The 57,671-nt window shown below is 50.2% G+C and carries 50 protein-coding genes and 1 riboswitch (1 of these 51 running past the window's edge); of the genes, 43 read left to right on the top strand and 7 right to left on the bottom strand.

The genetic code is table 11. The features are described from left to right. The 6 genes from rhaA to PLA01S_RS11395 form a co-directional block, all read left to right on the top strand. Nucleotides 1–1,109 carry the 3' portion of an L-rhamnose isomerase gene (rhaA, locus tag PLA01S_RS11420; RefSeq protein ID WP_127592313.1) on the top strand. The gene continues 157 nt to the left of window position 1, outside the view, so 1,109 of the gene's 1,266 nt are visible here — the last part of the coding sequence; its start codon lies beyond the left edge, outside the window; its stop codon occupies nucleotides 1,107–1,109. Between the two features lie 71 nt (nucleotides 1,110–1,180). Further along, a complete protein-coding gene (locus PLA01S_RS11415) occupies nucleotides 1,181–2,650 on the top strand; it encodes a rhamnulokinase (RefSeq protein ID WP_127592311.1) in 1,470 nt (489 codons plus the stop codon). Between the two features lie 30 nt (nucleotides 2,651–2,680). Next, complete coding sequence (locus tag PLA01S_RS11410; protein ID WP_127592540.1) at nucleotides 2,681–3,457, top strand: DeoR/GlpR family DNA-binding transcription regulator; 777 nt, start codon at nucleotides 2,681–2,683, stop codon at nucleotides 3,455–3,457. Nucleotides 3,458–3,562: 105 nt separating this feature from the next. Then, nucleotides 3,563–4,300: a (Fe-S)-binding protein gene (locus PLA01S_RS11405; protein WP_127592539.1), complete on the top strand. Its 738-nt coding sequence runs from the start codon at nucleotides 3,563–3,565 to the stop codon at nucleotides 4,298–4,300. Beyond that, nucleotides 4,287–5,807 carry a LutB/LldF family L-lactate oxidation iron-sulfur protein gene (locus tag PLA01S_RS11400; RefSeq protein ID WP_100537872.1) on the top strand — a complete coding sequence of 507 codons (1,521 nt, stop codon included), beginning with the start codon at nucleotides 4,287–4,289 and terminating at the stop codon, nucleotides 5,805–5,807. Before PLA01S_RS11405 ends, PLA01S_RS11400 begins: the two co-directional genes overlap by 14 nt. Next, nucleotides 5,800–6,540 carry a LutC/YkgG family protein gene (locus PLA01S_RS11395; protein WP_127592309.1) on the top strand — a complete coding sequence of 247 codons (741 nt, stop codon included), beginning with the start codon at nucleotides 5,800–5,802 and terminating at the stop codon, nucleotides 6,538–6,540. Before PLA01S_RS11400 ends, PLA01S_RS11395 begins: the two co-directional genes overlap by 8 nt. 174 nt (nucleotides 6,541–6,714) lie before the next feature. Here PLA01S_RS11395 and PLA01S_RS11390 read toward each other — a convergent pair whose 3' ends face one another. Next, nucleotides 6,715–7,569, bottom strand: a complete 855-nt coding sequence (locus tag PLA01S_RS11390) for an SDR family oxidoreductase (protein WP_127592307.1) — start codon at nucleotides 7,567–7,569, stop codon at nucleotides 6,715–6,717. 1,017 nt (nucleotides 7,570–8,586) lie between these two features. Between PLA01S_RS11390 and PLA01S_RS11385 the strand changes: the two genes are divergently transcribed. The 4 genes from PLA01S_RS11385 (at nucleotide 8,587) to PLA01S_RS11370 (ending at nucleotide 12,665) form a co-directional block, all read left to right on the top strand. After that, nucleotides 8,587–8,994: a YmaF family protein gene (locus PLA01S_RS11385; RefSeq protein ID WP_127592305.1), complete on the top strand. Its 408-nt coding sequence runs from the start codon at nucleotides 8,587–8,589 to the stop codon at nucleotides 8,992–8,994. Nucleotides 8,995–9,103: 109 nt separating this feature from the next. Further along, nucleotides 9,104–9,202 (top strand): YjcZ family sporulation protein, encoded by a 99-nt coding sequence (locus tag PLA01S_RS11380; RefSeq protein WP_100537869.1) that lies wholly within the window; start codon nucleotides 9,104–9,106, stop codon nucleotides 9,200–9,202. 845 nt (nucleotides 9,203–10,047) lie between these two features. Next, the gene (locus tag PLA01S_RS11375) at nucleotides 10,048–11,556 is read left to right on the top strand and encodes a UDP-N-acetylmuramoyl-L-alanyl-D-glutamate--2,6-diaminopimelate ligase (protein ID WP_127592303.1); all 1,509 of its coding nucleotides are present in this window, start codon (nucleotides 10,048–10,050) and stop codon (nucleotides 11,554–11,556) included. Between the two features lie 23 nt (nucleotides 11,557–11,579). Then, on the top strand, nucleotides 11,580–12,665 hold the full coding sequence (locus PLA01S_RS11370) for a PQQ-dependent sugar dehydrogenase (protein WP_127592301.1): 1,086 nt from the start codon (nucleotides 11,580–11,582) through the stop codon (nucleotides 12,663–12,665). A gap of 104 nt (nucleotides 12,666–12,769) precedes the next feature. On the opposite strand, the gene PLA01S_RS11365 is transcribed toward PLA01S_RS11370, so the two are convergent. After that, nucleotides 12,770–13,417: a helix-turn-helix transcriptional regulator gene (locus tag PLA01S_RS11365; protein ID WP_100537866.1), complete on the bottom strand. Its 648-nt coding sequence runs from the start codon at nucleotides 13,415–13,417 to the stop codon at nucleotides 12,770–12,772. Nucleotides 13,418–13,706: 289 nt separating this feature from the next. Here PLA01S_RS11365 and PLA01S_RS11360 point away from each other — a divergent pair, with 289 nt between their 5' ends. From PLA01S_RS11360 to PLA01S_RS11310, 11 genes are all read left to right on the top strand, one after another. Next, nucleotides 13,707–13,943 carry a ferredoxin family protein gene (locus tag PLA01S_RS11360; RefSeq protein WP_127592299.1) on the top strand — a complete coding sequence of 79 codons (237 nt, stop codon included), beginning with the start codon at nucleotides 13,707–13,709 and terminating at the stop codon, nucleotides 13,941–13,943. A gap of 1,004 nt (nucleotides 13,944–14,947) precedes the next feature. Beyond that, nucleotides 14,948–16,108 carry an ROK family transcriptional regulator gene (locus tag PLA01S_RS11355; protein WP_127592297.1) on the top strand — a complete coding sequence of 387 codons (1,161 nt, stop codon included), beginning with the start codon at nucleotides 14,948–14,950 and terminating at the stop codon, nucleotides 16,106–16,108. Between the two features lie 28 nt (nucleotides 16,109–16,136). Further along, complete coding sequence (locus tag PLA01S_RS11350) at nucleotides 16,137–17,141, top strand: asparaginase (RefSeq protein ID WP_127592295.1); 1,005 nt, start codon at nucleotides 16,137–16,139, stop codon at nucleotides 17,139–17,141. A gap of 94 nt (nucleotides 17,142–17,235) precedes the next feature. Then, complete coding sequence (locus PLA01S_RS11345; protein ID WP_127592293.1) at nucleotides 17,236–18,825, top strand: glutathione ABC transporter substrate-binding protein; 1,590 nt, start codon at nucleotides 17,236–17,238, stop codon at nucleotides 18,823–18,825. Nucleotides 18,826–18,940: 115 nt separating this feature from the next. Beyond that, complete coding sequence (locus PLA01S_RS11340; RefSeq protein WP_009592113.1) at nucleotides 18,941–19,867, top strand: ABC transporter permease subunit; 927 nt, start codon at nucleotides 18,941–18,943, stop codon at nucleotides 19,865–19,867. A 12-nt stretch (nucleotides 19,868–19,879) separates the two neighbouring features. Next, nucleotides 19,880–20,788 carry an ABC transporter permease gene (locus tag PLA01S_RS11335; protein ID WP_100537862.1) on the top strand — a complete coding sequence of 303 codons (909 nt, stop codon included), beginning with the start codon at nucleotides 19,880–19,882 and terminating at the stop codon, nucleotides 20,786–20,788. A 15-nt stretch (nucleotides 20,789–20,803) separates the two neighbouring features. Further along, entirely contained in the window at nucleotides 20,804–21,808 is a 1,005-nt protein-coding gene (locus tag PLA01S_RS11330) for an ABC transporter ATP-binding protein (protein WP_127592291.1), read from the top strand. Beyond that, nucleotides 21,805–22,794, top strand: coding sequence for an ABC transporter ATP-binding protein (locus PLA01S_RS11325; RefSeq protein ID WP_100537860.1), 990 nt, complete (start codon nucleotides 21,805–21,807; stop codon nucleotides 22,792–22,794). The genes PLA01S_RS11330 and PLA01S_RS11325 overlap by 4 nt, the downstream gene beginning before the upstream one ends. A 38-nt stretch (nucleotides 22,795–22,832) precedes the next feature. After that, nucleotides 22,833–24,293 (top strand): leucyl aminopeptidase family protein, encoded by a 1,461-nt coding sequence (locus PLA01S_RS11320; protein ID WP_127592289.1) that lies wholly within the window; start codon nucleotides 22,833–22,835, stop codon nucleotides 24,291–24,293. A gap of 254 nt (nucleotides 24,294–24,547) precedes the next feature. After that, a complete protein-coding gene (locus PLA01S_RS11315; RefSeq protein ID WP_127592287.1) occupies nucleotides 24,548–25,234 on the top strand; it encodes a copper homeostasis protein CutC in 687 nt (228 codons plus the stop codon). A 35-nt stretch (nucleotides 25,235–25,269) separates the two neighbouring features. Continuing rightward, entirely contained in the window at nucleotides 25,270–26,223 is a 954-nt protein-coding gene (locus tag PLA01S_RS11310) for an ROK family protein (RefSeq protein ID WP_127592285.1), read from the top strand. Between the two features lie 397 nt (nucleotides 26,224–26,620). On the opposite strand, the gene PLA01S_RS11305 is transcribed toward PLA01S_RS11310, so the two are convergent. Continuing rightward, on the bottom strand, nucleotides 26,621–27,148 hold the full coding sequence (locus PLA01S_RS11305; protein ID WP_127592283.1) for a hypothetical protein: 528 nt from the start codon (nucleotides 27,146–27,148) through the stop codon (nucleotides 26,621–26,623). A 261-nt stretch (nucleotides 27,149–27,409) separates the two neighbouring features. Beyond that, nucleotides 27,410–27,540: riboswitch (cyclic di-AMP (ydaO/yuaA leader) on the top strand. A 3-nt stretch (nucleotides 27,541–27,543) separates the two neighbouring features. Here PLA01S_RS11305 and PLA01S_RS11300 point away from each other — a divergent pair. After that, complete coding sequence (locus PLA01S_RS11300; protein ID WP_100537856.1) at nucleotides 27,544–28,020, top strand: C40 family peptidase; 477 nt, start codon at nucleotides 27,544–27,546, stop codon at nucleotides 28,018–28,020. A 225-nt stretch (nucleotides 28,021–28,245) separates the two neighbouring features. Here PLA01S_RS11300 and PLA01S_RS11295 read toward each other — a convergent pair whose 3' ends face one another. Next, the gene (locus PLA01S_RS11295) at nucleotides 28,246–29,520 is read right to left on the bottom strand and encodes a stalk domain-containing protein (RefSeq protein WP_127592281.1); all 1,275 of its coding nucleotides are present in this window, start codon (nucleotides 29,518–29,520) and stop codon (nucleotides 28,246–28,248) included. 225 nt (nucleotides 29,521–29,745) lie between these two features. On the opposite strand from PLA01S_RS11295, the gene PLA01S_RS11290 reads away from it, so the two are divergent. From PLA01S_RS11290 to PLA01S_RS11280, 3 genes are all read left to right on the top strand, one after another. Next, nucleotides 29,746–30,135: a 2Fe-2S iron-sulfur cluster-binding protein gene (locus PLA01S_RS11290; protein WP_127592279.1), complete on the top strand. Its 390-nt coding sequence runs from the start codon at nucleotides 29,746–29,748 to the stop codon at nucleotides 30,133–30,135. A gap of 415 nt (nucleotides 30,136–30,550) precedes the next feature. Next, complete coding sequence (locus tag PLA01S_RS11285; RefSeq protein WP_246059446.1) at nucleotides 30,551–32,827, top strand: PrsW family intramembrane metalloprotease; 2,277 nt, start codon at nucleotides 30,551–30,553, stop codon at nucleotides 32,825–32,827. A 4-nt stretch (nucleotides 32,828–32,831) separates the two neighbouring features. After that, the gene (locus tag PLA01S_RS11280) at nucleotides 32,832–33,323 is read left to right on the top strand and encodes a hypothetical protein (protein WP_127592277.1); all 492 of its coding nucleotides are present in this window, start codon (nucleotides 32,832–32,834) and stop codon (nucleotides 33,321–33,323) included. Nucleotides 33,324–33,545: 222 nt separating this feature from the next. Here PLA01S_RS11280 and PLA01S_RS11275 read toward each other — a convergent pair whose 3' ends face one another. After that, on the bottom strand, nucleotides 33,546–34,403 hold the full coding sequence (locus tag PLA01S_RS11275) for an AraC family transcriptional regulator (protein WP_127592275.1): 858 nt from the start codon (nucleotides 34,401–34,403) through the stop codon (nucleotides 33,546–33,548). Nucleotides 34,404–34,606: 203 nt separating this feature from the next. On the opposite strand from PLA01S_RS11275, the gene PLA01S_RS11270 reads away from it, so the two are divergent. The 4 genes from PLA01S_RS11270 to fucU all read left to right on the top strand — a co-directional run bounded on the left by PLA01S_RS11270 (nucleotide 34,607) and on the right by fucU (nucleotide 39,184). Then, nucleotides 34,607–36,400: an L-fucose isomerase gene (locus PLA01S_RS11270; RefSeq protein ID WP_127592273.1), complete on the top strand. Its 1,794-nt coding sequence runs from the start codon at nucleotides 34,607–34,609 to the stop codon at nucleotides 36,398–36,400. 24 nt (nucleotides 36,401–36,424) lie between these two features. Beyond that, nucleotides 36,425–37,084, top strand: a complete 660-nt coding sequence (locus PLA01S_RS11265; RefSeq protein ID WP_127592271.1) for a class II aldolase/adducin family protein — start codon at nucleotides 36,425–36,427, stop codon at nucleotides 37,082–37,084. A gap of 77 nt (nucleotides 37,085–37,161) precedes the next feature. Then, the gene (locus tag PLA01S_RS11260; RefSeq protein WP_127592268.1) at nucleotides 37,162–38,673 is read left to right on the top strand and encodes a rhamnulokinase; all 1,512 of its coding nucleotides are present in this window, start codon (nucleotides 37,162–37,164) and stop codon (nucleotides 38,671–38,673) included. Between the two features lie 82 nt (nucleotides 38,674–38,755). Next, on the top strand, nucleotides 38,756–39,184 hold the full coding sequence (gene fucU, locus PLA01S_RS11255; RefSeq protein WP_127592266.1) for an L-fucose mutarotase: 429 nt from the start codon (nucleotides 38,756–38,758) through the stop codon (nucleotides 39,182–39,184). 54 nt (nucleotides 39,185–39,238) lie between these two features. Here fucU and PLA01S_RS32500 read toward each other — a convergent pair whose 3' ends face one another. Continuing rightward, nucleotides 39,239–39,865 (bottom strand): DUF4183 domain-containing protein, encoded by a 627-nt coding sequence (locus PLA01S_RS32500; RefSeq protein ID WP_246059444.1) that lies wholly within the window; start codon nucleotides 39,863–39,865, stop codon nucleotides 39,239–39,241. A 402-nt stretch (nucleotides 39,866–40,267) separates the two neighbouring features. On the opposite strand from PLA01S_RS32500, the gene PLA01S_RS11240 reads away from it, so the two are divergent. The 3 genes from PLA01S_RS11240 to PLA01S_RS11230 all read left to right on the top strand — a co-directional run bounded on the left by PLA01S_RS11240 (nucleotide 40,268) and on the right by PLA01S_RS11230 (nucleotide 43,035). Then, the gene (locus PLA01S_RS11240; RefSeq protein ID WP_127592265.1) at nucleotides 40,268–40,681 is read left to right on the top strand and encodes a DUF4183 domain-containing protein; all 414 of its coding nucleotides are present in this window, start codon (nucleotides 40,268–40,270) and stop codon (nucleotides 40,679–40,681) included. 307 nt (nucleotides 40,682–40,988) lie between these two features. Then, complete coding sequence (locus PLA01S_RS11235) at nucleotides 40,989–42,479, top strand: amidase family protein (protein ID WP_127592264.1); 1,491 nt, start codon at nucleotides 40,989–40,991, stop codon at nucleotides 42,477–42,479. 19 nt (nucleotides 42,480–42,498) lie between these two features. Beyond that, nucleotides 42,499–43,035 (top strand): hypothetical protein, encoded by a 537-nt coding sequence (locus tag PLA01S_RS11230; protein WP_127592262.1) that lies wholly within the window; start codon nucleotides 42,499–42,501, stop codon nucleotides 43,033–43,035. 143 nt (nucleotides 43,036–43,178) lie between these two features. Here PLA01S_RS11230 and PLA01S_RS11225 read toward each other — a convergent pair whose 3' ends face one another. Further along, nucleotides 43,179–43,460, bottom strand: a complete 282-nt coding sequence (locus PLA01S_RS11225; protein ID WP_006211013.1) for a CD3324 family protein — start codon at nucleotides 43,458–43,460, stop codon at nucleotides 43,179–43,181. A gap of 438 nt (nucleotides 43,461–43,898) precedes the next feature. On the opposite strand from PLA01S_RS11225, the gene PLA01S_RS11220 reads away from it, so the two are divergent. The 11 genes from PLA01S_RS11220 (at nucleotide 43,899) to PLA01S_RS11170 (ending at nucleotide 57,639) form a co-directional block, all read left to right on the top strand. Beyond that, complete coding sequence (locus tag PLA01S_RS11220) at nucleotides 43,899–45,617, top strand: GAF domain-containing sensor histidine kinase (protein ID WP_127592260.1); 1,719 nt, start codon at nucleotides 43,899–43,901, stop codon at nucleotides 45,615–45,617. After that, nucleotides 45,595–46,260: a response regulator gene (locus PLA01S_RS11215; RefSeq protein ID WP_127592258.1), complete on the top strand. Its 666-nt coding sequence runs from the start codon at nucleotides 45,595–45,597 to the stop codon at nucleotides 46,258–46,260. The genes PLA01S_RS11220 and PLA01S_RS11215 overlap by 23 nt, the downstream gene beginning before the upstream one ends. Nucleotides 46,261–46,440: 180 nt before the next feature. After that, entirely contained in the window at nucleotides 46,441–47,001 is a 561-nt protein-coding gene (locus PLA01S_RS11210) for an NADPH-dependent FMN reductase (RefSeq protein WP_127592256.1), read from the top strand. Next, nucleotides 46,998–48,710: a VOC family protein gene (locus PLA01S_RS11205; protein WP_127592254.1), complete on the top strand. Its 1,713-nt coding sequence runs from the start codon at nucleotides 46,998–47,000 to the stop codon at nucleotides 48,708–48,710. The genes PLA01S_RS11210 and PLA01S_RS11205 overlap by 4 nt, the downstream gene beginning before the upstream one ends. A 103-nt stretch (nucleotides 48,711–48,813) precedes the next feature. Then, nucleotides 48,814–49,356 carry an NADPH-dependent FMN reductase gene (locus PLA01S_RS11200; RefSeq protein ID WP_127592252.1) on the top strand — a complete coding sequence of 181 codons (543 nt, stop codon included), beginning with the start codon at nucleotides 48,814–48,816 and terminating at the stop codon, nucleotides 49,354–49,356. A gap of 120 nt (nucleotides 49,357–49,476) precedes the next feature. Then, nucleotides 49,477–51,096 carry a response regulator gene (locus PLA01S_RS11195; protein WP_127592250.1) on the top strand — a complete coding sequence of 540 codons (1,620 nt, stop codon included), beginning with the start codon at nucleotides 49,477–49,479 and terminating at the stop codon, nucleotides 51,094–51,096. After that, on the top strand, nucleotides 51,093–52,889 hold the full coding sequence (locus PLA01S_RS11190) for a cache domain-containing sensor histidine kinase (RefSeq protein WP_127592248.1): 1,797 nt from the start codon (nucleotides 51,093–51,095) through the stop codon (nucleotides 52,887–52,889). The genes PLA01S_RS11195 and PLA01S_RS11190 overlap by 4 nt, the downstream gene beginning before the upstream one ends. After that, entirely contained in the window at nucleotides 52,886–53,866 is a 981-nt protein-coding gene (locus PLA01S_RS11185; protein WP_127592246.1) for a substrate-binding domain-containing protein, read from the top strand. The genes PLA01S_RS11190 and PLA01S_RS11185 overlap by 4 nt, the downstream gene beginning before the upstream one ends. 133 nt (nucleotides 53,867–53,999) lie before the next feature. Next, nucleotides 54,000–55,499, top strand: a complete 1,500-nt coding sequence (locus PLA01S_RS11180; RefSeq protein WP_127592243.1) for a sugar ABC transporter ATP-binding protein — start codon at nucleotides 54,000–54,002, stop codon at nucleotides 55,497–55,499. A 34-nt stretch (nucleotides 55,500–55,533) separates the two neighbouring features. Then, on the top strand, nucleotides 55,534–56,502 hold the full coding sequence (locus PLA01S_RS11175) for an ABC transporter permease (protein ID WP_071220346.1): 969 nt from the start codon (nucleotides 55,534–55,536) through the stop codon (nucleotides 56,500–56,502). A 108-nt stretch (nucleotides 56,503–56,610) separates the two neighbouring features. After that, nucleotides 56,611–57,639, top strand: a complete 1,029-nt coding sequence (locus PLA01S_RS11170; protein ID WP_174819210.1) for an ABC transporter substrate-binding protein — start codon at nucleotides 56,611–56,613, stop codon at nucleotides 57,637–57,639. Nucleotides 57,640–57,671: the final 32 nt, after the last annotated feature.

Genomic DNA, 57,671 nt, shown 5'->3' with positions numbered 1-57,671 from the left:
AGGAGCTGTCCGGGGGCATCTCGGTGACCGGGGAATATCCCGGGGCTGCAAGTACACCGGATCAGCTGCAGGCCGATCTGGAAAAAGCGATGTCGCTCATTCCGGGATCCCACAAGGTGAACCTCCATGCCATCTACGCGGATACCGACGAGTCCGTTGATTTGGATCAGCTGGAGCCGAGGCACTTCCAGTCTTGGGTGGATTGGGCCAAGGAGCAGGGAATCGGACTCGATTTTAATCCGACCTGCTTCTCTCACGACAAATCGAAGGACGGGTTTACGCTGAGTCATGCCGATCCGGCGATTCGTCAATTTTGGATTGAGCATTGCAAGGCCTCACGAAGAATCGGGGCTTACTTCGGGGAACAGCTGGGTCAGACCTGCGTGACGAATATCTGGGTTCCGGATGGTTACAAGGATATGCCGGTAGACCGAATGGCGCCGAGGCAGCGGCTGAAGGATTCGCTGGATGAGATTTTTGCTGAAGAAATCAATCCGGAATGGAATTTGGATGCTGTCGAGAGCAAGCTGTTCGGACTGGGATCCGAGGCTTATGTTGTGGGTTCGCACGAGTTCTATATGGGATACGGCATTCGCAACAACAAGCTGATCTGCCTGGATGCGGGTCACTTCCACCCAACCGAGAGCATTGCCGGCAAACTGTCGTCGCTCGCTCTTTTCACCGACGGACTTCTCCTTCATGTCAGCCGGCCGATGCGCTGGGACAGCGACCATGTTGTCATCATGGATGATGAACTGACCGAGATTGGACGCGAGCTGGTGCGCAATAACCTGCTGGATGTTACCCATATCGGACTGGACTTTTTTGATGCCAGCATTAACCGCATCGCGGCGTGGGTTATCGGTACCCGGAATACGATCAAGGCGCTGCTGCGTGCCAAGTTGGAACCGATCGATAGGCTGAAGCAGGCTGAGCTTGAAGGCGATTACACGACCCGCCTGGCATTAGTGGAAGAATTTAAATCCTATCCGTTCGGAGCGGTGTGGGATTATTACTGCGAACGCATGGGTGTACCTGTCCGAGAAGAGTGGCTGTCCGAAGTGAAACAGTATGAACAGAATGTATTGCTGAAGCGTTCGCAAGCATGAAGAGATACGGAACACCAATCGGGTTCGGGCCCGAATCGTTGATATTTCTCTGATAAGGAGGCTGGGGAGCGTTGAGCGTTCTTGCATTTGATTTGGGCGCGAGCAGTGGAAGGGCGATGCTGGGCCAATTGAACAGCCGCACCATCGACGTAACGGAAATTCACCGGTTCCCGAACGATCCGGTTCGAATCGGCGACCGCTTTCAATGGGATATATTACGGATCTACCATGAGATGAAGCAGGGCTTGCTCCGGTTGAAGGGACAACATACCCTGCCGTCGAGCATCGGCATTGATACCTGGGCTGTAGATTTCGGTCTTCTGGATCGGAGCGGGGAGCTGCTCATGAATCCGTATCATTATCGGGACATACGCACGGATGGCATGATGGAACAGGTCTTCCGGGAAGTGTCGCCTGCCGAGATCTTTGATCGGACGGGGATTCAGTTCCTCTCGTTCAACACGATCTATCAGCTGGCTTCATTGCAGCGGCAGAAGCCCTACCTGCTTCAAGAAGCCGAGCGTTTTCTTATGATTCCCGATTTGCTGCGATACTTCTTCACCGGCGAGAAGGCAAACGAATTTACGAACGCTACCACAACGCAGCTGTATAACCCGCTTTCGGCCAGCTGGGATGATCATCTCTTGAAATCATTAAATATCCCTCATAAACTGTTCCAACCCGTGGTTTCGCCTGGCACGCAAGCAGGCAGCTTAAGATCCTCCGTCACGGAGGAACTGGGGATCCCGCCGATTCCGCTCTATACGGTTGCAGAACATGATACGGCTTCCGCTGTTGTTGCGGTTCCGGCTCTGGAGCGGTTGTTTGCTTACTTAAGCTGCGGTACCTGGTCGCTGATGGGAACTGAAGTCGATCAGCCTGTCATTCATGAACGGGTCAGAGAGCTGAATTTCACGAATGAGGGAGGAGCATACGGCACGTACCGGCTGCTCAAGAATATCATGGGACTGTGGATTCTGCAGGAATGTCAGCGGACCTGGGGACGGGAAGGGTTATCGTACTCCTATCCCGAATTGGTTAACATGGCGGATGCGGCACCGGCCTTTGCTTGTTTCATTGATCCCGATGATCCCGTATTCCTCCCTGCGGGAGATATGCCGAAGCGGTTAATGGAATATGCGGCCCGCACGAACCAGAGTGTTCCGCAGGGTGTAGGCGCTCTTGTTCGGTGCATTATGGAGAGTCTGGCCATGCAATACCGTTATGTGCTCGAGTTGACCGAGGAATTGTCCGGGCGAAAATTTCAGGGCTTGCATATGGTAGGCGGTGGCATTCATAATGAAACATTATGCCAGTGGACTGCGAATGCAATAGGGAAGCCCGTATGGGCGGGACCTGCGGAGGGCAGTGCCATCGGCAATATGATCGTGCAGTGGATCGCTCAAGGCGAGCTATCCGATATATGGGAAGCACGTGCAGTCATTAGAGAGTCCTTCCCGGTCAAGACTTACGAGCCGAAGGATGCCTCCTTATGGGAGGAAGCTTACGGAGTGTTCAGACAGCGGACCGGGAAGCGATAGAATATAAGAACAGTAAGGATGGGCGGTATGATGCTGGTTGCAGAACGATATGAGAAAATAGTACAGTTGGTCAACGAAAGAGGGAGCATCCGAGTCTCCGAGCTGAGTCAGCTCTGCGGTGTAACGGAAGAAACGATCCGCCGCGATCTTGACAGGCTGGAGCAAGCAGGGCGCCTGCGCCGTTCCCATGGCGGAGCGGTTAGCGTGAAGGATCAACCGGAAATTCAGCGGTCGCAGCCGGAAATACCGTATGCTGAACGGGAAATCATGCATGCGCTGGAGAAGCAGCGGATCGCGGAGGAAGCGGTCAAGCGAATCCATCCGAATGATCGCATCTTGCTGGATGCAAGCTCAACGGCTTGGTATATGGCGAAAATCATACCGGATATTCCGATTACCGTGCTGACGAATTCGATTAAGGTAGCTGCTGAGCTGAGCACCAAGGAGAGGGTTCAGGTGATCTCCACAGGCGGTATTCTGGCTCATCGCTCCCTGTCCTTTGTCGGTCCGCTCGCGGAACGCTCGCTGGATGCTTACTACGTGGATGAAGCCTTTCTGTCATGCAAGGGTGTGCACATCGAGCGGGGGCTCAGCGAATCCAATGAGCTTCAAGCGAGAATCAAGCATAAAATGATCGGAATGACGGATGAGACCATTCTGCTCGCCGATGCCAGCAAATTCGGTACGCAGGCTTTTGCGCAGGTTGCCGATCTCTCCCAAGTGAATCTGATCATCACCGATCGGAGATTGACGGAAGAGGAAGCGACACCTTATCGAGCATTGGGCATCAAGATCGAATCTGTATAGAGCAAGCTACTATAACATATCAACATGGAATCCCCCCCGTTCGGGGGGTTCTTGCTAGAGGCCGATCCTTCGGTCCATATCCTGATGATTAGCGGGGTGAAGATGTTGAAGAGTTCATTATTTGTCACTTGTCTCAGCGATGCCTTGTTCCCGCGGGTGGCTGAATCGATGGCAAGATTGCTGGCAAGGTACGGGGTGCAGCTGGAATTCCCGGAAATCCAGACTTGCTGCGGCCAACCGGCCTACAACAGTGGTTATTGGGATGATGCTCGCATAAGTGCCAAGACGATTCTGGACGCTTTTGACGATAGCGACTTCGTTGTGTCCCCTTCCGGCTCGTGCACGTATATGATTCATCATTATCCGGATTTGTTCAAGGACGATCCTTTATACCTGGATAAAGCGAAAGCGCTTCAATCCAAATGCTATGAGTTTACGCAATTCCTTGTTGACGTGCTGGGGGTGACTGATGTAGGCGCCGTTTATCCGCAAAAGGTTACCTATCATCCATCCTGTCACGGAAGCCGTCTGCTCGGCGTTAAGGAGCAGCCGATGAAACTGCTCAGCCACGTTAAGGGCCTGGAGCTTGTTCCCTTGCCTTTTGCCGAGGATTGCTGCGGGTTCGGGGGAACGTTTGCCGTGAAAATGGCGGATATTTCAGGCGCGATGGTAACGGAGAAAAGCGATCATGTGCTGGAAACCGAGGCGTCCGTGCTGGTCGGACTTGATATGGCCTGCCTCTTAAACATTGCCGGCAATCTGCGTCACCGGGGCGAGAAGGTTCAGGTCAAACATTTAGCCGAGCTTCTGTATGAGGGGGTGAGCGTGCATGAGCACAGCTGAGACGAGAGCGCAGACGGTTAAGGAGCGTGCAGGTTATGCCCTTAATAATGATTTTCTGCGCAATGCGGTGAAGTTTACGACAGAGCGGCTGCGGCTCGGCAAAAAGCTTGCGTCGGAGGAGCATGGCAACTGGGATGCGTGGAGGGAACGGGGACGCCAAATTCGGCTCCATACCATTGCGCACTTGGATTACTATTTGAATGAGTTTGCCGAACAGGCCAGGGCGAACGGAGCCCATGTCCATTTTGCGGAGACGGCGGAAGAAGCGGTCGCGATCTCCCTGCAGATTGCGGAGCATAAGTCGGCCAAGTCCGTCGTGAAATCAAAATCGATGGTGTCCGAGGAGCTGCATCTGAACAAGGCGCTCGACTCGATCGGGGTAGAGGCCGTGGAAACGGATCTCGGCGAGTATATTATTCAGCTTGCGGATGAGACGCCTTCTCATATCATCATTCCCGCCATCCATAAGAACCGTTACCAGATCGCGGAGCTGTTATCAGCAGAGGCGGGTGAAACGCTGCCGCCCGATACGGCGATTATGGCGGGGTTCGTCCGCATGAAGCTGCGCGAGAAGTTTCTTGAAGCGGACATTGGGATGACGGGTTGTAATTTTGCGATCGCCGAAACGGGCTCGATGGTATTGTTCGAGAATGAAGGCAATGCCCGTATGGTGACAACCGTGCCGAAGACACAGATCACCCTGATGGGCATGGAGCGGATTATTCCGTCATGGGCGGATCTCGAAGTTATGGCTACCTTGCTGCCGCGGTCGGCAACCGGTCAGAAACTGACGGTATACATGTCCGGCATCAGCGGACCGAAGAGAGAGCTGGACGCCGATGGGCCGGACGAAATGCATATTATCATCATCGACAACGGACGCTCTCTCCAGCTCGGCGATCCCGAATTTCAGGAGCTGCTCAACTGCATACGCTGCGGCGCATGCCTGAATGCTTGTCCCGTATATCGCCATATTGGCGGGCACGCCTATGGAGGCACGTATAGCGGCCCAATCGGCGCCGTATTAACGCCGGCCTTAAACAAGAATGTCGCGGAATGGGACGATATCGCCAACGCATCCAGCCTGTGCGGTGCCTGTTATGAAGCATGCCCCGTGAAGATTCCGCTGCATGATATGCTGGTATCCCTGCGCCGCCGGAAGATTGAAGCCGGGCGCGGTGACAAGCTGGAAGCAATGGGAATGAAGGGCTTCTCGGCGATCATGGGGAATGCCAAGCGTTACCGCAGCGTGGTATCCCTCGGGAAGTGGGGCCAGAAATTGGTAGTGCGAGGCGGGGAGATCCGAACGCGGATCGGTCCTTTGAAGGGGTGGAATTCGTACAGGGTAACCCCGAGTCTTCCCAAGCAATCCTTCCGTGACCGATGGCCGGAGATGGAGCAGGATATTCGAAGCACCTCGGGGACAATGGACCCTGAAATTGCAAACCGATTGAAAGAGCGGCTTCAGCAGCAGAAGTCCGGGAAGGGGGAGAATGCCCATGACTGAAGAAACCAATCGCAGCTGGCTGAGCCGTCTTGAAGAACAGTCTCGCAAGAAGCAGGAGCAGTTCATGGATGGAATCGCCGCGAAGCTGGGGAGAGACCGGGTTCGCACCGCTCCGGAGCACCCTTTTCGCGGTGCCCCCGACTTCTGGAAAGAATTTGAGTGGCCGCTCGAGGAGAGGATTACGCAGTTTACCGCCAACTTTGAAGCGGCCGGGGGCCATGTTGTAAGGCTGAACCATCGCGAAGGGGTCAGCCGGTTTATTAGGGACAAAGCGATGGAGATGAGTGCGGCTACGATTCTTCGTCAGCAGGAGGATGCGCTGGACCGTCTGGGGCTGGAACAAAGCTTGCCGGATGCACTTGTTCTCTCCTGGAATGATGCAGCGGACACGGACTGGAGGGCTGTAGCTGCCAGAGCCGATTTTGGCATTGTCATGGCGGATTACGCAGCGGCTTACACCGGTTCGATTACGGTGAAATCGGCCCCGCATAAAGGCAGATCCGTCAGCCTGCTGCCCACCGTGTTGATGGCTATCATCCCAATAGAGCGAATGGTTACCCGGCTAGGCGAGATTCTGGTTCAGTTCGATCAAGCCGGACGCGAGCAGCTGCCGGCGGGAATCCATTTCATTTCAGGCCCGAGCCGCTCTGCCGATATTGAGAACGATCTGACGATTGGCGTTCACGGGCCAGGCATCGTGTACGCCTTGCTGGTAGACTCCTACGACGAATAACGTAACACCTGACGCAAGATAAGCCCCAAGCCAGGAGCAGTCCATGATGCTCACGGCTAGGGGCTTATTTAGATTATAGAATGTATAAGTTCTCAGCGAAGCTGTAAACTACGATCCACACCATTCTGTCTACTATGAAAGCACAGCGATAGATGGATGTTTTTACGTATGAGGTTATTTTCCTTTGCGCGTCAGCTCGGCCAGCCGATCCCACTGCTCATGGGTCACTTCCGCCAAGTCGTTGAACTGCCCCGCACCCCGCAGCCATTCGCCGCCGTCGATAGTGATCACATCGCCATTTATGTAACCGGCATAATCGGAAATGAGATATGCGGCGAGATTGGCTAGTTCCTCTGCATCCCCAACTCGCCTTAGGGGGATGCGGTCGATCATTTTTTGCTCCAGATCCGGCGTGGGCGATAATCTTGACCAGGCGCCTTCGGTCGGGAACGGACCCGGTGCGATCGCTACCTGACGGATGCCGTAAGGGGCCCATTCCACCGCGAGGGACCGAGTCAGCGCAAGCACGCCCGCTTTTGCGGCTGCAGAAGGGACCACGTAGCCAGAGCCTGTTGAGGCATATGTCGTGACGATGTTGAGCATCGTTCCGCTTTTGCCTTGCTCAATCCAGCGTTTGCCAACTTCAAGGGTTGCGTAGAAGGTGCCGTGCAGCACAATGTTCAGCACGGCATCTACAGCCCGAGGAGATAGACGTTCCGTGGGGCTGATAAAATTCCCGGCCGCATTGTTGACAAGCACATCAATGCCGCCGTAATGCAGCTCTGCCGCTTCGACAAGAGCCGTGATCTGCGCAGGGTCCCGAACATCGCAGCTCTTGTACCATACCTCGCAGCCCTGCTGTCTTAGTTCTGCAGCCGTTTGCTGCAGAACTTCCTCACGGCGTCCGCATATGGCGAGTTTGGCGCCAAGCTGGGCGAATTTCTCTCCCATGGCGCGCCCAAGCCCGGTGGCGCCTCCCGTAATCAGTACGACTTTATTTTGAAGCAAATCGTCAGTGAACGGTCCCATCGATGGTTCTCCTTTCAAGCAGAAATGAATGTAGCGGGGCGGATCCTCTGTCCGCGTTTTATATACGGCAGGCTGCATTAACCCCTCTTTAATTCCAGGATTGCAACCGCTTACTTCCAGCGTAACATGGCTAACGCTTCCAGTCATCATATTCTTTATGTTGGTAAGGAGTACGAGATCAAGAAAGAGCTGTATGAGCCAAGTTACCAGAACAGCAAGGTACACCCCCCCGGGGAGATAAAATACACCGACGGCTGCTTGTGAATAGTATTTAACGCCAGAGGAGGGAATCCCCCATTATAAAAGCCTCATTATCCAACGAGGGATATGGAGAATAACATCCAGAATCAGGGTGGCGTTACCAGATAAATTTTCCAACTTGGTTCGTCCGGGCCAGTTCATCTTTTTCATGATATATTCACCTCATTTATTAAATTATGGATATGCCGAGCCCTATATTAATGGCACCAACAAGCATTAGAAACAAATGATTTACCTCCCTACCCCATGTGTGTGACGATGCCCTGCAATACTGAAAATGAACCCATGATCAGACCGAGTATGATTGCAACTACAGCCCTAAATTTAATTTTCAATAAATCAATATCATCTTGCTCTACATCATCAGGGATTCCATTGAACATCCGTAACCAATCATTATCTGGATGATTGAAGACATACAGACCGAACAAAATGATCAGAACGTTGACCGATATGATCAGAACGTCGAGTATTAGTAAAAACATAAGATCAGCCCCTTGAGGTTAAATACGCAGGAGTCAAATGGAGGTTCCAGTATATGGTAGGTGAATGAGCATTCTTTCCAAGGAAGGGAGCAGCATAAGAAAAAACGTAAAGAATTGATGCATGCAAGCTAGCATATTGAAACTTGTCATCCCCATATACTTTGCTATCAAGCAAATATAAATGGTTGTCTTATTAAGTGTGCCGAAAGGTGGGATATGGTGTGGCATGAAGGCACGAAAGAAATCATGATATGAGGGAGGCATCTATTCGATGGAAATACAAATAACGGGGTTTGTTGTTCATTCCAATGACTCCGATTCGGGACACTCACATCAACTCTTTCTTACATCTTGGGATGGAAGACCGGTTAACGTTCATGTGCATCCCTTTGAAGGAGATACATCCTTTGATGTTGGACATTTTCATCATTACGTGGGTGTAACTGAACCAGCTCCAAGTGGTGTTCCACACGTCCATAATTATCATGCCCAAACATCATTTAATGACCAACACAAGCACATGATCAGAGGAACAACTGGCCCTGCCATTCCCTTGGCAGGTGGTGGGCACTATCATTATTTTGAAGGTTATACCACAGTAGATGGCAGGATTCCACATGCTCATCGATATAGTGGAAACACAGGTAACGAACAGGGCTATCCAGCTACTTCATATTGATGCATTTTTGTTATTATAAATTATGCCTCTGACTATTACCTCCTGCCTTTGCGATATCAGATTCCCTTTCATATGATGTATTATTCCAATTGGAAAGGGGTAATGATGAATGAGCGGCTATGAAGGTTCTGGGTATGGTAGTAGTCTTGGTGTTATTCTCGTTCTCTTTATTCTACTTGTAATAATACTCCGTACTTGGGGATTTTAAGTGAATACATTATAGAGGCTCTCACTTACGCGCATTGAATATATCAGGGTTAACATTTAAAGGCATCCAAAATAAATTTGGATGCCTTATTCACGAGCCCGGCTGCATGAATGGGTTTTTGTTATAACCAAGCTTTAGCGGCAACTCCACCCGGCGGAAGATTTTAAGGGAATTGGGCATATCATGTACTGAGAGCATGGAGGGATTCTTTACTGATCCTTTCATGACTTTATCTTCATTGATTATTAGTCCAATTCATTTTTATAGATTCTGCATATAATGAATTATCTTCTTCGAAAGGGGGAGTTTTTATGAAAAAACGTCATCATAAGGTTAAAGTGATTGTCCTCAAACCTGGGCAAAAGGTCATTGTAAAGTGTGAAAAGCACAAAAAGCATCGCGCCTAAAAATCGTTGAACAGGATTATACTAGTTTTGAGAAATACCAAAAGAGAGCAAACTAAGAAGTGAAATTCATTCTTGGTCAGGCGAAAAGCAGCTTCCTTATGGAGCTGCTTTTCTGTTGTTGTGGTACGGAATAAGAAGAACGAAGAACGTGTTCATCTTGGATTGTCATTTATCCGCTACCTTGGGCAGGACTTGACCAGTGGCAAATCCTCAAATAAAGTGACTGCAACTTTCGCAGAACGGATGGTGTCAGCAAAAGCGTGGTAGGGTGTTTAATCACCACGGAAAGTGCCTTTTTAAGTTTCAGAACGCGTTTGCTTGGTTAGGTTAATAAGAAATGCTGGTTAAAACGATACATAGTCGTAAATTCTACATCTTATATATCACACTGCCACTGACCATGGGATTTTGATTACATCACGAGATGAGGAACCTTACATGATTCTGAAATCACTGACGGAGCGGCTGATACTTAAGACGATAACGGGCAGTACTTCCATGGATATCACGAACCTGAATACAGATTCAAGAGAGATCCGGCCTGGCGGCCTGTTCGTCTGTGTTCCGGGCTTTCACGTGGACGGCCATGACTATGCCCGGCATGCGATACGCAACGGCGCTGTTGCCATCGTAGCTGAGCGGGAGCTGCCGGTGCTTCCAGGAAACGTAACGCGTATAACAGTACCGGATACCAGAAGAATTCTGCCGATTCTCGCAAACGCATTTTTTGAAGATCCCACACAGCGTTTGAAACTGATCGGAATTACCGGGACAAACGGCAAGACAACGACAACCCATATGGTAGAAAAGATACTGAACGACGCTCACCGCAAAACGGGCATTATTGGCACACTGTATATGAAGATCGGAGATCATATGGAGAAGACACTGAATACCACGCCGGATACGATCCAACTGCAGCGTTATTTTCACACGATGGTCACCCATGGCGGGGACTATGCCGTGTTGGAAGTGTCTTCGCACGGATTGGATATGGGGAGAGTGCGCGGATGTGATTTTCAAACCGTAGTCTTTACGAATTTATCGCATGATCATCTGGACTTTCATCAGAATATGGAGAGCTATCGCAATACGAAGGAGCTGTTGTTTGCCCAGCTGGGTAACAGTAACCGTGACATGCTGAAGAAGGCGGTCCTGAATGCGGATGATGAAGCATCGTCCTATTATGCAAAACGTACATCCGCACAGATCGTAACCTATAGCATTCATAACGAGGCAGATATTCGGGCAACGCACATTCAAAACATGCCGGAGGGCAGCACGTTTCATGTAGAAACGCCATGGGGACAGGGTGACTTCAGACTGAAGGTGCATGGTGTTCACAATGTATATAACGCACTTGCTGCCATGACCACTTGCCTGCTGGAAGGGATACCGCTTGAAGAAATTCGCAGAAGTCTTGAACAATTTGCAGGGGTTCATGGACGATTTCAAGAAATAGAGACAGGACGGAGATTTCGCGTGGTTGTGGATTATGCGCATAATCCGGATGGACTTAAGGCAACATTACAATCCGCCAAGGAAATCACTTCGGGCAAAATGATATGCGTGATGGGCTGCCGGGGCGAGAGGGATCGGTTGAAACGTCCGATCATGGCGGACATTGCCGCTTCGTATTCGGATTATGTGTTGTTCACGACGGACAATCCGTTCTCGGAGGATCCGGAGCAGATTATGGCAGAGATGCTGGGTGGCTTATCCTCGCATGATGCGGGGAAATGGGAGGTTATCCTGAACCGTAAAGAAGCCATTCAACGAGCAGTGGAATTGGCCGGTGACGAGGACAGGATCATTATTACCGGACGAGGACATGAGACCCGTTATGTAGCAGGCAGCCAGATCGAATCATTTAGCGATGAGGATATTGTGCTGCGTTCATTGCAGGACATGGAGCAAGGCATCCAGATGATGACACCGGAGCTATAAAATTACCCGGGAGGTGCTGGATTTTGAAACGAACGGTGTTTGGTGCTGCGTTAATCGCGGTTTTGCTGCTTCTTGCTGCTTGTACACAGTCTCCCCCTGCTGAGGAAGAGGGGAGGCAGGAAGAACATAGGGAGGAAAAAACCGATTCCTCCTATCAAGTGCTTGCAGAGCAGTTGAGGACACCTTGGTCTATCGATTTAGACGGCGATACGATTTATATCAGCGAGCGGGAAGGAAATATCATTCAGATCAAGGACGGCACCTTAACCAGACAGTCGGTACATACCGAGAAGCCGGTCGCCCATCAAGGAGAGGGTGGATTCTTAGGCTTTACGTTAGCCCCTGATTTTCAGGATTCCGGCAAGGCCTTTGCCTACCACACCTATGATCAGGATGGAAAGGTCATGAACCGGTTGGTCCTTCTGAAGCAGGAGGGGAATCATTGGACAGAGTCGCAAGTCTTCCTGGAGCGTATTCCTGGCTCCAATGTGCATAACGGAGGCAGAATTGCGATCGGACCTGACGAGATGCTATACGTAACAACAGGAGATTCGGGAGAAGGAGAGCTTGCGCAAAACCAGGAAAGTCTAGCAGGCAAAATATTGCGATTGACGCTGGATGGGAAGGTCCCGGCGGATAATCCGACCGCAGGCTCATATGTCTATACGTTAGGGCATCGGAATTCGCAGGGCTTGGCTTGGAATTCGGATGGTGAATTCTACAGTTCGGAGCATGGACCGTCCGGCACACCCGGTGGACATGATGAGATTAATGAGATAACGGCCGGCAGCAATTACGGCTGGCCCGAGATTATTGGGGATGAACAGCAAGAGGGCATGAATACTCCGCTCTACCACAGCAGCGAAACGGCTATTGCTCCTTCAGGCATCGCTTTTGATGAGGAGGATTACATGTACGTGGCGACCCTTCGCGGTCAGAAGCTGTACCGATTTCGGCCGGAGGATGCCTCGCTTGAGACGGTATTGGAGGGGGAGGGCAGATTAAGAGACGTCAAAGTCCATGACGGCAAAACCTATGTCATTACCAACAATACCGATGGCAGGGGTGTGCCCTCCGATCAGGATGATCGACTGCTGGTGCTGAAATAATTCAAAGAATTGTACATGTCTTGCGATTTAAGAGAATAGGATAGGACAAGTACAAAAAAGGCCCCTTCCTGTATGGAAGGAGCCTGAAGTGGCAATAACAGATATTATGTTTGCATGGCTTCGGTTTGTTTTCGAATACGGTACACGCATTTTTTGTCGCCCTTGGCAAGGCACTCGGTACGTTCCACATCCGCCTCCAGCAAGGATTGAAACAGGTCAAGCTCACAGCGGCATGCGTGTTGATACCGGTTGGCTACTTGGGATATGGGGCAGTTCAGTTCTTCGAGGAGGTATTCTTCTTCGGTGACTTTTTTGTAATCCACCATATATCCGTTGTCATTCTGAATCTGGGCAAGGGCTGCAACGCGATCTTCGAGAGCATCGGCTTTCACCGTAGGCGTATACTTGTTCAGCAATGTATCTTTGCGCTTGTCGAACAACCGTGAAATCATTTCATCACCGGCCTCGTCCTGCAGCTCGTTCAGCAGATCGAGTGCAAGCGCATGATAGTTCTTAGGGAAAAAATCCTCAGCTGATTCAGTAAGACTGTATAAGGAGACGGGTCTTCCCATCGGCTGCTTCACGGTTCGATAGGTGATGTAACCCTCACTCTTCAAGCTCTCCAGATGGCGCCGGACGGCCATGCCTGTTATGCCCAGCGCCTCGGTAATGGATTTCGTGCTGAGTTCACCATTTATTTTTAACATTTGCATGATATACTCGCGGGTACTGTATGCGACTTCTTGATCCACTATAATCACCGCCTTGTTTCTCGATGAATGCTTTCTTTTTCAACTAAAAAGGTTAAAAAGCAATATGTCTCATCTTATGTCTTTACCTTCTATAAGTCAACCGGAATAGCTGTTTTTGAGGCTGTTCTTACGCGGTTCATTGACAATTGGCATGATTAACCACATAATTATGATATATTTTAGTATAAAAAGTATAGAAAACCAAGGAATCTATGAAGATCGACTTTTTGCAATGATAGCCAGTCGAAAGTTTGAAAAAATTATTACAATCGGGAAGGTGGAATCACGAATGTATGTTATTGGCTCAGCTTGTATCGAAGAGAAAGCGGGAGAATGCGTTGACGTTTGCCCTGTGGATTGTATCGAAGAAGGAGATGACCAGTTTTACATCGATACCGATATTTGTATCTCCTGCGGGGCTTGCGAAGCAGCTTGTCCGGTGGCGGCCATTTTCTATTTTGAGGATCTGCCGGAAGACCAGAAGCATTATTTCGATAAAGCGGTTGAATATTACAAGCACAAGTAGGGCGCTCGGGCGCTCCGGTTTGAGTCTATCCGCTCTGTTGTCCGTCCGTTTCCGGAATTGGAATAGGTAGGGTAGAAACGGACTCCCAAAGGATCGGCTATCGTGCGCTCCGGTTTGAGTCTATCCGCTCTGTTGTCCGCCTGTTTCTCGAATGAAATAGGTAAGGTTGAAACGGACTTCCAAAGGATCGGCTATCCTCAAACCTCCGCTGGTGGGAAAAAGTTCAAAAGATAAAAGATTAACAGCTTAAGAGAAAAGAGAACAGAGTAACAATTAAAAGATTAAGTAATGATAAAAGACTAATGATTAAAAGAAATAGACATTTATTAAGAGATGAAAAAGAGAGTCGGCTATAATAAACATCCAATAGACTTAAAGGTCAAAGTATTCTAAAATTCAGGATCAAACATTTAATAGCCTGTAGGTTCAGTGCATGGTATCAAGAATCAGAACAATATGAATATAAAGTTTCTATATACATAAACCATCCGGGATTATTTGAGGGTCACCTCGAATTTATTTCTCGGGTGGTTTAATTCGTTGTGGGTAGATCGAGCAAGAAAGCACCTAAAGACCCGGGACAACACCGAAAAAATCATATGTTTCCTTTTTTTGAAGCCATTCGAGATGAAGAATGTTCCAATCATTCATTTCTCGGGTGGCTTTATTCATAGGGTGGAAAGACGTTGTTATCTACATTTTAGGAGATTCTGCGTCAAGTTGATGTCATGTTGTGCGTGAAGCACGGTCATTTGTATGTATACACGAGATTGGATTTCTTTCGCAAAATATTGAAACACTTACATTTCCAGAATCAAAAAAATAATAATTTAAATGTGTCATATATATTGACACATTTACAAAACACGTTTTATTATTAATATCACTGGAGAATAAAAATAATAAATTTGACAATAATCACGGTTTTTTGATGATTTCGGATCGTTTTATTTGGAAAAATGATCTAATTAATCTACTGGTGAAATTAAATAGGGGATGTCTTCATGAAAAAGCATGATCAAGACTTTATGAAGCGGCAGAACAGACTCACAGTATTCCAAATCATCAAGAACGAACAGCCGATTTCAAGAGCAGCCATTGCCAAACAGACGGGAATGAGTCCGACAACGGTCAGCCGGATCGTATCGGAGCTGACGGAAGAAGGATACGTTCACGAAACAGAAGAACAAGCCTCGGCCGGCCGCGGAAGAAAGTCTTCCTTAATAAGGCTGCTGGATACGGCGGTCATCTCGATCGGCGTCGAGCTGGATCGCCATCAAGCTAATATTGGATTTATCGATGTTCAGGGAAATGTATTGTGCAGCGGAAGTTTTCCGAGATCGTCGGAGGATACGGCAGAAGCCACGGTGGCCCGAATTGCAGACACCATTGAAGAACTCATCGCGGAATGCGATATCGATCGCAGACGGGTGGTGGGCATTGGCGTGGGACTGCCGGGCATCATCGATGTTGATGCCGGTGTGGTCAATTTCTCGGTACAGCTTGGTTGGAAGAATGTGAGGCTTGCCGAGAGGCTCAAGGAATTAACCGGGCTTCAAGCAGTCGTAGACAATGAGCTGAAGGTAAAAGCATTGGCGGAGCAGCTTAAAGGCTCGGCATACGGCTCCAACCGAACGGTTCTCCTTGGGTTCGGTAATGGCGTAGGCTCAGCGCTGATCCTGGAAGGGGAGATTTACCGCGGGGTGACCAATAGTGCGGGGGAAATCGGACACACGACCGTAGACCCTGAAGGCATGATGTGTGACTGCGGAAAAGCCGGTTGCCTTCAAACATATATCAATATACCCTCCTTGTTGTCGGAAGCCAGCAAGATTAAACCCGTTCGTACGATTGAGGAACTGTTCGCGGAAAGACGGGCTGGAACACGATGGGCGACCTATTTAATCGATAGGGCCCTTGCATATATGGCGATTACGATTAATAACGTCGTCAGTATGTACAATCCGGACAGCGTCATATTGAGCGGTGAGATTCTGGACAAGTTCCCTGAAGTATATGAAGAGATCACCGAGCTGTGCTACTCACAGTATATCTGGGAACCGCTTCAGGATTCCTTTACAATTGTCCGATCCGAGCTTCACGAGCATGGGGTCATCATAGGGTCGGGACTTGTCGCACAGGATCGTTATTTTCAATTGAATTAATTCATCTGGAGATCGGGGGAGCAAAATCATGGGATTTGTGCCATTGGTAGAGGAGTATCGCGGAAACGTACTGGAGAACATCCACTACGGAGCGATCAGTGTTGTAGACGAGAACGGAAAGGTGGTTTATGCAGCGGGTGATCCGCATCATATGACCTTTCTGAGATCGGCGGCTAAACCGTTCCAAGCAATACCGGTAATGAAACGCCGGATTGACGAGGTGTACGGACTTACAGGGGAAGAAACGGCCTTGTTTGCCGCTTCACACCGGGGCGAACGCTTCCACATTGATGCCTTGGAATCTATTTTGAAGAAAACCGGGATTCAGGAAGATGCGCTACACTGCTGTGCAACTTATCCATTGAACGAGGATGCCAAGGCGCAGCGCCATCGCGATCATGAGGACAAGCGCAGAATCTTCCATAACTGTTCAGGCAAGCACAGCGGCTTGATTGCCCTATGCAAGCATATGGGCTGGGACGAGAGCACGTATTACAAGCCGGAGCATCCGGTTCAGCAAGAGATCATTGAGACGCTGGCTTATTTTGCCGAGGTTCCGGTTTCCTCGATTCCGCAAGGCATTGACGGCTGTGGTCTTCCTATCTTCGCGCTTCCGCTGGACCGCATCGGTTACTCCTTCCTCAAGCTGGCATGCCCGGATTTGATCGAGGATCCAGAGACAGCCGAAGCAGCTGCCAGAATGGCAAAACGGATGAATGAGTATCCGGATATCATTGCAGACACCAAGTTTGTGTGCTCAGCCTTGCTCCGGGACCACAATCTGACTGCCAAGGGCGGCGCCAAGGGTGTGTACGGCATCGGTCTTCGGAAAGAACGCTTGGCGATCTCGCTTAAAGTGTCCGATGGCTCCGAGCAAGTATGGCCATGCATCATCGCTTCCATCCTGGAGCGCCTGGGTTACAGCGATCAGGCTACGATCGACCGCTTGTATGCGCTGGTTCCGAATGAGATTTTCAATGATGGCGGTACGTTGGTTGGGAAGCGACGCGCGGTGTACGAATGGAATGTTTGAGCCGTGAGGAACTCAAGGCGATCGGCAGGATGTTATATGCTGAAGCGGCGAGTGAATCTATAGATATTCACTACATCAAAGGGGGAGTAAAACAATGAGATTCAAAGGTAGAACATGGTCACTGCTCATGCTGCTGCTCGCATTTACGATAGTTGCGGCAGGCTGCGGCGGAAACAGCGGAAGCGGCAAAGGGGCAAGTGAAGGCGGCGGCGAGAGCAAGCCGGTGACAAAAGATAACAAAGATGTTGTCATTGCGATTAACGCCAACTTCATTACACTTGACCCTCACAATGCCGGAGACACGCACTCCATTTCCGGTGCACGCACAATGTACGAAGGTTTGATGGGCTTTAACGACAAGATGGAACTCGTTCCTGTGCTGGCTGAAGACTACAAGATCAGCGAAGACGGCCTGACGTACACATTCAATCTGCGCCAGAACGTGAAGTTCCATGATGGAACGGATTTCAACGCAGAAGCTGTAAAAGTCAACCTGGATCGCATCATGGATGAAAAGAACAACCTTAGAATGCGTAAAAGCTTCTCTACCGTCGCCGATGTTCAAACTCCGGATGACCACACGGTTGTCATCACCCTTAGCCAGCCGTATAACGCTTTCTTGAACAAGACAGCGATGGCGCTGATGATCAGCCCGAAGGCGCTTAAAGAAAGTGCCGACATCACGAAGAACCCTGTAGGTACAGCGGCATACAAGTTCAAGGAATGGATTCAAGGTGACCGCCTTGTTGTTGTAAAGAATGAAGATTATTGGCAAGAAGGACTTCCGAAGGTAGACAGCATTACGTTCAAACCGGTACCGGAGAACGGTTCCCGGATCGCAATGCTGAAGACGGGCGAAGCGGATTTCATCTATCCAATGCCAACCGAGCAAGTCTCTGAAGTAGAAGGCGATTCCAATATTGTCATTGATAAAATCGATTCCACCATCGTTCGTTATATCACGCTTAACACCATGAAGAAGCCTTATGACGATCTGAAGGTTCGTCAAGCCATCAACTATGCCATTGATAAAGATGCTTACATTAAAGTGGTTAAATCCGGACTGGGTTCGAAGCTGAAGTCTTCCATGTCCTCTATGACACAGCACTACTCCGAGCAATCCGGCTATGATTACGATCTGGAGAAAGCAAAATCACTCCTAGCGGAAGCGGGCTATCCGGACGGATTCGAAGCAGAGCTCTGGGGAGAGAACGATTCCGAAACGATGAAAGGCATGCAGTTCATTCAGCAGCAGCTGGCTCTTGTCGGAATCAAAGTCGACGTGAAATCGATGGAGGGTGCAACCCTGTCCGATCAGATTAACTCGGCTACACCGGAAAACGCAAAAATTCAAATGTGGTATGTAAGCTGGTCCCCTTCGTCAGGTGATGCTGACGGCGCAACAAAAGGTCTGTTCAGCAGCGAGTTCTTCCCGCCGGCTGGTTCCAATACGGCTTACTACAAGAACGAGAATGTAGACCAATGGATCAAGGATGCCAACGCATCCGTCAAAGCTGAGGATGCAAAAGAAATCTATGCGAACATCCAAAAACAAATCTGGGAGGACGCTCCTTGGGCATTCCTCGGGGTCGATCAGGTCATCACCGGCAAGAGAGCTTATCTTGAAGGCGTTAAAGCCCTTCCGGACGGATCGATCAGCGTGATCAACGCAGAAGTAAAATAATCAGGCAGCGAAGAGCTTGCTAAACGTATACCTTGTGGTGGGCCGCCTCTTGAATCAATAAGGAAGCGGCCCATCGTATTTTAAAAAGCTGGCATGTTGAAAGGAGGCACATCCTTTGGGAAGATATGCAATTCAGAGGCTGCTGGGTGTTATCCCACTGTTGTTCGTTGTATCCATTCTTGTATTTATGTTCATTCACCTTATTCCTGGAGATCCGGCACGACTTGTTGCAGGTAAGGATGCCACCCTTGAGGAGATCAACGGGATTCGAGAGCAGCTAGGCTTAAACTTGCCGCTATGGCAGCAGTATGTGAACTACATGAGTGATCTGTTGAAGGGTGACTTGGGTGTATCCGTTACTTCCGGTTTGCCGGTGACGGACATGTTGGAAAGCCGCTTTTTCCCAACGATTGTCCTGACCTTTACCAGCCTTGGCTGGGCACTGGTCATTGGTCTGATCATTGGTATCATATCTGCCGTCAACCGCGGAAAGTGGCCGGACTATATCGGAATGTTGACTGCGATATCCGGTATTTCCCTGCCAGGTTTCTGGCTTGGTCTGGTACTTATTCAAATTTTCTCCGTTGAGCTGGGCTGGTTCCCGACAGGCGGTGTCGACAGCTGGCAGTCCTACATTCTGCCATCCTTTACGCTGGGGGCAGGGATTATGTCCATGCTGGCAAGATACTCCCGTACTTCGATGCTGGAGACGATGCGTGAGGATTATGTCCGGACGGGACGCGCGAAGGGTCTGCGGGAATTCGTCGTTGTCGGCAGACACGCGCTGCGCAACTCCCTGATTCAGGTCGTAACCGTTGCTGGGCTGCAGTTCGGATTTTTGCTGGGCGGTTCGGTTATGGTTGAGACGGTATTCAGTATTCCTGGCATGGGGCGTCTCTTGGTAGACTCGATCGCGTTCCGGGATTATACCGTCATTCAAGCGCTTTTACTGCTGTTTGCAGCCGAATTTATCCTGATTAACCTGATTGTCGATTTATTGTACGGTGTACTGAATCCAAAAATCCGGTATGCATCGAAATAGGAGGGGGAACCCATGAGCGACAATTCAACAGTGACGGTCCATTCCTCCGTACCGGAGGATACGCTTGCGAAGAGTCAGGCAACTGGCAAATTCAAAGCGTTTACGTCTAAATTCATGAAGCAAAAGCTTGCCGTTATATCAAGCGGATTTATCTTGTTATTGTTAGTGCTGGCGGTGATCGGTCCGCAAATCGTTCCGTATCCTCCGAATGAGCCGAACTATGATGCGATGATGCAAGGCCCGTCGGCTGCCCATTGGGCAGGTACGGACGAGTACGGCCGTGATATTCTGAGCCGCTTGATCGACGGAACAAGGTTGACCATGGCGGTCAGTTTAAGTGCTGTATTTATATCCGCAATTCTCGGTACGATTCTTGGTCTGATCAGCGGTTACTATGGCGGCTGGATCGACCGTCTCATTATGCGGGGGAGTGACGTCATGTTCTCATTTCCTGACCTGCTGCTTGCCATCGGAATCGTGGCGATTTTGGGACCGGGCTTATCCAATGTGGTGATCGCGGTGGCGGTCTTCGGGACGCCGTCGTTTGCCAGAATCATTCGAAGCGTGACACTCTCCGCGAAGGAGTCTTTATATGTAGAGGCAGCACGGTCCATGGGCGCCAAGCATAACCGGATTATATGGAAGCATATTTTTCCCGAGACGGTTCCCAGCATCATTGTGAACGTATCGATGAGAATCGGCGGAGCCATTCTGGCAGCTTCTTCGTTAAGCTTCCTCGGACTTGGAGCCAAGCCGACGGAACCGGACTGGGGCGCCATGCTCAGCATGGGGCGCGATTACTTGAGCATTGCACCTCATATCGTGTATTATCCGGGACTTCTCATATTCCTGACCGTGCTTGCATTTAACCTGATCGGTGACGGACTGAATGATGCCCTTGATCCGAAGACGAAAAACTAATAGGGGGGATAGATCGTGACGCAAACATTGCTTGAAGTAAAAGGTCTCAAAACCGAGTTCAAACGCGATGGCTCATCCGTGCTTGCCGTAGCAGGAGTGGATTTTCACATCAATAAAGGCGAAGTGCTCGGGCTCGTTGGTGAATCCGGATGCGGCAAAAGCGTAACCTCCCTGTCCATCATGAGGCTTCTTAAAGATACGCCCGGCCGAATATCCGGGGGCTCGGTAAGCTTTGAGGGCAAGGATCTCGTGCAAATGTCGGAAAAAGAAATGCGCCGCTATCGCGGAAATGAGCTGGCCATGATCTTCCAGGAGCCGATGACGTCGCTAAATCCCGTCCTTCGTATCGGGAAGCAGCTGGAGGAAGCCATTATGCTGCACTTGGGGTACAGCCGCAAGAAAGCGCGGCAGCATGCCATCGATTCGCTCAAACTTGTTGGTATTCCGAGAGCCGATGAGGTTGTGGATGACTACCCGCACCAATTGTCCGGCGGCATGCGGCAGCGGGTTATGATTGCGATGGCGATGTCCTGCAATCCGAAGCTGCTGATTGCGGATGAGCCGACCACCGCCCTTGATGTCACGATTCAGGCTCAGATCCTTGATCTGATGAACCGACTCAAGACCGAACAGGAAATGGGCATGCTGCTCATTACCCATGACCTTGGCGTCGTCGCGGAAATGTGCGACCGGGTGGTTGTCATGTACGCAGGCAGAGTCGTGGAAGAGGCGACAGTCGAGGAATTGTTTGAGAATCCTCAGCATCCGTACACCAAAGGACTTATTAACTCGGTGCCTAAGCTTAGACAAAAGGTCCGCCGTTTGGAATCCATTCCAGGGAATGTGCCGGATCTAAGGAACATGCCGAAAGGCTGCAAGTTTGCTCCGCGTTGTCCGTTCGTGATGGAGCAGTGCCTCTCTCAGGAGCCGGAGCTTCTCCCTGTCGCACATGAGGAACATCGTAAGAGCCGCTGCTGGCTGACACAAGAAGGTCACTCGAAGGGAGGAGAAACCGCATGAAAGAAACACCTCTATTAGAAGTAAAGAATTTGCAGAAATCATTCACGGTGAAAAAGGGGTTCTTCGGTACATCCAAGCAGCTTCGTGCCGTGGATGGCATCTCCTTCGCAATCCATAAGGGCGAGACCTTCAGTCTGGTTGGCGAGAGCGGCTGCGGTAAATCGACCACCGGCCGCTTGGTAACCCGTCTGCTGACGCCGAATAGCGGCGAAGTGATTTTTAACGGAACCGATATTAGCGGATACAACGAGAATCAGATGCGGCCGCTGCGGAAAGATATGCAGATGGTCTTCCAGGATCCTTATGCTTCCCTTAATCCAAGAATGAAGGTCAAAGAACTGGTCGCGGAGCCCTTGCTGATTCATACCAAGCTGAGCACCAAAGAGCGGGATAAATTGGCTTGTGAGCTGCTGGAAACGGTCGGACTGAACAGCTTCCACGCCGAACGCTTTGCCCATGAGTTCAGCGGCGGGCAGCGTCAGCGGATCGGCATTGCTCGAGCGCTGTCCGTGCGTCCGAATCTGATCGTGGCCGACGAGCCTGTTTCCGCGCTGGATGTTTCCATCCAATCGCAGGTGCTGAACCTGCTGCAGGATCTTCAGGAGGAGTACGGCCTGACTTATCTGTTCATCTCCCATGATCTCAGCGTGGTTGAGCATATCAGCGACCGGATCGGCGTCATGTATCTGGGCGCGCTCGTGGAGACGGCTGATAAGGATACGCTGTACGATCGCCCGCTGCATCCTTATACTCAAGCGCTGCTGTCCTCGGTGCCCGTTCCGGATCCGAAGCAGAAGAAGGAACGGATCATTCTGAAGGGCGATCTGCCGAGTCCGGTGAATCCGCCGACAGGCTGCCGCTTCCATACACGCTGTCCATCCTGCATGGAAGTATGCAAACAGATCACGCCTGCTTACCGTGAGGTTGAGCCAGGGCATCAGGTGGCTTGCCATTTATATGACGAAGAAATCATGAAAAACGCATAACGGCGTTGATTCTCTTATAAAGGAGGGAAGGCCTCGATATGAACATCACAATCGATGAAGCTTCATTGGCAGAAACTTCGATATATGTGGTTTATGAGGGCGAGGAGTCTCATTTTCGTTTAAAGGAATCTCGTAAACATAGCATGACGCTAACGTGGTTCTATGGCCGCTCCGATCAAGAAGCGGACGATCTCGTTGTCGGCATGGGGCAGCGTTCGAACCTCACGTTGGAGCAAGTGCGCAGAACGGGCGCTTCAGCCGCGAGAGCGCTGCTCAAGGAGAATAAATCAAGCGCAGTGCTGATCCGCGCAACAAACGGGGATGGCAGGGGTTCTTCCCGGATTTCGGAGGAGGAAGAACTCCAGGCGTGGATTGAAGGCTGGATGTACGGATTATATCAATTCAATAAGCATCGCGGGGTCACGGCCAATCTGCAGGCCCTGTCCCTAAATCTTCGACAAGAAGATTGGCAGGGGCTTTCCCGTAAAGAGATGGAAGCCATCATACAGACGGCAGGAATCCGAATCGAAGGGACACAGCTCACTCGAGACTTGGTGAATGAATCTCCGGAAACGTTAAACCCGGAAGCATTCGTTGCAGTGGTCGAGGATCGTTTCAAGAAGGCACCCGTTCAGCTTCATGTGTATAGCGGACAAGAGCTCCATGACCGGCAGATGAACGGACTAATCGCTGTGGGCGCTGGAAGTAAATATGAGCCTGCCATGATTGAGATTTCCTATAATGGAGTGGATTCCGAGAAGGGGAGCCCTCATATTGTGCTCATCGGCAAGGGCGTAACCTTTGATATGGGCGGGATGAACGTCAAAATTGGCCGAGACATCAGCGATGCCCGTATGGATATGGGCGGCGCTGCAGCCGTCGTGGGTGCCATGGATATCCTCGTATCGCAAAAAGCTCCGGTGCGAGTAACGGCGCTGATAGCCGTTGCTGATAATTTATCGGGACCGGATGCAATGCTTCCTTCTTCCGTCGTTCACTATCCGAATGGCTTAAGCGTTCAGGTCGCGAATACGGATGGGGAAGGTCGATTGATCATTGCGGATGCACTGCTGCACGCTGCAAATCTTGGCGCAGATAAGGTGATTGATATCGCAACCCTCACCGGTAATGTCGGAGCCGCACTGGGCTTGGAAATTGCAGGCATCTGGGGCGATCAACAGATTACGGCCGATTTGGTTGAGATCGGTGAGCGTAATGGAGAGCGTCTATGGCCTATGCCGCTGATGGATGAGTACGAATCGGATCTTAGAAGCGATTATGCCGATCTGAAAAATGTCGGTACGTCAACGTTGGCAGGCGCTATAACGGCCGCGCTGTTTATCCGACATTTTGTGGCCGATTCCATGAAATGGGTGCACATCGATATGGCGGGCACGGTCCAGTATAAACGGGAATTCCCCCATTCCGCAGCGGGGGCTACCGGATATGGCGCGAGATTGTTGGCGGATTATGTGGAGAAGCAGTTTCTCCATGCTTAAAGTACGTGTTCAAAAAGGTCGGTTTTCAGCACCGAGAAGGTTGGATGAAGCTAGGGGCGAAAGGAGCGGAGCGTACGTTGTGGGTACGTGAGCACCTGAAATGTTTCCACAGGAAACATACCTCGGAAGCATCTGCTTAGACCCGGCTGAATTTAAGATTCGATGCCGAGCCCACTTCCTGATTCACTTCGTGATCAAAAGCGGACTTTTTGAACAACATCTTAAAGAATCAACTTCAGTAAGGAGTGACGACGATGCTGCTTGAAATTATCGCAACATGCGTGGATGATGCCATCACGGCAGAGAAGAATGGCGCGGATCGTCTGGAATTAATCACGGCGATAACCGAAGGCGGGCTTACGCCAGGAATCGGGCTCGTTGAAGAGGTTGTGAAAGCTGTTCAGATTCCTGTTCATGTCATGGTCAGACCTCATAGCAGATCCTTTGTGTACAACGAACATGATATTGCTACCATGATCGCGGAGGTTAAGGCGATCCGCAAGGCAGGTGCAGCTGGCGTAGTGCTTGGTATGCTGACTCCGGAACGGAAGATTGACGAGGTCTCCTTGGTCAAAATGCTGGAATGGACAGGTGATATGCAGGTCACGTTCCATCGGGCTTTTGATGAATTGGAGGATCAGTTCGAAGGGCTGCGTACCTTGCAGAAATACCCGTCCGTTACCCGCGTCCTAACGTCGGGAGGACCGCAGCCTGCACCGCAAGCCATCCCAAGAATTCGGGAGCTTGTAGAACAAACGGCAGGCAGTGAGCTGAAAATATTGGCTGGCAATGGCCTGAAGTGGGAAATCATACACGATTTTATCGACCAGACCGGTGTGAGCGAGGTGCATTTCGGCTCAGCCGTCCGGTATGGTCGATCAGGGCTGAAGCCCATTGATCCGGTTGAGCTGCGATCATTGGCTGACAGCTTACATCAATAGAAGTAGCAAACCTATCGGAAACAGGTGAACAAAAATTGCAAACCGTATGGAATAAACAGCAAGAATTTGTGGTTGGCGTTGACCTTGGGGGTACGAAGATCGCGGCAGCGCTCTTTGATTCCGAAGGACAGCTGCTGAACCGGGAGCAAATGGAGACAGCGGGTGCGCGTACAGCCGAAGAAGTGGTCGCGAGAATTACGAACATGATTCGCAGCGTGTCGGGCGGCCAACCGCTTCGAGGTGTAGGCATGGCTTCACCCGGAACGGTTAACAGCCGGGAGGGGATTGTCATTCATGGTACGAATCTGCCGGAATGGACCAATGTTCCTCTCAAAGCTTGGATGGAACGCGATCTGCATACGGAAGTTCAGGTGCTGAATGACGCAAATGCAGCTGCATGGGGAGAGTATGTAAGAGGTGCCGGAAGAGGGTCGACGAACATGATATACGTGACGTTAAGCACCGGCATCGGTTCAGGCATCGTGCTGGACGGGAAGCTGTTCCTGGGCAGCAGTTCTTTTGCAGGGGAGCTTGGGCATCATATCATTGATCCGAGCGGTCCGCAGTGTAATTGCGGCAGCCACGGCTGCTGGGAGGTATTTGCTTCAGGAACGGCCATCGGCTTGGCAGCATCCCAGCGGATGCTCACCCAGCCCAGCGTAATTTCTGAACTGGCCGCAGCTGAGGCGGGCGTGAACGCCAAGCATGTATTCGAGGCTAAACGTCTTCATGACCCCGTCGCTGTGGAGGTCATCGATCGTGCTATTTATTACATGGCGCTTGGTCTGGTTAACGTCATTCACAGCTTTAACCCCGATCGTATCGTGATTGGAGGGGGAGTAAGCAGAGCAGGCGAGCTTCTATTCCCGCAGCTGCGGGAAATGACAGATAAGCTGGTCATGCCATCCTATCTAGGTACGTACGAAATCGTTCCTGCAGGACTTCGGGACGATGTGGGTCTGGTTGGAGCTGCGGCCTTGTTCCAGTAGCCTATGTGTAAAGAGTACGTTACGGATAGGATAAAGAATGAAATAGAGGTTAGATAGAGAACGTTTGGACCGGCAACATAGTTTCATGTTAACCGAGCTTAAGCGAATTAGACAAAAGCCGCCCTTCAGGGGCGGCTTTCCAATTATTTATGGAGAGAGCGGGAAACGGAGCGATCATTTTTTTCGTAAGAAGTCCGTAACCTGTGACAGGTGATAGGCGTGAACTGTAAGCCGTCATCCGTTTTGCACTGGAGTCTTGTTTTTGGTTTCCTAGTTAGGTTTGTTTGTATCCGACAAACAATAAGCGGTTGCTCGCACTTTCCCGCCCGCCGACGGAAACCGCCGGCTCCAAACCCGCACGTGGAGTGATCTGCAGGCTTGGAGCCGGCGGCTGCCGCTATTCCATGTACTTCGATGCGTCAAACGTAACCATGGACGTATGATTGGCATGTTCAATCAGTGAAGAGAGCTTGGTTACTTCGCGTTCCTTCTTGCGCGCTTGCGCCTGATAAACTTCCGGATCATATAAGGCGACGTTGAACAGCGTTACGGCACCGTCTCCGCTGCCACGGCTGCTCTGCCGCTCCAGCTTCTTGCGGGAGCCGAGATGAGCAAGCTGTCCAATATCGCTGCGTATCTGTTTGGCCAGCTCGATCGCTTCCATGATGGTCATGTCGGAGCCGTTCCAGCTAATGGTTTGCGTTGTATTGGAGATTGCCATCAGCAAATCCAGCTTTCTGTAATCCGCCGCGGCGGCTTCGATCTCTTCCGTAATGGCATCCACGCTGCGTGCAGGATATTCCGCCGTTTCCCCTTTTTCAATGATCGTGCTGCTGTTGTTCAAGCGTTCCGACATCAATTGATTCATGAGACGATTGATTGCTGCCCGGACAGCCAAAGCTTCAGCCATCGTAATTTGACTCATAAGTGATCGATCACCTCTTTAATTTCATTTCTGAATATGTAAACGTATAAATCTGTTAAAAGTTGCTAGATTACTAAAAAAAAGCAGTTCGAACAGGAAAGCAGAGTTACATAATTGTCATGACTGTGTGAGATGGTTAACAAATAGACGCCCGAAATTAACCATCTTTACGACAGTTCCAAACATAAAACGATAGATTCTTAGGATATGATTGACAGTATCCTTGCTTGTATACTATATTAAGAGAAGGTTACAAAACGTTAATGAATTTTGCCGAATTTCGTTTGTGAAAACGGGGGAACCGTCTTGGGTGAATTACTCTTGTATATAGAGTATAGGGAACCTTCAACCGAACCTTTAGCTAACTCCGTAGGCATCGAAGGAGAGAACATATTTTGAAGAAGTTTGTCATCACTTTGCTAGGGTCTGCAATTATTTTTTCTTCTGGTGCCGTATCAGCATTTGCTGATCAACAACCGAATTTTCAGTATCAAGTGAAGCAATTGGTAGGAACTCCATACAAATGGGGCGGAACGACTACCAGCGGGTTTGATTGCTCCGGATTTATTCTGTACATGTTTAGAAATTTCGATATGGATCTTCCACGCACTTCCCAAAGCCAGGCTAAAGCCGGTGAGCATGTGGATCGCGAAGATCTGCGGGTCGGAGATTTGGTATTCTTCAATACAAGTGGCAGCGGAATTTCTCATGCAGGCGTTTACATTGGTGACGGACAATTTGCGCATGCTTCCAGCAGCAAGGGAGTCAGAATCAGCAAGCTTAGCGATTCATATTACGAGCCACGTTATGTCACGGCGCGTCGTGTGTTGAGTCAAGAAAACTATGCGAAGCTGGTAGGAAGCGCAAGCTAATTGGATTACATTGCAGTTTAAGGTTCGATACATAACCAGAAAGCCTGACAAAGGGATGCCCTTGTCAGGCTTTCTTTTTTTAGATATCAGAAAGTATAAACTTCGAAAGCTTGTGACTTCCTGATATCGCAAGAAAAACTTCTACTAACTGCGTCTGTCATCTGTGAAAGTACGTCGATAGACGTTTTTCTTACTATAAGTCTATCATCCCACAGAGGTGTTCGGTTACTCCTTAACAACAGAGGCATTCACAGCAGCTTCTATTCCATTATTATAGAGACGGAACAAGCCAAGGCGCCAGAAAGCAGCACCTTTCAGATCATAACGCTTGGCCAAGCCGAGCTTATCGTCAATGGAAGCGGCGGTTTCACTGCTTAAACTGATGCCGAGCAGGAGCTTCTGCTTCGGGACACCTGCTTGGAGTGCCAACTGGATCGCTTGGTCCACCAGACTGTTTGGTTCGGGAACCTGAGATTTGGTTCCGACCGGATTGTACTGATAAGCCATAACGATGAGATCATCGGCGATGGAAGCCAGCGTCTTGTAATCATAGCCTTTATAGGCGCTATTCAATGGCGGGACCGCTAAGGACAGGGCAATGTCATTTGGCAATGCCGCCTTCAATTGCTTGACGTAATCATTGAGCAGCTTCTGCTGCTTCACGGCATCCAATTTAAAACCGAGTCCTTCAAAATCAAGCACAACGCCGCCGAACCCGTGATCCGCAACCGCGGTTGTGATGCCTTCAATGGATTTTTCGCGCAGACTGCTGTCGCTCAGGACTTTGGTTAATTCGCCGTTTCCGTCCAGAGCATAAACCATAAGGTACGGTTTAATCTCCCGATCCGCCGCATCCGCAACAATCGATTGCGGGGTCACGTCGCCGGCCGCCCCTGGCAGACGATACTCGTCGCCTTGAAGCGTAAACTGGCCATCACGATCGATGCGGCTCCAGCCAAAAGCGACTGAATTCATGGATCCCACCAGATCCCGTTCTTGGAAAGATTGCAAAGCATAGAAGGCTCTCAAATGCATTTCGCGCTGAGGCGATACGAGAGAGACCGTGCGAGTCGCCTGATTCCAGCCGACGTCGACACCGAATTGGCTGCTGAAAGAGCTAAGCGGGATCAGCACGCGGCCTTCCCGCTCCACCGGCGGAGCTGCAAGCTTTACTTTTTTACCGTTGACGGTCGCCGTCGTGCTTCCCACTTGAAGCAGGACTTCCGTCGTTTGACCTTTCACCTTGCCTATAGCCTTAACGGTTTGCGTCTTGCTGTTCCACGTGATCTGAATGCCCAGTGCTTCACCGACCGTCCGGAATGGAACGTAGGTGACCCCTTTGTCTACCCGCGGAGCCGCATCGAAGGTTAGTGTCACATCATCCAGCTTTACCGAAATGGCAGGCTCAGCATGTACCTGACCGATATGGGGTGCGGTTCCGATAAAGGATAAGGCAAGAGCGGCAGCGACAGCTGTTTTTCCTATTCGTTTATGCAGCATGCTTTTGTATTTCCTCCGATCCATTAAATAATAGAATGATTTCATAGAATATGGAATTTGGTCTAGCATACGCTAGTATAGCAAAATTTTCATAGAGTTCCAATTCCATGATGTCAATGTCATAGAATAGATAAGAGTAAGCATGTTGAATTTTTAAACTTTCCAGTATAATAAATGAAGGATTTCTTACATAACCTGATGATTACATGCATAGGGGGATAACGCGTGTTTAAATTCTGGAAAAACAAAAAGGGCGGGGATCGAAGAGATAAATCGTTGAACCCGGCAGTGGAAAAGATGATCGAAGCCGTACCGGATCCGATCATTGAGCTTACAGGCCGCGAAGTTCAGCGCAGCGTGGCGCCCGTTCTAGGCATGACGGTGCTTGACTTGGCTGAGCGGAATGACGTGGACTGGAACTCTTTTTGCAAAAGAGGAACCTGTGCGCGCTGCCGCTGCATGGTGGCGGAGGGAATCGAGTATTTGTCCGAGCCCAATCTGGCCGAAGAACAACGCCTGGATCCTGAGGAGATCGAAGAAGGATATCGTCTGGGATGCCAGAGCAAGATCGAAGCGGTCGGTCCCATCAAAATCAAGCATTCCCCATACTTTTGATGACATAGAAGACGGATGCCGTTCATATTTAAAAAATCAGGCAGCCGTACAATGGACATAATCCCCTTCAAGTAGACAGTGCGTAGAAAGAGCACATCCGTTTACTTGGATGGGATTTTTCATGGGGAACAAAAGTAAGCCACCCTTGATAATTCACTTCGTTTCCTGGAATGTTGTCGAAAATATTCATCAGATATGAGACCAGCGCCTTTTGCCACATTTTACTAGAATGACTATACTACTAATATCTTGTAAAAAACAGACTATAGATAATTTGCGGAGAAACTCAAAAAAACCTCCGCTGCGATCGATCGGTGACCTTGGTTTTATGAGTTCTTATCATTACTCGTGGCCGGACCGACTTCAAGGGAGACGTCCTGCTCGCACGAAGCCGCTTTCAAAGGAGGCGACCGTTATGAATTTGATCTGGTCCATCCGAACCGGAATTCGGGATTTCCTGGAGTCTATCTATCGAACTGGCCGGTCCTGGATTGAGAAATATCCATTTATTAAAACGGCGTATACGATATTTTCCTGGTTGTCGCTAATCCTGTTTGTTTTAAGCTTGTTTTTCGTTAAAGAATCGCGTACCATGATGGTTCAATATTTATGGTCGTTTTATGTACTCTTGCAATTTTGGTTTCTATGCCGAAGCAAAACGATACCGTGGAAGCAGATTGTGCTGTTTGTTCTGGCGGGCGTTTTTCTTGTCGTACCTTTTACGACGCTTACGGTCAATGCTCTCCACGTGCTTTTCGGCGGAAGCACATCTGACACCTGGTCCATTGCTGTGATCACGCCAATTCTCGAAGAATTGTGGAAGCTCCTTCCGCTAGGCATATTTCTGTTGTTCTCGCGTCGAGCTTCCGCTTTAAGTTTAAGCGATTACACGCTTATCGGCGCGGCGTCCGGTGTTGGCTTCCAACTGATGGAAGAGCTCTCCCGAAGATGGCTAAGTTCCGGCCCGCTTGCCGAAAAGTTCGGCTACAGTTTTACGTGGCTGGGCGGCGAAACCATACATTGGGATTTGTTCTCGCTGTTTCCCGGGCGTTTCGAAGAAAGTGTGTTTCCGACGCTGATGACCGTCGGTCATCCTGTACATACCGCCATGATCGCGCTCGCATGCGGAATAGCCTATCGGCTGCGGACAAAACTGACGAAATGGGTTTTTCTGTTCCCGGCAATCATGTTAGTGTGGGCCATCCTGGATCACGCGGCTTATAACGGTCAGTATCAACTGCCGGGTTGGGTGTTAGGGCTTCATGATTGGACCGGCAGCGGTTATAAAACTCAGCCGGCCTTTCTGCTGATGCTGCTTGCATCGATTACTGCCGATTATTGGTCGCTGAACAAAATAAGAAACCAACTGCCGTCGCCGCCGAGCGAGCCGCTTATTAATCCCTTTACCGAGCTGTGGAATATGACCCGCTCTTTTTGTGTGGACCGAGGGAAATTTGTATATTGGCTAGGCTTTTACCGGGAGCGCAGGGAGCTTGGATTTCATTTGCTTTATGGAAATGAAGAAGCAGTCGCTAGACAGGAACCTGTCCAGGCTCGGGTAAAAGCTCTTTACCAGGTGCTAACCGGAATCGTTATAATTCTGCTCGTGGCCGGTCTGTTCACAGGCATCGGGACCTATGCGAGCGGTGGAGAAACGGCATGTTTCGCCTGTATGTTCGACTCGCTGCAAGATTGGTGGGATCGGCTGGATTGGTATGAACAGGGAGCGATCCTGCTTGGAGTCCTTGCCTTGTCACTGCTGTTCGTCGGATTCTGGCCGGCTTTTGGCATTGCAATGACGGGGATGGGAATCGCCGGAAGCGGGCATGAGATAGCCGGCTATATCCGCGATCCGAAGAAGTTGTTTACTCCCGAAAAGGCGCTTTCTATCGCTATCGGCATTGTACTAAGCCGAATTCCATTCGGCAAAGCGTTAAGCTGGGCAGGAAAAAAAGGACGCCATTATGTGAGCAAACTTCTGGATAAGCTTGGTTCCCGGAAGCCGGTTGTAGATGTCCCGGTTAAACCGAAACCTCCCAAGCATGACGGCCCGAGCAAGCATCAGGACGATCCGAAGAAGCCGGATGACAATCCCAAGAAGACGGATGATGATCCGAAGAAGCCAGATGACGATCCCAAGAAGTCGGATGACGATCCGCCGAATAAGGATAAAGCCGATGAGGGGACGGAACAAGATAAGACCATTGGAGACGTAGTAAAGGAAGGAAATAAAACGAAATATACGAATCCAGCTGGAAATGAACTTACTTGGGTTGATCAATCTCCGAAAAATATTAATCGAGATATTGACCAATTCTTAAATAGTAAAGACGTGGGTAAAGCAACTGAGGCTAAGGTTGCGGACTTTGTAAGAAAGGAAACAGACGTAAAAGCGTATGCACAAAAAGTCATGAGGAGTGATGGTCAAGCTGCCGGTGATTTAGACGTCGTAACAAAAGATGCGATTATTGAAGTCAAAGCATCCATTAAAGCGGTAAAAGAAGACCAATTGAATAAATTTACGGATCCAACCCATGATTTATTCTTTAATCCAGATCAAAAAAAGGTTATTTTGTATATTGATAAACCTTTGAGTAATTTAAGACCCGAACAACAAGCCATGCTGGAAAGCATAAAGTCTAAAGGCGTTACGATCATTAACTCATTAGAGAAGTTGAAGGAGGTTATATAATCGGATGGGGACTTCTGCTTTTATCTTAATGAACCACAAAAAATATTCACCGGAGCGTCTTTTAGCTGATTCTATTATTTCTGCTTTTCATGCGGATGTCATGCTGAACTTTCATAACAGTAAAAATTATGCCAGCAATGGACAATTGCTTTCTACGACGTTGAATATTAATGATAAGAAAGTAGGAGAAAATAATGAATCGTTTATACTTTATGTAGATGCATTGGATAATCCACAACTTGATTTTTTTTATTATGAGGATGTGGGTTTGGATTCCAATCATAAACTATATCAAGTAGGGGCAATTGAAGATATTTTTGGCGTCGAAGAGTTGGTATTTCGATTTATATATCAATATCTCAAAATAAATCCTGACGACTATTTTTGGGTTGCGGATTATGATTGGGTTTACAGCTGGGAAGACGTGCAACAATTAAAATCACTACCATTTGACTCAGATTGGTGTTATAAAAATCCTAGAGAAAGTTTTGGATAATCATTTAAGTAACCAACACTTGATAAACTTTCAAAGGCTCATTTCAACTTGGATAAGGAGAAATGAGCCTTTTTTGCATGCCTTTTTGAAGCGTAGAAAGCGAGTATGTCGCAAGGGAAAATCATTTTTCATGAAAAATTAAACAACCATAGTGCGGTTGAGTACCGAACTAGGCTGCTTAAAGGAGGATTCACGTTAAACTGTCTACACATATGAATCCCTTTACTCCATGGCCATTTTGCTTTGTTCCCGGAACGAACTCGGCGTTTGTCCGGTAATTTTCTTGAATAACATCGAGAAGTACTTATCGTTGCCGTATCCCACTTGAGAAGCAACCTCATGGATCGGCATTTCGGAATCTGCCAGCAGGCGCTTGGCCTCTTCAATCCGGCGGGATATCAAGTAATTGAAGGGGGAGTCGCCGACTTCTTTTTTGAACAGATGGGATAAATAATGCTGACTGACATACATCGTATCGGCGATGTCCTTGAGACTGATGCTCTGGGTATAATTGGTGTCGATAAAGTGTTTGGTCCGCAGCGCGATTTCGTTCTTGCCCTTCAAGGACTGGAATTGGTGTTTAACATCCACAATGCGATAGATCACGGTAATCAATGACATCAGCAGGTTGGTGCTAAGCGTTTCATACCCCAGCACCTGCGAATCGCATTCGCGGAGGATCTCGGAAAGATAGCTCTCCACTTTATAAGCGTATTTCTCGCAGGATATGACCGGCTCCACATAAGCCGGGAGCAGCATTCCTTGGGGAACCCCTTCAATGTGAAGCGAATCCACGCCGCAGTAGATCACCTTAAAAGGCCCGTCCGTGATGGATCTCTCCTCGTGAGGAATGCCGGGATTATAAATCGCGACATCGCCTTTGTTGAGTTCGTATATTTTTCCTGCAATGGTGAATTCTCCGCGTCCTTCTACTACGTAGATGATCTCGCAGAAATCATGAATTTGCGGCGGTCCATAAAAGAAGTCCTCGTCCACGACCTGCCCGGCAAAGAGCAGCTGTGGATTTTTAATGAAGCGGAAGTGATCGCTTTTACTATGCGAGATTTCGATCTTTGGCACGTTCTGGTCCCTCCTGGAAAGCAACATCCTCTACCTATTATAATGCAAAACGCCCTTCGATGCGGAAATCGTATACATCGGCTGTTCCGAATGGTTCACTGTCTTGCTGAAATTAGGATTCGATATAACAAAATAGTGGGTTATCTCTTGCACCGATTAATCTTACAATGATGTCATATTCCTTATAGGGAGGCGTGACATACATGACAATTGAAAACGATTACAGATGGCGGGACGGATTTCCGAAAATCGGCATTCGCCCTACGATAGATGGAAGACGGAGAGGGGTACGGGAATCTCTCGAGGAACAGACCATGAATCTGGCCAAGGCCGTCGCCGAGATGTTGACGAAGGAGCTCAAATATCCGAACGGCGAGCCGGTTGAATGCGTGATTGCGGATACTTGCATTGGCGGCGTGGCCGAAGCGACTGCGGCTGCCAAAAAATTCAAGAATGCCGAGGTCGGCCTGACCATAACCGTTACGCCTTGCTGGTGTTACGGCACCGAGACGATGGATGTGGATCCTTCGCGTCCGAAGGCGGTATGGGGCTTCAACGGAACAGGACGTCCAGGCGCGGTTTACCTGGCCGCCGTACTGTCCGCGCATGCGCAGAAGGGACTTCCTGCATTCGGCATCTATGGCGAAGACGTTCAGGATGAGGGGGATACCCGCATTCCGGATGACGTTCAAGAGAAGCTTCTGCGTTTTGCACGGAGCGGCTTGGCTGCTGCTTATATGCGCGGACAATCGTATTTGTCCATGGGCTCGGTGTCGATGGGCATCGCCGGCTCGATCGTGGACGACAGCTTCTTCCAGGAGTATCTGGGCATGCGGAATGAATACGTCGACATGAGCGAGTTTACGCGCCGTTTGGAAGAAGGCATCTATGACCCTGAGGAGTATGAGCAGGCGCTTGCTTGGGTGAAGGAGAACTGCACGGAAGGACCGGATAACAACCCGGATCATCTCCAGAATAGCCGGGAGCGCAAGGATCTGGAGTGGGAAACCGTCGTTAAAATGACGCTGATCACCCGCGATTTGATGATTGGCAATCCGCGTCTGAAGGAGCTTGGCTTCGAAGAGGAAGCTCAGGGCCACAGCGCAATCGCTTCCGGATTCCAAGGTCAGCGCCAGTGGACGGATCATTCCCCTAACGGTGACTTCCTGGAGACCATCCTCAATTCCTCCTTCGATTGGAACGGCAGACGTTCGCCGTATATCGTGGCAACGGAGAATGACAGCCTCAATGGAGTCGGCATGCTGTTCGGATACCTGTTAACCAATACGGCACAGATTTTTGCGGATGTTCGGACGTACTGGAGTCCGGCTTCGGTGGAACGGGTTACCGGCTATAAGCTGGAAGGCAAAGCGGAGAACGGTATCCTGCATTTGATCAATTCCGGCTCGGCTGCACTGGATGGAACGGGCGAGCAGGAGATTGACGGCAAACCGGCTATGAAGCCGTTCTGGGAGATCACGGATGAAGAGGTTGATCGCACGCTCAAGGCCACGCAGTGGAGACCGGCTAACCTTGAGTATTTCCGGGGCGGCGGTTACTCGACCGACTACTTGACACGCGGCGGCATGCCGATGACCATGTTCCGTCTTAACCTGGTGAAAGGGCTTGGTCCCGTCCTGCAAATCGCGGAAGGTTATTCTGTGGACCTGCCGGCGGAGGTGCACGATACGCTCGATAAACGTACGGATCCGACATGGCCAACGACCTGGTTCGTACCGAACCTCACGGGACAGGGTGCGTTCTCAAGCGTTTATGAGGTCATGAACCAGTGGGGCGCTAACCATGGCGTGATCAGTTACGGACATATCGGAGCAGATCTTATCACGCTGGCTTCGGTGCTGCGAATTCCGGTCAACATGCATAATGTGCCCGCCGAAGAGGTGTTCCGTCCACGCGCATGGGGAATGTTCGGAACATCCGATCCGGAGAGCGCCGATTTCCGCGCTTGCCAGAACTTCGGTCCTCTATATAAATAAGGTCATTCGAGAGGAGAGCGAATCATGCTGAATGTAGAAACGAGAAACGAGCTCTGCAAATATGCCAAAAAAATCGTCGACAGCGGACTCGTTGTAGGACCGGGAGGAAACATCAGCGCCAGAGCCGGGGACAAAATGTATTTGTCCCCGAGCGGTTTTGCACTGGAGGAGATCGAGCCGGAGCAATGGATTGAAGTGGATATCCCGACTGGCGATATTACCGATATAGGTCTACGGCCATCGTCCGAAGTGCTGATGCACCTGTACGGATACCGAAGCAACCCCGATATCGGGGCAATGGTGCATACACATCCATCCCATTGCATTGCCTTTACGTTGGTGGAGAAGGAACTGCCGGTGATGTTTCCGGACCAGGCGGCATTGGTTGGACGTACCGCATACATTCCTTACATCATTCCTACGACAGATTTGCTGGCAGATGCCGTCGCGGAGAAAGTGACTACGGCCAGTTCTATATTGCTTGGTAACCATGGACTGGTCACAACCGGCCGGAATCTGCGCGAAGCATATTACCGAACCCAGGTGGTTGAAGAGAGCGCCAAAATTTATCTGAGCGCCAAGGCGGCCGGCACGCCGGTGCCGCTGACGGACCAGGAAGTGGATGATATCGCTGCACTGGAGAGCGAAGATTATCGTATTCAGCTTCTGCAGAAGATGAAATAAATATTGGTTAAGGTTCAGATCTCGGGTGGTTGGAATTTGAATAGGTATCGAACTAAAGGTGAGGAAGGATGCGGCGTATGAGCAATTCATCTGCGGTGCTTGCGTTTGACTTGGGGGCCAGCAGCGGCCGGGCGCTGCTTGGCGAAATTACCGCTTCTGATCATGACTCCCCCGGCATGCTGAAGATTACGGAGATTCACCGCTTTGCCAATATACCCGTCCAGATGGGAAAGCATTTGCACTGGAATTTCCCGATGCTGCTGCAGGAGGTTAAGCATGGCATCCGTAAAGCGTTCCAGACCGGCCATCAACCGGTCAGTTATGGCATCGATTCATGGGGCGTCGATTATGGACTGATTGACCGTAACGGGGAGCTCATCGGAGTTCCTTATCATTACCGGGATCTGCGCACGGAAGGCATGGTGGAGCAAACCTGCGAGCAGGTCGGGAGAGAACGTCTGTTTCAAGAGAGCGGTCTGCAATTCATGCCGTTTAACACGATCTTCCAGTTAAATGCGATGCTGAAGTCAAAATCTCCGATGCTGGATATTGCGGATAAGTTTCTGCTCACTCCAGATCTGCTGAACTATTTTCTGACCGGGGTCCAGGCGTGCGAGTTCACCATGGCCACCACTACCCAGCTATACCATGTTACAGAAGGCAAGTGGAATGAACCACTAATGGAGGAGCTGGGGCTTCCCGTACCCCTGTTCATTGAACCCGTACAGCCGGGAACCGTGATTGGCAGACTGCAGGATACGGTGGCGCAAGAGCTAGGCATTCCGGCGATTAAAGCGATTGCTGTAGCATCGCATGATACGGAATCCGCCGTGGTAGCCGTTCCGGCGAACACATCCCGTTTTGCCTATCTTGTATGCGGAACCTGGTCGCTTCTCGGAACCGAGCTTCCGGAGCCGCTTGTCCATACGGACGTGCTGAAAGAAGACTTCTCCAATGAGGGTGGAGCTTATCAGACCTTTCAGTTGCTGAAGAATATCATGGGCCTCTGGATTCTTCAGGAGTGCAAGCGGCAATGGGAGAATCAAGGATTGACGTATTCGTTTGCAGAGCTGGTTGAACTCGCACAGGACGCGGAATCGTTCCGCAGCTTCATAAACCCCGATGACCTGCGCTTCATGATTCCGGCGGATATGACGGCTGAAATTCGGGATTACTGCCGGGAGACCGGGCAGCCCATTCCGCATAGCATCGGAGAGTATGTCCAGTGCATATTGCAGAGCCTGGCCCTAAGATACCGGGAAGTACTTGAACGGATAGAGGTCCTTACAGGGCAGCGTTACGATGGGCTCCATATGGTTGGCGGAGGCATTCAAAACGAGCTGTTATGCCGGTATACGGCCAATGCCATGGGCCGAACGGTGTGGGCCGGTCCGGTCGAAGCAAGTGCCATTGGGAACATGCTGGTTCAATTCGTGGCGAATGGCACATTACGCAATCGGGAAGAGGGAGTAGAGCTCGTCAAGCGGTCTTTTCCGCTTGCCTGGTACGACCCTGAGTCCAACGAGGATTGGGAGGCAGCATTCCAACATTACAAGACCATTGTCGAACAGCAGCAGGTACAACAGTGAGGTTACGGGATTCTTAGAGAATGACGTTCTCCTGCCATATCCAAGCCTTACATCTAAATTCGATAGAGGAGGATGTCATATCATGCTAAAAGGCATATCTCATTTGCTCTCTCCTGAGCTGCTGAAGATTCTAATGGAGATGGGCCACGCGGATGAAATTGTGCTCGGCGATGCCAATTTCCCGGCAGCCAGTCACGCCCAGCGGTTGGTCCGGGCAGACGGACACGGGATCCCTGCATTATTAGACGCGATATTGCCGTTATTTCCACTGGATACGTATGTTGAGTCCCCGGTAGCGCTGATGGCCGTGACGCCGGGAGATACCGTGGAAACGCCGATCTGGGATGAATACCGTGAGATCGTGCAGCAGTTTCACGCCGTTCCCATAGAATTTGATGAGGTAGAGCGATTCTCGTTCTATGAACGGGCGAAGAATGCTTATGCCATCGTGTCGACAGGCGAAAAAGCGCTGTATGCAAATGTTATCCTCAAAAAAGGCGTTGTCATTTAATAATGGAATGTTAAGAACCCCGCTGCCTGAGTACAGTGGGGTTCTTTGTACGTTCTAAGCCACCACCTGAACGGTGAGATAGAGGACCTCCAGTAAAATCGGCGTTCCGGCCAGAAGCACATCGCCTGGAGAATACAAGGTAAGTGCTTCCGGCGTGAGGGTGTATATTCGTCCTTCCTGAATCATGCCGTTGATATAAACAGTCGAGGAGCTGTTCGGACCGACCTCTATGCTCTGAAATGTAGGATTTCCGTTGTCATCCGTAAATTGCCCGGCAGATATGACGAAGGGAGCATCCAGTTTAACCTCGGACATCAATACGTAAAAATAACGAAGCGTGGTCGGCAGCACCATGATCTCCGGCACAATCACGCTTCCCGGTAATCCTTGGATGCCCTGCGGACCCGGGGGGCCTGGAGGCCCTTGGAGACCTGGAGGACCTTGTATGCCTTGTGCCCCGGGAATACCTTGGACACCCGGCAGTCCTTGGGGACCCATCGGACCCGGAATACCTGCTGGTCCGGCGGATCCCGGAAGACCTGGCGCGCCTGGAGGCCCTTGAATGCCTGGATCACCTTGAAGCCCTGGATTACCTGGCTGACCAGGCAATCCAGGTAATCCAGGTAATCCAGGTAATCCAGGTAATCCCTCTAAGCTCCTTCCCCGTTGTCTTTCCGACAATTCAGATGGGATGTTGCCCGAATGATCGAATCCAGATTTGCATGACCTGATCCTTCTTTTGTTGCTTGGTGACACGACTTGCTTGCATTTGCGCTTCTTGAAGTTCCTGCGTTTTCGTTGCCCAGCAGCTTTTAGTACAGAATACCGCTTCCGTTTAATCACGAGAGTTTTCAGTCTTATCACCGTCCCGGATGAATGTATGTACTTAATTTATGTCATCGGAAGGGGAGTGGAATGGACATTTGTCCTTTCTTCAAGGATATATTAACTGGAAAGCTGGTAGTTTCCTATATTATTTTTACTATAATTGGGGGAATGCCAGAATCAAAACTCAAAAACTATCATTTAATGATAATGTGGCACAGCCATATTTTTCAATCCCGACAGGAGAGGAGTGATGATATGCCAGTTATCAAACCTATTATTATCGCTGTCGCAACGCCCCCTGTTGCAACAGGCGGAACAATCACCACAACGGTAACGCCAACTGTAGCTCGTTATTTTGCGCTGATTACCGAAGCTATGATCGGAGCAGATTCCATTACCATGCCGGCAACAAGCTTTGTCGATGATGCTGAAGCACCCGTGACGGCATTCCCCGCATTGACAGGTACAGAATACTTTAATGTGTATATCAACGGCATGCTTCAACAACTTGCCTTATCGACATTAACAACCGCGAGTTTGGTCCTCGATACGACGGACGTTCCCGCGGGGATACCGGTTTTATTGGAAATCGCCAGTTTCACAAACACAACATCCGCGATCACGACACAGCCGACAATATCGGCACCGGTCATTACGATCATCAGTTAACAATAGAATCGAAGCGGATATAAACCAAGGGTTGCCCCTAAATCAAGAAGAAAGGGGTAACCCTTGTTTATTAATTTCTCTAATATGAGGTAATACTCTACTAATTTCTTTAAGGTTTTACTATTGTCATAAATGATAAATCGGTCTCATAACGAAGGAGGCTCAAGGTTACATATTAGAGGAATTTTACCCCTGAATCCCGAATTTCATTAAGAACCTGAAACGTTTGGAGGCTACAATATGAAACATTAATCCCCACCACCCACCGTAAGGTCAGAAAGATAAGTCAGGGGGACTATATAGGATCATGGATAAAAAATCATGGATTGTGGAAGCAACCATTTCGGATATGCAGCATGCGATGGCAGAGGGTTGGATGACCTCAGTAGAGCTGGTTCAATTGTATCTGGAGCGGATCGGGTTATACGATGGAATTCTCCGCTCGATTCTTGAGGTGAACCCTGAAGCGCTGCAAATTGCCGAGGAGCTGGATCGAGAGCGCAAGGACCAGGGTGCAAGAGGATTGCTGCACGGAGTTCCCATCCTGCTCAAAGACAATATCGACACCGGGGATCGGCTGCATACGAGCGCCGGCTCCATCGCTCTTGCCGATTCGTTTGCCGCGAAAGATTCCTTTGTTGCTGCGAAGCTGCGTAAGGCGGGTGCTGTTATTTTGGGCAAGAGCAACATGACCGAGTGGGCGAATTTCATGTCACCGACGATGTGGGCAGGATTCTCGTCAAGACATGGGCTTACGTTAAATCCCTACGGCCCTGGCGAAATGTTTGTTGGAGGTTCAAGCTCAGGCTCCGGTGCTGCGGTGGCGGCGAATTTGGCCGCGGCCGCCATCGGGACGGAAACATCTGGATCGATTATCAGTCCTTCCAGCCAGAACAGTCTGGTTGGCATTAAGCCGACGATCGGACTGGTAAGCCGGTCAGGCATCATACCCATCACCCATACGCAGGATACGGCAGGTCCAATGACCAGAACGGTGGAAGATGCCGCGATTCTGCTTAGCGCGATCGCGGGAAGCGATGATCTGGACGAAGTGACCAAGGTAGATCCTCAAAAAAGGGTTGAGGATTATACAAAGTTTCTGGATTCGAGTTATTTGAGGAAAGCCCGAATCGGGATTCCACGATACTACTATAAGCACCTGGATCGGGATAGACTAAATATTGTAGAGTCGGCCATTGAAGTGCTGCGGGATCAAGGAGCCACCATTATTGATCCGGTGGAGTTGCCCTGCCAGGATACCCAATGGGATGCCAATGTCCTTCGCTATGAGTTCAAGAAATACGTCGATGATTATTTGGCAAACGTGGATGCGTCCCTGCCGGTTCATTCGTTGGCCGAGGTTATCGCTTATAATGAGGCACATGCCGATGTGGCCTTGAAATATGGACAGGGCACATTGATTTGGGCCGAGGAAACGAGCGGCACGCTGACCGAAGCAGAGTATCTTGAGAGCAAGCAGAAGAATAAAGAAATGGCGGGAGCGAGAGGGATTGACCATGCTTTGCAGACGTATCAGCTTGACGCCCTGCTGTTTCTGGGTAATGAATATGGACCGGATCTGGCTGCCCGGGCAGGGTATCCATCGGTAACCGTTCCCGGCGGTTATGCCCAAAATGGCATCATTGCACCGGGAGGATATATTACGAAGGGACCACAGGGCATTACGTTCATCGGGACGGCATATAGCGAGCCCATGCTGATCCAATTAGCCTACGGCTTTGAGCAGGCTACCCAGCATCGCGTACCACCGAAGCTGTCACCCCAGTCATCAGAGTAAAAGAGAGGTGAAGTTCATCATGCCGCGCAATTTGGAGTATGTTCCTTACGGTTACGAACCCCCGAAGCAAACCACTAAAGGAACCTTAATATTCTATGACCTCTTCGAGCAGGTGCAGAAGGATTTGGAGCAGGCTGCTGCCATTTTAGAAGAACGGTCATTTGTAAAATTGGTGTTGTATCCGCTGCATGAAGAGACGGCAAAGCGGATGTTCAAGGAGCCGGTAAGCCCTTATTACAAGCGGGAGAAACAGCTTCAGGAATGGGTAGAGGAGCATGGGGGATCATCGGTTGTGATTGAACCCTTCGAGTCGAAACGGAAAAAATACACGCCGATCGATACCGCGCTTCGTCATCTGGTAGAGAAATACGGAAGTCCCCATTTTCTGATCCTGACTCCTGAAGTAGCTAATGTGTTTGCATCCTTTTCTTCATTCGAGGAATGGATCGTGAAGCTGAGGCTAATCCTCTTGTCCGAGCCGCCGTACTTGCACCCGAGATTGGAGAAATTTCGCCATCGCTGGGATATCGCGGGGGAGAAGCGGGAAGATCACTAGGGTATAAAAAATGCCCGACTGTAGATTCGCCTACAGTCGGGCATTTTCTACGATGGAGTAACGTTCATATAAAATGAAAAGGACTGCACCCCAGGGGAACAGTCCTATGTTAATCCGTATGCAGACCGTTAAATCTCATCGATTCAGGTCCCTACGCGGGTAAGTTTACTTATGATCTTGCGCACGCTTTCTCCAGATAGGAAGTAGGTCCGTTCCAATTCCTCAATGGACCGTCCTTTGCAATAAGCGCGATACATTTCTTTATTTCGACTTTCGATGCGTTGTTTGGAACCGCTTAACTCTCCCCAGCCGGCTCTTTGCTCGCTCTGTTTCGGTATGTAGAGTAATTCTCCATCTATATACTGTTGAATTTGCTGCAGCAGCTCGGGGGGAAGCACTTCTCTTCCGTTCTTGTAATGGCCCATCGATGCCCTCCTCTTTCTGTATACATATTTAAGCTATCGCTGAGTTTCAAAACAATTGCATTGATCATGCTTGCCCTCCTCCTTTCGTGAAATTGGTTTTTTTGGATTTGTTGGATTTTTGAATTTAAAAATAGATATAGGGAGCCCGCAGCGGGCTCCCATTTAACGGATATTCGCTTTACGCGAATACCACCTCACGGATCTGAATCATTGCAATCAGCCTCCTTTCAGCTCATTTCGTCGGCCCCGACTTCTATATTAAGCCATATGTAGATGGAAATTTGCAAGAGATAAAACAATATTAATTGTTTTTTACCAAAATTCATGAGGTGAACGATCTGAGAAAAACCCGAAGGACTCATAGGGAATTTTGATGGTGTGTGACAGGATTATATAATATAGTTACTTCAGAATGCAAAAAAGAAGGAGCTTTCGTGTATGTCCAATCACGATCCGCATATTCAGGAGTTAATCACGCTGAAGACGATCGCAGAAACGTTGAACGAGTCCAATGAGCTTGCCCCCATGCTGGACGTTGTTATTGCCAAGCTGCTGGAGCTAACGGGACTTACGACCGGTTGGCTGTTCCTGGTGGAAGATCAGGGAACGCATGAATTCGTAGCCAGCCGGAATTTGCCACCTGCCCTGAGCCGGGATGATAATGAACCCATGAGATGCGGCAGCTGCTGGTGCCTGGAGCGTTACGATGACGGACGTCTGAAAAATGCAGTGAACATTTTGAATTGCAAACGTCTGGATAACGCCGTTCGGTATCAATGGGGCGATACAGAAGGCATAACCCACCATGCAACCGTTCCGCTGCGATCGGGCAGCCGCAGGTTCGGCGTACTGAATGTGGCTGCACCCGGGAAGCTGCATTTCACCAAAGAGGAACTGGCACTGCTGGAATCGGTAGCCTACCAAATTGGCAGCGCCATTGAGCGTATGCGCCTCTACGCAGCTGAGCAGCGCCGTGCGGATTTGTTTGCCCGGCTTGGTGAATATAGCAGCGCTCTCGGTGCTTATGCTTCCCAAGCGGTTAATCGGGCCGAATTAACGAAGCAAGTCATGAGTTTAATGGGCCGTTACTTTGACTGGCCGGTTGCTGCATTGCTGGAGCCAATCGGCAACGAAATGACACTTCGTGCCCTATACAGCGGAGGGCAGACGACGCTGCCCCATGCCCAATTCCCGCTTGCTGAAACCGCACGAACCCGTTCTGGCAAGGGAAAGACCTCTGCGGATCCGGTCAGTGCCGATGACGCGCAGCGGCTTTCGGATCTATTGGTGGAACAGGGATGGATATCATCCATCGCCCGAGCAGTTGCGGTTCCGCTGGTGGCTGCCGGGGACACCTCTTTTGGACTGCTTTTGGTAGGGTACGATCATCATGGGAATTCGTACCGGGCGGATATGGAGGTGATTGAGGCACTGGCTGAACATATCGGCATGACACTTCAGCGCATTCGTCTAGAGGAGAACCGGCGGGAGCTCGCAAGAATGGATGAACGAAATCGTCTAGCCCGAGACCTGCACGACTCGGTAAGTCAAACCCTGTTCTCGCTGGTGATGATGTCCAAGGGTGTAGGGAGTATGCTTGCTGCGGAGCCGCATGAGCAGAGAAGCTTGCTCCAGGACACGATCCACGATATTCAGTCGTTATCGCAAAGCGCTCTGAAGGAAATGCGGGAACTGATCATGCAGCTTCGCCCACCCGGACTTGAGGAAGGGCTTATGACAGGCCTGAAACAATACGGCGAACGTTTGAAGCTCCATGTAAGTTCACATATCAGCGGGATACGGGACCTGCCCCGGATCGTGGAGGAAGCGTTGTGGAGGATCGGTCAAGAGGCGCTGAACAATGTAAGCAAGCATGCGGATACAAAGGAAGTAACGGTAGTATTAACCCTGCAGGAAAATGAAGTTGAACTTCGGATCGAAGATCATGGCCGCGGGATTACCAAGCAACGATTGAACGAGCTGACAAGACATTCGATAGGGTTGTCCAGCATGCGGGAACGGGCCGAATCGCTCGGAGGACAATTCCGCCTATACAGTGTGTACAGAGAGGGAACCATCATTGAGGTTTCGCTGCCCTTAAGGGTGAGGTCAACAGAGAATGGGGGGATAACGGATGATCCGATTGTTGATCGCTGACGATCACGCCATGGTACGCTGGGGGCTTCAGGTTTTTCTGGCTACGCAGCCGGATATCGAGATGGTTGGCGAAGCCGCGAATGGCGAGGAGGCGTTGGAGACGGCCAAACATCTAAATCCCGATGTCGTGTTAATGGATCTGAATATGCCGATCCTCAACGGAATCGATACAACCGCACGGTTAAAAAAAGAACAGCCTCACATTAAAGTCATCGTGCTGACCTCGTTTATCGATTATGGCCATGTTCTGCCAGCCATTCGGGCAGGCGCACGCGGCTATCTTCTTAAGGATATCGAGCCTGAAGATCTGGTGGCTGCGATCAGGCGCGTATATGAAGGCCAAGTCGAACTGCATCCGGATGCGGCAGGCCTGCTCATGACGCATGTTACATCGCCGGCGGGAGCAGATGAGACCAGCGGTTCCGGCCATCAGGAAGAGTCTGTGGAGCTGGATAAACTTACCCGCCGGGAGCAGGAGGTGCTGCAGCTGATTGCATCGGGTATGAACAACAGGGAAATCAGCGAAGCGCTTTACATCACCGAGAAGACGGTTAAAACCCATGTCAGCCATTTGCTCGATAAGCTGGGGGTTGCCGACCGGACACAGGCGGCCATTTATGCGCTCAAGCATGGAATCGTATAAGGATTGCTGTATTTGGCGTACATAACGGTAAATATCTAAGACTATAGTTGTAGAAGCTCTCAGCCGAAGGCATGAGAGCTTTTGCCCGTAAAATCACTCTAAATGTTGACGATTTCCATGGCCTGCCTCCTCTACAATGTACTTAACAAAACATTGGATACCAATAAGGGAGGCAGTACCATGAAGATCGTGATTATAGCTGGCAGCAATCGTAAGGAAGCAACAAGCACCGTTCTGGCCAAAGCCTTGGAAGCGCAAATGAATCGGTTGTTCGTGGAAGTGAAGCTGTTTAACCTGTATGAAACACCGCTTCCGTTCTATTCGCCTGACGAGATATTCAACCGCCATGATGGCGTGCGCGAGCTGCAGCGCCTATTAATGGAGGCGGACGGCATTATTTTGACTACCCCAGAGTATCACGGAGGGATGAGCGGGGTTTTGAAGAACGCTTTGGATCATTTGGGGCAGATACATTTCTCGGGTAAACCGGTTCTCTCGGTAAGCTCGGCGGGAGGGGCGGTCGGCGTGAGTTCACTGCAGCAAATGCAGGCTACCATACGCAATTTGCACGGAATTAATAGTCCGGAATGGATCTCCATTGGCGGTTCTCAGCGGGCCATTTACGAATCCGAAGCGGCAGAAGGCACGATTGTGCTGGATTATCGGGCTAAAGAGGCGCTATCCATCTTTATGGAGCTGGTCAAGAAGATCAGCAGTAAAGAGGAGGTTGAAACCTCATGATTACTCATTTTGCCGGATTGAAATTAAAAACGGTCTCCATTCAGGGCGTGAAACAATTCTACAACGGATTGCTTCAATTCCCGATTGCAAGTGAAAGCGAGGTTGAGGTCGTATTTCAGCCTACACCGGATTTCACGCTCGCTTTTGAAGAAGCGTATGAACCTATAGTTCCTGCCCATATCGCGTTTGAAGTGCCTTATTCTCAGTTTGAATCCCTGATCCAGAAGCTTGCAGAGCAGGTACCTTTGTTGAAATGGCCTGATGGCGAAGTGGTTGAGCGCTTCGAAGCCGGTGTGAACGTGTACTTCAAGGATGGTGATGGAAACTTGCTTGAGTTTATCGCGCATGATGATCTGAAGGAAGGGGTACTGGCGCCAAACGGCACCTATGGCGTCCTGTATTTGCGGGAGGTGGGATTGCCCGTGGAAGATCCGGTAGCCGCAAGATTGTGGATGAAGCGGACGCTCGGATTAACGATCGCCAAGGAGTCGGAGCAATTCGCTTTTGCCATTGGAGGAACAGCCCATGCCGTTGTTGTATCAACAAAGCGCAAATGGATTCCGATTTCGATGTATGCGCTGGCACCACCCTTGGAGATAACTTATGGAGTAACGGACGAACGGTTTCTGGACCGGGTTCGTTCCACTCTGGATCGGCGGATGATCGTTTCGGATAACGAGGACGGATTGCATTTTAGAATGTATGGTTACAGCATCCGAATGAAGATAACAAACTTTCCCAAAGACATTGCAGCCCGGCTGAATCTGCCGAGTGCAATCGAAGGGAAGGAGGTGAATTCGGTCATTAGTGACCGGTATTTGGAGGATGGTCTTACGGCCTTGAGCCGCGGCGGCGAGGTTGGCTGGTTTGAAGGACATGTCGGGGGGGCGTATTTGGCGGCTTATTACATGCAGAAGGAGTTTGATTTGCCGCAAGATGTACGGAAGGGGTTGGCCGCCAATTGCCGGCATTTGCGCAGTCAGCATGAAGATTGGTTCGAACCCTATCCTGCCGAGCCTGCGCAGCCTGAATTAATGAATCAATTGATTGAAGGACTGCTGCCTAATCTGACGAATCTGAGCACCTCCGGACATGGTGTTACCCTGGCCGTCCTGGGACTGAAAGCATTGCGGGACCGTCCGGACTTACTGACGCCGTCTGTCGTTCGAGGCTTACTCAAGCTGATGGAAGATGCGGCCGTTGAACATAAGCTTGCAAGGTATTACGGAATCGAAGATTATACGAAGCTGGATCGTTCCGAAATCCGGCTCTCGGACGAGCCGCCGTACCGGAATGCATCCGATCTGGCTGGGCGTGCTTTATCCGAGTTGGATCACGTGCTGCCGGATCAACACGTTGAAGGAAAGTACTACTTTTTTGCAGGTGAGCTTGAGCATGGAATTACCCACGCCCACGCATTGATTGAGCTGGAACGGCTCGGATATGCTCAGCTTGCCAAGCTTGGTCAAAGCAATCACCGGCTGCAAATGAAACTCAACCGTTTAAAGCCACAAACGCTTTTGAATCAGGGGGTTCAGGCACCTGAAGAAGTTTCGATTATGGATTCGGCTTATTGGAGTAAACGGTATGAAGATCCGCATGCCATCAAAGTGCCTTATGCGGCACTGGCTCTGCTCCAATATGTGCCGCCTGAACGGAGAGAAGATATGGAGCGAGATGTGTGTAAACTACTCTCGTTGATGAAGTAGGACAAAGGACATTTTGACATTGGTAAAATATGGTGTTAGGCTAAAAATTAGTTGTTAAAAATAGATTGAAATATGCTTAGAAGGCATAGAACTGGAGGGTATCATGAAAGTCGCAATCGTTGTAGGAAGCATTAGAAAAGAGTCGTACAATATGAAACTGGCGGAATATTTGAAGCAGCGCTACTCGGATCAGATTGCGTTTGAAATCTTGGCGCTTCGAGATCTTCCGTTTTATGATCAAGACATTGAGCTGGACCCTCCTGCGGTCGTCAAGGATTTCAAAGAGCGGATTGCTGCCGCCGATGCGGTATTGTGGATCACGCCGGAGTATAATTACTCCATACCGGGCGTACTTAAGAACGCCCTCGACTGGTTATCGCGCGTCGATAAGGTCATGAACGGGAAGCCTTCATGGATCATGGGGGCGTCGATGGGACAGCTTGGAACCGTTCGCGCTCAAGAACATCTCCGGGATATTCTGTTTTCTGTTGGCATTACTTCGCCGCTGCTTCCGAACAATGAAGTATATATCGGAGCGGTACATGAGAAGATGGATGAGTCCGGCAAGCTGATTCATGAGCCGACGATCGGTTTCCTCGATATCGTGGTGAACAATTTCATTACGTGGATGAACGCCCGCAAATAAATACGTAGTCATGGAGCCCTTTGGCAGTTGCCTGCCAAAGGGCTTTTCCTGTAATATTCACCTCGTAACACGATATAACCTAAGCAAATGGGATTTGCTTTTGAACGGGGGAGGCTTTGATTGTATACGATTCTTATTGTGGACGACGAACCGATCGTAAGGGAAGGGATCCGAAACCGGATTCAGTGGGCTGATCATGGCTTTGAATGCATCGGGGATTGCGAGAACGGCAGGGATGCATTGGAGGCTGTAACCCGCGATCAACCCGATGTTGTGTTAACGGACATCAACATGCCGTACATGGATGGCCTGGAATTGTCCCGCCATATTACGGAACGTTTTCCAAAGACGAAGATCATCATCCTGACCGGGTTTGACGATTTCGAATATGCCCAGCAGGCGGTGAAGCTGCAGGTCACGGATTTCATTTTGAAACCGGTTACTTCGGCGGAGTTAAGGGAGATGCTAGATAAACTCAAGCTGGAAATGGATGAGGAACGCGGACATACGGAGCACTTGAAGAGGCTCAAGCATCAGTTGAATGAGAGTTTGGTCCTGCTTAAGGAACGATTTCTTGAACGACTGGCGTCATCGCCGATGAAGCGATTCGAGATCGAGAGCAAGCTGTCTTATTTTGATATTCCGCTTTCGGGGCCGCTTTATATCGCAATGGCAGCGGATATGGATGAGCTTCGTTCGGATGAACAGCACGTTGATAATGAGCTGTATGCTTTTGCCTTATACAACATCATTCAGGAAATATTGGCGGGAGAGCCCGGTACAGCCGTTTTTCGCTACAAGGAGAACAAAGTCATGACCATTCTATCGGGCTCCGGCGAGGAGGAGCTGCACGCTCGGGCCCAGAAGCTGGCGGAGGAAATTCGCGGATCTACGAAACAGTTCATGAAATTCACGGTCACGCTGGGCATCGGAACGATGTGCCGCGACCTTCAGGATATCCGTTATTCCTGCAGAGCTTCGGAAGCTGCATTGGAATACCGGCTCCTGATCGGCCGCGATCAGGTGATCCATATCACGGATCTTGAAAAGCGGGGGGACGCTCCTCTCCAGGATGGGATCGAAACCGAGTCAGCGCTAATCTCTGCGATCCGGGCAGGTACGGACGCTGAAGTGAAGGCGAGCATCCGGCAGCTGATCAACGAAATTGGAAGCGCTTCAATTTCGATCGACCTATGTTATGTGCGGATCGTACGAGTGATGCTTGCAGTTCTTCAAACCTTGATGGAAATCGGCAGCAATGAGAATGAGCTGATCGGCAAGGAGAAGAGGCTGCTGTCCGATTTGTATTCTTTTCGTTCACTGGATGAGATTGAGCATTGGTTAAATGAGGTGTGTGAACAAGCGCTAAGGGACGTTGCCAAGACGAGAAAGGACATGACCCGCTCCCAGATGCTGGAGGCGGTCGATTTCATTCAGCGGCATTACGAGGATGCGGAGTTATCGATTAAGACCGTGTGCAGCCGGATCTACATGAGCACGAGTTATTTCAGCGCTTTGTTCAAGTCGCATACCGGGAAGACCTTCGTTGAATACGTAACGGAAGTCCGAATGGAGAAAGCGAAGGAACTTCTGAAGCATTCCTTGATGAGAACCTATGAAATTGCGGCGAAAACCGGTTATCAGGATCCTCAATATTTTAGCGTGCTGTTTAAGAAACATACCGGAGATACCCCGACGGAGTACCGGAATAAAATGACGTCAGGCAGGGTTAGTCCATGAAGGCTCCCCAGCGAATCAAAAGCATTCAATCCCGGATTGCCAGCTCCTTCGTGATGCTGGTGCTGTTTACGGCGCTGCTGCTGATCTTTATCTCCTATCGGCTGTCCGAATCGGCTGTGCGCGAAACGGCGGAGAGTTATACCTCCGAACTGATCAATCAAGTCAATGCGAATATCCAAACCTATATTACGGGGATGAAGGACATCTCGCTGGCGGCGATGAACAACCCGAATGTGAGGGAATATCTTGCCTTGGCCGATGAACTGCAGCCTACGGAACTTGCCATATTGAAAGCGAAGATATCGGAATATTTCCACTCGATTCGGGTTTCGCGCAAAGATATTGCGTCGATTAATATTTTTGGAGCGGGCGGGACCTTTATCTCCGATCGGGCGGATGCCGAACTGAATCCCTATATTGTGGTATCGGAGCAGCCCTGGTATCGGCAGGCGAAGGAAAACAAAGGACAGACGGTGATCTCTTCGTCCCATGTACAGCCGGTCATCAAGGGAGAGTACCGCTGGGTCGTATCACTGAGCCGCGAGCTCAGCGGCGTGAATCCTTCGAATGGGCTTGGCATTCTGTTGATCGATCTTAACTTCAAGGTGATTAACGATATGCTCAGCAAGCTGGATCTGGGGAACCGGGGCTATGTGTTCGTGATTGACCGTCAAGGGCGGATTGTGTATCACCCGCAGCAGCAGCTGCTCTACAGCAATTTAAAGACGGAGAGATTAGAGCAGGTGCTTCAGGACAAGGAAGGGGGATTTGTCGTGAAGGAGGGCGGGGCAAGCCGGATATACAGCATCAAGGATACGGATTTCGGCTGGAAAATCGTCGGCGTTTTTTATGAGAATGAGCTGGTGGACAATAAGAAGCAGATGCAGCTTTCTTTTGCCATAGCGGGGTTGTTATGCCTTGGCGTCGGCGTGCTGTTCTCCGTCGTCATCTCCCGCAACTTGACGCGTCCCATCAAGAAGCTCCAAGAAAAGATGATGGAAGTGGAGAAGGGGAATTTTGATATCCGGGTTCCCGTGGGGCATTCCAGGGAAATCTCGGGCCTAGCCCGCAGCTTCAATGTGATGGTGCTGAAGGTAAAGGAATTGATGTATCAAATCGTGGTAGAGCAGGAGATTAAGAGAAAAAGCGAGCTGAATGCCCTGCAAGCCCAAATCAATCCCCATTTCCTCTACAATACGCTGGATTCCATTATATGGATGGCTGAGAGCAAGAAGCATGATGAGGTGATTCTGATGACATCGTCTTTAGCAAGGCTGTTTCGAGCTTCGCTCAGCAAAGGGAGGGAATTAATCCCGATTGCTACCGAGGTGGAGCATATAACGAATTATTTAAAAATACAACAAATGCGATACCAGGACAAAATCCGGTTTGCTCTGGATATGGATCGCGAACTTTACCCTTATCTTACGTTGAAGGTGCTGCTGCAGCCGCTGGTGGAGAATGCCATTTATCATGGTATCAAGAACAAAGAAGGTCCGGGTACGATCACGATTACGGGGAAGCGTCGAGATAACCGCATCGAGTTTCAAGTCAAGGACGACGGCATCGGGATGGATCAGTCCAAAGTTGAGACATTATTAACCTCTACAGGGGGCAAACAATCGAGAAACAGCGTTGGCATTGCGAATGTTCATCAGCGGATTCAGTTATATTTTGGTACGGAATATGGTCTTAGCTATGCGAGCGCGCCGGGATCGGGGACAATCGTAACGCTGGTTATTCCGGCTGTTCATCCGGATGAATGGCGGAGCTTGGAGGGGGATGTGCCATGAAGTCGTACATGAGACTGCGATATATTTTATTGCTGCTGATCCCGGTGCTTATTCTGGGTTATGCGGTTTATCAATGGCCCAAGGAAGACCCCGGTACCAAGAAGATCATCGTCGGCGTTAAAGCACTGGACGAGAATGAATTCTGGCGGGTATTGATTGAAGGGGTGAACACGGCTTCCCGGGAATTCGGCGTGGACGTCTCGGTGATAGGACCGTCTCAGGAAATCGAGGTTGACTTGCAAATTCAATTGCTGGAGGAAGCCATCAAGCAGAAGCCGGATGCGATTGTTTTGGCCGCCGCTGATTATAACCGTCTGGTTCCAGTTGCGGAGTCGATTCGCAAAGCTGACATCCCGCTTATTATGATTGATTCCGCCGTTAACGGTGATTATGCGCAGAGCTTAATCGCGACCGATAATGTTCATGCGGGACAGAAGGCAGGCAAGGAGCTTTCCTCGCGGCTGCCGGCACATGCCAAGGTTGCTATTATCAGTTTCGTACGGGGCACCTCGACGCAGATTGAGAGGGAACAAGGGGTTCGAAGCATTTTGGAGCAGCGCAGCGGCACGGAAATTGTGGGTACTTACTACAGCGAGGGCAAGGAGGAGAGAGGCTATGAAATCACGAAGAAGCTGCTGCTGGAGAGGCCTGATCTGAATGGAATCGTGGGACTGAATGAGCCTTCAACGGTGGGGGCAGGCAGAGCGATTCGAGAATTGGGGCTGAGGGGCAAGGTCAAGCTGGTCGGATTCGACAGCTCGGTGAAGGAAGTCAAGCTGCTCGAAGAGGGAGTCCTGCAATCCACGATCGTTCAGAAACCCTTCAATATCGGCTACTTAGGCATCAAAACAGCCGTATCCATCATCGAAGGAGACAATGTGTCACGCAACGTGTACACCGATTCCGTTGTCATCAACAAAGACAATATGTATACCGAGGAGAACCAGAAGCTGCTCTTTCCCTTTGTGGAAGAGTAGCTTCTTCCTTTAGGGGGTCCTGTTAACAGATCATAGATTATTCAACATCGATCAGAGAATATTCCATTCCTCCGCAAGGGGAACGCTTTGTACAATGATTCATAAAAGGTGCCAGCTAGAGAGGTGAGGGGCTTTGAGCGAAGTATTGATACAGATGGAAGGAATCATGAAGGAATTTCCGGGCGTGCTTGCATTAAATAACTGCCGATTTGAACTGCTGCGTGGTGAGGTTCATGCGCTTATGGGTGAGAACGGTGCTGGCAAATCAACCATGATGAAAATCTTGACCGGCGTATACCAGAAAGATGCAGGAACGATCACGTACAAGGGGCAGCCCGTGGAGTTAACGAATCCGAAAGCGGCACAAGACGCGGGGATTAGCATGATCCATCAGGAATTGAACTTGGCGCCCGATCTGACAGTTGCTCAGAATATATTCATCGGGCGGGAGCCGCGGCGAAAGCTCCGATTGTTTCTGGATGATCAGGCGCTAAACCGACAAGTGAAGGAGCTGTTCGAGCGGATGGGCCTGGACATGGATCCATCCATCAAGGTTTCGGAACTAACGGTGGCCAAGCAGCAGATGGTGGAGATTGCCAAGGCGTTGTCTTATAGCGCCGACGTGCTGGTCATGGATGAGCCTACGGCGGCTTTAAGCGAAACCGAGATTGAGGATTTGTTCCGCATCATTCGCCAGCTTCGCGAAGGCGGAGTTGGAATCGTTTACATTTCCCACCGGATGGATGAGATCAAGCGAATTACGGATCGCATTACGGTAATGCGTGACGGACAGTACATCGATACGGTATCCACAGCTGAAGTTACCACCCAGGACATTATTTCCAAGATGGTTGGCCGGCAAATCTACGAGACCTCGAAGCCGGAGAGGAGCGCAGGTGAACGTGAGACGGTATTGGAGGTTAAAGGACTGAATCAAGGTCGAACTTTGAAGGACATTAACTTCACTCTGAAAAAGGGAGAAATCCTTGGCATTGCAGGGCTGGTTGGCGCGGGGAGGACCGAGCTTGCCCGGGCGATCTTCGGTGCCGACCGTATTCAATCCGGCGAGATCCACGTTCATGGCCGCAAGATAACGATCAAGGGCCCCCACGATGCGGTGCGGCAAGGGATCGGCTATCTATCCGAGGATCGTAAGCGCTATGGATGCGTCGTCGATCTGGATGTGAAGAGCAATGTGGCTATTGCGTCATACGGTAACTTCGTGCGTCCCGGGGGCTGGATGAGTACGGCCAGGATTCGCAAGCAGGCGGAGGATATGGTCGAACGACTGAAGGTCAAAACACCGCATGTGGACCAGGAAGTAAAGTACCTCTCCGGCGGCAATCAGCAGAAAGTCGTCATCGGCAAATGGCTGACCCGCGATTGCGACATTCTGATCTTCGACGAACCGACGCGCGGGATCGATGTAGGGGCCAAGAGCGAAATCTACCGTTTGCTGAACGATCTAACGGCACAGGGCAAATCAATCATTATGATCTCCTCAGAGCTGCCGGAAATTCTTCGGATGAGTCATCGGGTTCTCGTGATGTGTGAGGGTCGGATTACGGGCGAGCTGGATCAAGAAGAGGCGACCCAAGAAAGCATTATGCATCTGGCTACAGCAAGAATGTAAGCCGTTATCCATACACGTTAGGAGGAATAAGCAGATGAACATTCAAATCAAATCGGGTGCGCTTCAACAAGTGCTTGCCCTAGCCAGCCTGGTCGTTCTCATTCTATTCTTTACGTTCTCATCCAGCAATTTCTTTCAGTTCTCCAATATCGTGGGCATTCTTCTCTCGACTGCAGTGATCGGCGTGCTGGCCTTGGGATCCACCTTTGTCATCATTACCGGCGGCATTGATCTGTCCGTCGGGACGGTCATGACACTGAGCGGCGTTATGACCGGCGTATGCATCACCTTCTGGGGATTGCCCGTACCTGTCGGCATCCTTGGCGGCATCTTGACGGGCGCGCTGTGCGGGCTTCTGTCCGGAACGGCGGTGGCGAAGATGAAGATCCCGCCTTTTATCGCAACGCTGGCGATGATGATGATCGCCAAAGGACTGGCACTGATTATCTCCGGAGCCAAGCCAGTCTATTTCAACGACGCCGAAAGCTTTGCCGAGGTGTCCCAAGGCAGTGTGCTGGGCTGGCTCATACCGGGCCTCGATATTCCGAATGCGGTCGTTATTTTCTTCATTGCGGCGGTTGTGGGTTACCTCATCTTATCGAAGACCATTATCGGCCGGTATAACTTTGCACTGGGCAGCAACGAGGAGGCGACCCGATTGTCCGGCGTCAATGTGGGCTTCTGGAAAATCGTCATTTACACCCTAACCGGCGCCTTTACCGGCTTGGCCGGTGTCATGATGGCATCGAGGCTGAACTCGGCTAATCCGGCCCTGGGTGCCGGGTATGAGCTGGAAGCCATCGCGGCGGTCGTGATCGGGGGGACTTCGCTCAGCGGAGGGAAGGGGACCATCATCGGTACCGTGATCGGAGCTTTGATCATGAGTGTACTGACGAATGGATTACGCATTCTGTCCGTGCCGCAGGAGTGGCAAACCGTTGTCGTAGGGTTCGTTATCATACTCGCGGTGTATGCGGATATTTTGCGCAGACGCAAAGCGTAAGCCCTTTGTTAGAGCTGCGTTCCGCGCTAAGTTAGCCGAATGTTAACGGGTTAGAAGCTTCCTTGGATGGAAGTTCTATAGATGTACTATTTTGATAAACAAGGGGAGATGAAGATTATGAAAAAGCTATCCGTATTGGCTCTGATTCTCATGCTGACTGCAAGTATGCTGGCGGCTTGCGGTTCATCGGGCAATAACGCTGCCGGAGGAACCGACAGTCCAAGCGAGGGCGGATCGGGTTCAGGTTCCAGTTCTGCAGCCGAAGGAGAAATCTACATCCCGATCATTTCCAAAGGCTTTCAGCACCAGTTCTGGCAGGCGGTAAAAGCCGGTGCCGAGCAAGCTGGGGAAGAGCTTGGCGTACGGATTACCTTTGAAGGACCGGAGACGGAATCCCAGGTGGATAAGCAGATCGAAATGCTGCAGGCAGCACTCGACAAGAAACCAAGCGCAATCGGCTTTGCCGCATTGGATAGCCAGGCCTCCATACCTTATCTGAAAAAAGCCCAGGAAAACAACATCCCTGTCATCGCCTTCGATTCGGGCGTGGAAAGCGACATTCCGGTCACGACGGCATCGACGGACAATATGGCTGCATCCGCGCTTGCGGCAGACAAAATGGCGGAGCTCATCGGGAATGAAGGCAAAATCGCGATGGTGGTCCATGACCAGACCAGCGTAACCGGGGTTAGCCGCCGCGACGGTTTTAAGAAGCAGATTGAAGAGAAGTATCCGAAAATCGAGATCGTAGACATTCAATATGGAGGCGGCGATCATCTGAAATCGACGGACCTGGCCAAAGCCATGATGCAGGCACATCCGGATTTGAAGGGGATATTCGGGGCGAATGAAGGCTCCGCCGTCGGCGTCATTAATGCGGTAACGGAGATGAAGAAGGAAGGCCAGATTATCGTGGTCGGGTTCGATTCCGGAAAAGCGCAGATTGACGCGATCAAGAACGGAACCATGGCGGGAGCCATCACGCAAAATCCGGTCGGCATCGGATATGAGACGGTAAAAGCCGCCGTGGCGGCCGTCAAAGGGGAGAAGGTCGAGCCACAGATCGATACGGGATTCTACTGGTACGACAAAAACAATATCGACAGCGACGAGATCAAAGCCGTGATCTATGAGTAAAATGAAATGAAGGGGAGCCCTATACAGGGCTC

This window comes from Paenibacillus lautus NBRC 15380, assembly GCF_004000945.1.
GTDB lineage: Bacteria > Bacillota > Bacilli > Paenibacillales > Paenibacillaceae > Paenibacillus_AQ > Paenibacillus_AQ lautus.
The sequence above is the reverse complement of the archived record's forward strand: the minus strand, read 5'-3'. Positions and strand labels throughout refer to the sequence as shown.

Coding starts and splice junctions, on each gene's coding strand:
- PLA01S_RS11410 (WP_127592540.1), top strand. CDS start 2,681: ATGCTGGTTGCAGAACGATATGAGAAAATAGTACAGTTGGTCAACGAA.
- PLA01S_RS11400 (WP_100537872.1), top strand. CDS start 4,287: ATGAGCACAGCTGAGACGAGAGCGCAGACGGTTAAGGAGCGTGCAGGT.
- PLA01S_RS11395 (WP_127592309.1), top strand. CDS start 5,800: ATGACTGAAGAAACCAATCGCAGCTGGCTGAGCCGTCTTGAAGAACAG.
- PLA01S_RS11390 (WP_127592307.1), bottom strand. CDS start 7,569: ATGGGACCGTTCACTGACGATTTGCTTCAAAATAAAGTCGTACTGATT.
- PLA01S_RS11385 (WP_127592305.1), top strand. CDS start 8,587: ATGGAAATACAAATAACGGGGTTTGTTGTTCATTCCAATGACTCCGAT.
- PLA01S_RS11380 (WP_100537869.1), top strand. CDS start 9,104: ATGAGCGGCTATGAAGGTTCTGGGTATGGTAGTAGTCTTGGTGTTATT.
- PLA01S_RS11375 (WP_127592303.1), top strand. CDS start 10,048: ATGATTCTGAAATCACTGACGGAGCGGCTGATACTTAAGACGATAACG.
- PLA01S_RS11360 (WP_127592299.1), top strand. CDS start 13,707: ATGTATGTTATTGGCTCAGCTTGTATCGAAGAGAAAGCGGGAGAATGC.
- PLA01S_RS11355 (WP_127592297.1), top strand. CDS start 14,948: ATGAAAAAGCATGATCAAGACTTTATGAAGCGGCAGAACAGACTCACA.
- PLA01S_RS11350 (WP_127592295.1), top strand. CDS start 16,137: ATGGGATTTGTGCCATTGGTAGAGGAGTATCGCGGAAACGTACTGGAG.
- PLA01S_RS11345 (WP_127592293.1), top strand. CDS start 17,236: ATGAGATTCAAAGGTAGAACATGGTCACTGCTCATGCTGCTGCTCGCA.
- PLA01S_RS11335 (WP_100537862.1), top strand. CDS start 19,880: ATGAGCGACAATTCAACAGTGACGGTCCATTCCTCCGTACCGGAGGAT.
- PLA01S_RS11325 (WP_100537860.1), top strand. CDS start 21,805: ATGAAAGAAACACCTCTATTAGAAGTAAAGAATTTGCAGAAATCATTC.
- PLA01S_RS11320 (WP_127592289.1), top strand. CDS start 22,833: ATGAACATCACAATCGATGAAGCTTCATTGGCAGAAACTTCGATATAT.
- PLA01S_RS11315 (WP_127592287.1), top strand. CDS start 24,548: ATGCTGCTTGAAATTATCGCAACATGCGTGGATGATGCCATCACGGCA.
- PLA01S_RS11305 (WP_127592283.1), bottom strand. CDS start 27,148: ATGAGTCAAATTACGATGGCTGAAGCTTTGGCTGTCCGGGCAGCAATC.
- PLA01S_RS11295 (WP_127592281.1), bottom strand. CDS start 29,520: ATGCTGCATAAACGAATAGGAAAAACAGCTGTCGCTGCCGCTCTTGCC.
- PLA01S_RS11285 (WP_246059446.1), top strand. CDS start 30,551: ATGAATTTGATCTGGTCCATCCGAACCGGAATTCGGGATTTCCTGGAG.
- PLA01S_RS11280 (WP_127592277.1), top strand. CDS start 32,832: ATGGGGACTTCTGCTTTTATCTTAATGAACCACAAAAAATATTCACCG.
- PLA01S_RS11270 (WP_127592273.1), top strand. CDS start 34,607: ATGACAATTGAAAACGATTACAGATGGCGGGACGGATTTCCGAAAATC.
- PLA01S_RS11265 (WP_127592271.1), top strand. CDS start 36,425: ATGCTGAATGTAGAAACGAGAAACGAGCTCTGCAAATATGCCAAAAAA.
- PLA01S_RS11260 (WP_127592268.1), top strand. CDS start 37,162: ATGAGCAATTCATCTGCGGTGCTTGCGTTTGACTTGGGGGCCAGCAGC.
- fucU (WP_127592266.1), top strand. CDS start 38,756: ATGCTAAAAGGCATATCTCATTTGCTCTCTCCTGAGCTGCTGAAGATT.
- PLA01S_RS11240 (WP_127592265.1), top strand. CDS start 40,268: ATGCCAGTTATCAAACCTATTATTATCGCTGTCGCAACGCCCCCTGTT.
- PLA01S_RS11235 (WP_127592264.1), top strand. CDS start 40,989: ATGGATAAAAAATCATGGATTGTGGAAGCAACCATTTCGGATATGCAG.
- PLA01S_RS11230 (WP_127592262.1), top strand. CDS start 42,499: ATGCCGCGCAATTTGGAGTATGTTCCTTACGGTTACGAACCCCCGAAG.
- PLA01S_RS11225 (WP_006211013.1), bottom strand. CDS start 43,460: ATGGGCCATTACAAGAACGGAAGAGAAGTGCTTCCCCCCGAGCTGCTG.
- PLA01S_RS11220 (WP_127592260.1), top strand. CDS start 43,899: ATGTCCAATCACGATCCGCATATTCAGGAGTTAATCACGCTGAAGACG.
- PLA01S_RS11215 (WP_127592258.1), top strand. CDS start 45,595: ATGATCCGATTGTTGATCGCTGACGATCACGCCATGGTACGCTGGGGG.
- PLA01S_RS11210 (WP_127592256.1), top strand. CDS start 46,441: ATGAAGATCGTGATTATAGCTGGCAGCAATCGTAAGGAAGCAACAAGC.
- PLA01S_RS11205 (WP_127592254.1), top strand. CDS start 46,998: ATGATTACTCATTTTGCCGGATTGAAATTAAAAACGGTCTCCATTCAG.
- PLA01S_RS11200 (WP_127592252.1), top strand. CDS start 48,814: ATGAAAGTCGCAATCGTTGTAGGAAGCATTAGAAAAGAGTCGTACAAT.
- PLA01S_RS11190 (WP_127592248.1), top strand. CDS start 51,093: ATGAAGGCTCCCCAGCGAATCAAAAGCATTCAATCCCGGATTGCCAGC.
- PLA01S_RS11185 (WP_127592246.1), top strand. CDS start 52,886: ATGAAGTCGTACATGAGACTGCGATATATTTTATTGCTGCTGATCCCG.
- PLA01S_RS11175 (WP_071220346.1), top strand. CDS start 55,534: ATGAACATTCAAATCAAATCGGGTGCGCTTCAACAAGTGCTTGCCCTA.
- PLA01S_RS11170 (WP_174819210.1), top strand. CDS start 56,611: ATGAAGATTATGAAAAAGCTATCCGTATTGGCTCTGATTCTCATGCTG.